Here is a 49,444-nt window from a genome sequence, read left to right on the forward strand (position 1 = left end):
GCGGGGTTCCGCGAGGCGGGATTCACCCTGCGGGGGCTTTACGACCGGCCGTGGTCGCCGGCGGGGCTGACGGTCCGGGCCTCGGCCGAGGGCCGGCGGATCAGTTGGACGCCGCGCGTGCGGCTGTACGGCGACGGCTGGGACGGCGAGCCGACGCCGGTCGATCCGATGCGTTTTCGTCTCCGGGTGACGAACGGGGGCGCGGTGGTGCGGACGATGGAGGTCGATGGGGCGACGGCCCTTTACGCCGCAGCGGACGCGGCGGCGGACTTTCCGGACGGGGCGCCGCCGACGGCGCGGATCGCCGTGGCCCAGTGGGGGGAGGGGTTCGGCTGGGGCGCCGAGGCGGAAATCGGCTTAGAGCCTGATGGTTTCGGACGGAACCGCGCGGCGGTTCCGACAGAAGCGTGAATCAGGCTCTCGCTCTAATCTGGAGCCTGATTCACCGTTTCAGCGGAACCGCGAAGCGGTTCCTCCTCAACGGATCAGGCTCTGGCCTGAGCAAATATCCGGGTCCGGCCCTTTGCGGGGGCGGGGGCATGGCTTAACTGACGGCCTCTCAGGTGTTTTCAGTTGGAGCGGCAACGGACGTGGCAGGCGACCCCTATAAGGAACTGGGCGTTTCAAAGGGCGCGAGCGCGGACGAGATCAAGAAGGCGTTCCGCAAACTGGCCAAGGAACTGCACCCCGACAAGAACCCCGGCGACGTCAAGACCGAGGAACGGTTCAAACGGGTGACGGCGGCCTTCGACCTGTTGGGCGATCCGGAAAAGCGGGCCAAGTATGACGCGGGCCAGTTGGACGCCGACGGCAATGAACAGTATCGCGGCTTCGGCGGGGGCGGACGGCCGGGCGGCAATCCCTTCGGCCAGGGCGGCTTCTCCGGCGGCGGCGGACCGGGCGGTCGGGCCGACTTCGAAGGCATCGACCTGGACGATCTGTTCGGCATGTTCGGGGGCGCGGGCCGCCAGCGGGGTCCGCGCGACTTCACCGCGCGCGGCCAGGACGTGCGCGCCAGCCTGAACATCAGCCTGGAGGACGCCATTTCGGGGGCGACCCGGCGAATCCAGTTCTCAGACGGTCGAACCCTGGACGTGACCATTCCCAAGGGCGCGTCGGACGGCCAGACCATCCGCCTGCGCGGCCAGGGGGCGCCGGGGCGGGGCGCCGAGAACGGCGACGCCCTGATCGAGCTGAAGATCGAGCCGCACCCCATCTATAAGCGCGACGGGGCGGACCTGACGATGGACCTGCCGGTCTCGGTGCCCGATGCGGTTCTGGGGGCCAAGGTGCGGGCGCCGACGCCGGAAGGGGAGGTGCAGGTGACGATCGCGCCGGGCTCCAACTCGGGCAAGCTGTTGCGGCTGAAGGGACGGGGCGCCTTCGCCCAGGGACGGCGCGGCGATCTGTTGGCCCGTATCGTCGTGACCCTGCCCGAGACGCCGGATGCGGCCCTGATCAAGTTCGCCGAAGACTGGCGGGCCAAGCGGCCCTATACGCCGGGGCGTTGAGCGGCGTTTGGGCCGGGTGACGCGCGGTCGCGCAAGGGGAAGAGACCATGATCGCAAAGCCTGATGTCAAACCGGCGCGGCCGTGGTTCTCGGCCGGACCGACGGCCAAACGGCCGGGCTACAGCCTGGGCGGCCTGCCGCAGGACCTGTTGGGACGGGGCATTCGCGCGCCCGAGGTGGTGGAGCGGTTCGCCCACGGGCTGAGACTGACGCGGGCGGTGCTGGAAGTGCCGGACAGCCATGTGCTGCTCTATACGCCGGGATCGGACACCGGGGCGGTCGAGGCGGCCCTGTGGGGCATGCTGGGTCAGCGGCCGGTGCAGGTGGTCGCCTTCGAGAATTTCGGCCTGACCTGGCTGGCGGACGTGCGCGATCATCTGGGGTTGGAGCCCGAGGCCCTGACGGCGCCCTGGGGCGAGCTGCCGGACCTGAGCCGGGCCGACTGGTCCAAGGATGTGGTCTTCCCTTGGAACGGCACGACCTCGGGCGTGCGCGTGCCGGACGCCGACTGGATCGCGGACGATCGCGAGGGGCTGGCGATCTGCGACGCCACCTCGGCCGCCTTCGCCATGCCCTTGCCGTTCGACAAGCTGGATGTGGTGACCTTCAGCTTCCAGAAGGCGCTGGGCGGCGAGGCGGGGATCGGGGTGATGGTTTTGTCGCCGCGGGCGGTGGCGCGGCTGGATTCCTATCGGCCCGAACGACCCGTCCCGAAACTGCTGCGCCTGACCGACGGCAAGGGGTTCGATCGCGCCCTGGCCGACGGGGTGGCGATCAACACCTTCTCTATTTTGACCATCGAGGACTGGATCGACGCCCTGGAATGGGCGCAAGGGATCGGGGGCTTGAGCGAACTGGTCCGGCGCACCGACGCCAACTTCGCCGCCCTGGCTGACTGGGTGGAGCGGACCGACTGGATCGCCTTCCTGCCCGAGAGGCCCGAAATCCGCTCGACCACCTCGGTCTGTCTGAAGTTCCTCGATCCGCGCGTGACCGGCCTGGACGAGGCGGGGCAGAAGGCCTTCGTCAAACGGTTCAAGGCCCTGCTGGAAGGCGAGGGCGCCGTGTTCGATATGGAGCCCCACAGGAACGCGCCGCCGGGCCTTCGGCTGTGGTGCGGCTGCACCGTCGAGACGGCCGATGTAGTGGCGGCGACGCCGTGGCTCGAATGGGCGTTCGAGACGGCGGTGGGGGAACTGTCGTAAAATACGACGGATCGGGACGACACCGGACGATTCCCCCGCTATAGGCTGCGCCCGCATTCAGACCGTCGCAATGCTGCGGCGCCTGCTGGTTTTGATGCGTTCTCCGACGAGGACGCGAGGCGGAGTACGGACTTTGGCGAACGTGGCGGTGGTCGGCGCCCAGTGGGGCGACGAGGGCAAGGGCAAGATCGTGGACTGGCTGTCCAACCGCGCCGACATGGTGGTGCGGTTCCAGGGCGGGCACAATGCGGGTCATACGCTGGTCGTGGACGGCAAGGTCTATAAGCTGGCCCTGCTGCCCTCGGGCGTCGTCCAGGGTAAGCCGTCGATCATCGGCAACGGGGTGGTGGTCGATCCCTGGCACCTGGTCGGCGAGATCGAGAAGATCGCCGCGCAGGGCGTGAACATCAGCCCCGACATCCTGACCATCGCCGACAACGCCTGTCTGATCCTGCCCATCCATCCGGCCTTGGACGTGGCGCGCGAGGCGGCGGCCAGCGCGCCTGGGGCCAAGATCGGCACGACCGGACGCGGCATCGGCCCGGCCTATGAGGACAAGGTGGGGCGACGCGCCATTCGGGTGTGCGATCTGGCCAATGCGGACGACCTGAAGGTCAAGATCGACCGGCTGCGCTCGCACCACGATCCCCTTCGCGCCGGTCTGGGCCTGGAGCCGATCGATCCGGAGGCGCTGTTGGCCCAACTGCTGGAGATCGCGCCCAAGATCCTGCCCTATGTGAAGCCGGCTTGGCGGGTGCTGGACCAGGCGCAGAAGGCGGGCAAGCGGGTGCTGTTCGAAGGGGCCCAAGGCGCCTTTCTGGACGTGGATCACGGCACCTATCCCTATGTGACCAGCTCCAACACGGTGGCGGGGCAGGCGGCGGCGGGGTCGGGCATCGGGCCTCGGGGCGTCGGCTATGTGCTGGGCATCGTCAAGGCCTATACGACCCGGGTCGGCGAAGGGCCCTTCGCCTGCGAACTGGACGACGCGGTCGGTCAGCATTTGGCGACGGTCGGCCGCGAGGTCGGGGTCAACACCGGACGGGCGCGGCGTTGCGGCTGGTTCGACGCCGTGCTGGTGCGCCAGTCGGTGGCGATCAACGGCATCGACGGCATCGCCCTGACCAAGCTGGACGTGCTGGACGGATTGAAGACGCTGAAGATCTGCGTCGGCTATCGCGTCAACGGCGAGGTGCTGGACTATCTGCCCAGCAGTCTGAAGGACCAGGCGGCGGCGGAGCCGGTGTTCGAGGAGCTGGAAGGCTGGAGCGAGAGCACCGGAGGCGTGCGCAGCTTCAAGGACATCAACGCCAACGCCATCAAATATGTGCGTCGGATCGAGGAGCTGATCGGGGCGCCGGTGGCCCTGCTGTCGACCAGCCCCGAGCGGGACGACACCATATTGATGCGCGATCCCTTCCAGGGCTGAGCAATTCAGCGAGTCTTAACGGCGGTCAGATAGGGTCGAGGAGTCAAACGGAGCCGACCCCTTGTTCACTGCGGACGCAAAGACCCTGAGCCGCATCGAGCCCACGGTGCGGCGCGTCGCCATCATCGAACCCAACGCCGCCTCTGCGCGTCTGATGTCGGACCTGATCAAGGGGTTGGGCGCGCGGGAAATCTATGTGGAGAGCGACGAGGAGCGGGCGGTGGAGCTGCTGCGCGACGTCGAGCCCGGCGTGATCTTCACCGAATACGCCGGCCCGACCCTGAGCGGGGAGCGGCTGGCGCGGCGGGTGCGGCGCTCCTCCATGGTCTGTCGCATGGCGCCGATCATCATGGTCACGAACGAGGCGACGGCGGCGGCCATCAAGGGGGCGCGCGACGCGGGCGTTCACGAGTTTCTGAGAAAACCCTATACGACCGGCGATCTGTTCAAACGGGTGGAGAACGTCGCCCTGAAGCCCCGCCCCTGGATCGAGGCGGTCGGCTATGTCGGGCCGGATCGTCGGCGCTTCAACTCGGGCGAATACGCCGGAGCGCCCAAGCGCCGCACCGATGCGTCGGCCAAGGGCGGGCTGGACATAAAGGATCAGGCGATGCGGATCCTCGTTGCGGCCATGGCCCAGTTCGACCAGGACCCGGCCCAGGCCACCCGCGCCATCCGCCAGCAGGCGCAGACGCTGAAGGCGGTGGCGATCAAGAGCGGCGACGCCCGGTTGGCGATCGCGGCGGGTGGGCTGGAGGCATTCATGGACGGCGGCGGCGTGACCAAGGCCGGTCTGGCCCAGCCGGTCGGGGCCATACTGGCCCTGACCCAGACGCCGGCGTCGAACGCGCCGGTCGCCAGGGCGTCCTGATACCCGAGGAAATCAGGCGTCGACCAGATTGCGCTCTTCGGCGGCGGCCCGCATGGCCTTTTGCAGTTTTTCGAAGGCGCGGACCTCGATCTGACGCACCCGCTCGCGCGAGACGCCATAATGGCCGGCGAGTTCCTCAAGCGTGACGGGGTCGTCCTTGAGGCGGCGCTCTGTGAGGATGTGTTTTTCCCGATCCGTCAGCTCCTCCATGGCCTCCTGCAGGAGGCTCATGCGGATGCCCTTTTCCTCGTCGTCGGCGAGCTGGGTCTCCTGGGAGACGGCCGTGTCGTCGGCCAGCCAGTCCTGCCATTCGCTTTCGCCGTCGGCGCGCAGCGGCGCGTTTAGCGAGGCGTCGCCGCCGAGACGGCGGTTCATGTCGGTGACTTCCTGTTCCGACACGCCCAGTTTGGTGGCGATGGCCGACAGATGTTCGGGGCGCAGATCGCCTTCCTCGAAGGCCGAGATCTGGCTCTTGGCCTTGCGCAGGTTGAAGAACAGCTTCTTCTGCGCAGCCGTGGTGCCCATCTTCACCAGGGACCAGCTGCGCAGGATGTATTCCTGGATCGAGGCCCTGATCCACCACATGGCGTAGGTGGCCAGGCGGAAGCCCTTGTCCGGATCGAACTTCTTGACGGCCTGCATCAGGCCGACGTTGCCCTCGGAGATCACCTCGCCGATCGGCAGGCCGTAGCCGCGATAACCCATGGCGATCTTGGCGACCAGGCGCAGGTGGGAGGTGACGAGACGGTGGGCGGCTTCCGGATCCTGATGCTCGGACCAGCGCTTGGCGAGCATGAACTCCTCGTCCTTGGTCAGCATCGGAAACTTGCGGATTTCCGTTAGATAACGCGACAGGCCCTGTTCAGGCGACATCACCGCGAGCGTGCTATTGGCAGCCATATGGTCCCTCCGACCGTCTAGAACGAGCGGGCGCTTCGCCGTCGGCCACGGCATGTGCGCCGACGCCTCACCCCTCAACCGGTAAAGTAGCGATGGGTTGCCGCCATTTTTAGGGGCGGATCGTCACACGAAAGCGTGACCGTGACCCCGGCGCCACTCACGCCGACCGGCTCAATATAGAACTTAGTCAGTTGCTATTCAAGACGCGCCCCCGGCGGCAGGGGTTCGGCGAGGGCCAGGTCGTGCCCGGCCGGTCTCTCGCGGCGATCTGGGGCCGGCCCTACAGCGCCGACAGCAGGCGTTCCAGCGCCGCCATGTCGGCGGGCGGATCGGTTTCGAAACGCAGGGGCGCGCCGGTGATCGGATGGACGAAGCCCAGGACGGCGGCATGCAGGGCCTGGCGCGTCAGCCCGACCTCGGCGAGGGCGGCGCGGACCGGGGCGGCGAGGCTGCCGGAGCCATAGACCGGATCGCCCAGGATGGGCGCGCCCTTGGACGACAGATGAACCCGGATCTGGTGGGTGCGGCCGGTTTGCAGGGTGCAGGCGACACGCGCCGCCAAGGGCGCGCCGCCGGCGCGGGCCGGTTCGCCGAAGGTCCGCTGGACCCGATAGTCGGTGATCGCCTCGCGCCCGCCCGTCTTCAGCACGGCCATCTTCTTGCGGTCGGCGGTCGAGCGGCCGATGCGCGTCTCGATCCGGCCCTGGAGCGGGGTCGGCGCGCCGCGGGTCAGGGCGATATAGGTGCGTTCGATGTCGTGGGTCGCGAACAGGGCCGACAGGCCCTGGTGGGCGCGGTCGCTCTTGGCCGCGACCATGACGCCCGAGGTGTCCTTGTCCAGCCGGTGGACGATGCCCGGTCGGGCGACGCCCCCGATGCCGGACAGGCTGTCGCCGCAACGGGCCAGCAGCGCATTGACCAGGGTGCCGTCGGGCGTGCCCGGCGCCGGATGGGCGGCCATTCCGGCGGGTTTGTCGATGACGATCAGGTCCGCATCCTCATAGAGGACCGCAAGCGGCAGGACCTGGGGCTGGGGAGCGGCGGGGGCGACGGGCGGCAGATCGACCCGATAGAGGCCCGGCTGGGCCTTGGCCGAGCCGCCGGTCAGGACGACCCCGTCACGGCGCACCGCCCCCTCGGCCAGCAGGGCCTGGAGACGCGCGCGCGACAGGTCGGGAAAGACCTCGGCCAGGGCCTTGTCCAGCCGGACGCCGGACAGGTCGATACGGGCCTCCAGGGTCTCGGCGGCCGGCGCCGGGTCTTCGTCGTCGATCAGTTCGGGGTCGGACACCCTCTATCCGTAAAGCATCGGAAGATCGGCTGCCAGCGAGGGCGCTTGCGTCGGGCCTGATCTGACGTGAATAGTGGCGCTTGGGGGCGTGGGGAACCGTGATGAAGACCTTGATGATCGCGGGCGGCGTCGCCGCCGCCGTTCTGCTGGGCAGTTGCTCGACCATGAGCCAGGAGGAATGTCTGGCGGGCGCCTGGGGCGACAAGGGTTACGCCGACGGGGCGGCGGGCTATCCGATGAGCCGGCTGGACGACCATGCCCAGGCCTGCGCCAAATATCAGGTCGCGCCCGATCCGGCGACCTACAGCCGAGCACGCGAAGACGGGCTGCGCGGCTATTGCACCTTCCAGCGCGGCTGGATCGAGGGGCGGGCGGGCAACGCCTATTACGGCGTCTGTCGGCCCGAGGAGGAGGCGGCCTTCCTCCCGGCCTATAACGACGGGCGGCGACTGCATGAGGCGGCAGCGGCGGTGGAGGCGGCCGAGAGCGCGCTGAGAAGCGCCGAGGCGCGGATCGACGACCGCGAGGACAAGCTGGATGCCAAACAGCGCGAACTGCGTCAGGACGGCTTGACCGACGAGGAGAAGGAGCGGATCCGCAACCGAATCGAAGAGGTGCGGGGCGAAATCCGCGACGCCCGCCGCAACGCCCGCGACGCCAGGGACGAGCTGGACCGGGCGCGCTGGCAAGAGGACCGGGTGCGGTTCGAACTGAGCGGCCGCTACCCGGTCTGATCAGGGAGGGGCGGTCGTCAGGCCGCCTTGACCGCCGCATTGCGGAAGGACGGGTCAAGCTCGCCCGAGGCGTAGCGTTTGGCCATGTGGGCGGTGGACAAGGGGCGGATGCGCGAGGCCTGGCCCTCGCAGCCGAACTGCTGATAGCGCTCCTTGCAGAGCTTCTTCATCGCCTCCTTGGCGGGCTTCAGATAGGCGCGCGGGTCGAACTCGCCCGGCTTTTCGGCCAGGACCTTGCGGATGGCGCCGGTGATGGCCATCCGGTTGTCGGTGTCGATGTTCACCTTGCGCACCCCGTGGCGGATGCCGCGCTGAATCTCTTCGATCGGCACGCCCCAGGTCTGGGGCATTTCGCCGCCGTACTGGTTGATGATGTCCTGAAGCTCCTGCGGCACGGAGGACGAGCCGTGCATGACCAGGTGGGTGTTGGGCAGGCGGCGGTGGATCTCTTCGATGACGTTCATCGCCAGGATGTCGCCGTCCGGCTTCTTGGTGAACTTATAGGCGCCGTGGCTGGTGCCCATGGCGATGGCCAGGGCATCGACCTTGGTGGCGGCGACGAATTCGACGGCCTGATCCGGGTCGGTCAGGAGCTGGGAATGGTCCAGCTTGCCCTCGAAGCCATGGCCGTCCTCGGCCTCGCCCATGCCGGTCTCCAGCGAGCCCAGCACGCCCAGTTCGCCCTCGACCGAGACGCCGCAGGCGTGGGCCATTTCGGTGACGCGGCGCGTGACCTCGACATTGTATTCATAGGAGGCGGGGGTCTTGGCGTCCTCTTCCAGCGAGCCGTCCATCATCACCGAGGTGAAGCCGTACTGGATGGCGGTGGCGCAGGTCGCCGGGCCGTTGCCGTGGTCCTGGTGCATGCAGACCGGGATGTCGGGATAGAGTTCCGCCAGGGCGTCGATCAGCTTGGCCAGGACGATGTCGTTGGCGTAGTTCCGGGCGCCGCGCGAGGCCTGAATGATCACGGGCGCATTGACCTCATGGGCCGCCTCCATGATCGCGAGGCCCTGCTCCATGTTGTTGATATTATAGGCGGGAAGGCCGTAGCCGTTCTCCGCCGCGTGGTCGAGCAGCTGTCGCAGCGTGATGCGCGCCATGATGAAGTCTCCTGAGCCGAAAGTCTTTTTTGATTGGGCGCGAGACTAGCGGGCGGCGCGCTCAAAGTCACGCCGTGTTACAGTTGTTTCCGCTGCGTCAGGGTTCAGGCGCGCAGGGCCTCGACCCCCGGCAGGGGCTTGCCCTCCATCCATTCCAGGAAGGCGCCGCCGGCGGTGGAGACGAAGGTCATGTCGTCCGACACCCCCGCGTGATTCAGGGCCGAGACCGTGTCGCCGCCGCCGCCGACGGCGGTCAGGACGCTGGCCTTGGCCAGGGCCGCCGCATGACGGGCGACCGTCACGGTGGCGGCGTCGAAGGGCGGCACCTCGAACACGCCCAGAGGGCCGTTCCAGATCAGGGTCTTGGAGGCCGTCAGGGCCTCCAGCAGACGCGCGACCGTGGCCGGGCCGGCGTCCAGGATCTTGTCGTCGGCCGACAGGGCGGCGCCGGCGGCGACCGGGCGAGCGGCGGCGCCCGGCTTGACCTCGGTCGCCACCACGAAATCGACCGGCAGCAGCAGTTTGCAGCCCCGCGCCTCGGCCTCGGCCATGATTTCGCGGGCCGTGTCGGCCATGTCGCGCTCGGCCAGGGAGCCGCCGATGTCGATGCCCTGGGCGTACAGGAAGGTGTTGGCCATGCCGCCGCCGATGGCCAGGCGGTCCAGCTTGCCGACCAGGTTTTTCAAGAGGTCCAGCTTGGTCGAGACCTTGGCGCCGCCGACGATGCCGATGACGGGCTTTTGCGGATTGCCGAGCGCCGCGTCCAGGGCGTCCAGTTCGCGGCGCATGGATTCGCCGGCGTAGGCGGGGATGTGGTGGGCGATCCCTTCGGTCGAGGCGTGGGCGCGGTGCGCCGCCGAGAAGGCGTCGTTGACATAGAGATCGCCCAGATCCGCCAGCTTCCGGGCGAAGACCGGATCATTGGCCTCTTCCGCCGCATGGAAGCGGACGTTCTCCAACAGGACCACGCCGCCGGCGTCCAGGTCGCGGATGGCGTCCACGGCGTCCGGGCCGATGCAGTCGTCGGCGAAGCGGACGGGGGCGCCGAGCAGGGTCTCCAGATCATCTACGACCGGCTTCAGGCTCATCGACGGGACGCGCTGGCCCTTGGGACGGTCGAAGTGAGCCAGAAGCGCGACCTTGGCGCCGGCGTCGCGCAGACGCTGGATCGTCGGCAGGGCGACCCGCAGACGGGTGTCGTCCGTGACCTTGCCGCCCTCCATAGGGACGTTGAAGTCCACGCGGACCAGGGCCGTCTTGCCGGCGAGATCCTTGGCGTCGTCGAGGGTGCGGAAGGTCATGGCTTCGATCTCTCATGATCCTTCTCCCACGGGGAGAAGGTGGCTCGCGGAGCGAGACGGATGAGGGACAGCCGGTGGGCCAATTCGCACACCTTGCCCCTCACCCTTTCGCGCCAGAACGGCGGCTGCGCCGCCGTGCGCTCAAGCCCTCTCCCGCTGGGAGAGGGAGGCGGGGGTTTAAAGGAACTTCGCCATCACCAGGGCGGTGTCGCTCATGCGGGTCGCGAAGCCCCATTCGTTGTCGTACCAGCTCAGCACGCGGGCCAGCTTGCCGTCGACCACCTGGGTCTGGGGCAGGGCGGCGGTGGAGGAGGCGGCGATGTGGTTCAGGTCGCTGGAGACCAGCGGGTCGGTCGTCGTGAAAAGGACGCCCTTCATCGGGCCGTCGGCGGCGGCCTGAAGCGCGGCGTTGATCTCTTCCACCGTCACCTCGCGACCGGCGACGACCTTCAGGTCGACGACCGAGACGTTCGGGGTCGGGACACGGATCGACGAGCCGTCCAGCTTGCCCTTCAGTTCCGGCAGAACCAGGCCCAGGGCCTTGGCGGCGCCGGTCGAGGTCGGGATCATCGACAGGGCCGCGGCGCGGGCGCGGTACAGGTCCTTGTGCATCGTATCCAGCGTCGGCTGGTCGCCGGTGTAGGAGTGGATGGTGGTCATATAGCCGCGCTCGATGCCGAACAGGTCGTTCAGCACCTTGGCGACGGGGGCCAGGGCGTTGGTGGTGCACGAGCCGTTGGACACCACGATGTCGTCGGCGGTCAGGGTCTCGTGGTTGACCTTGAAGACGATGGTCTTGTCCGCGCCGTCGGCGGGGGCCGAGACCAGGACGCGCTTGGCGCCGGCCTTCAGGTGGGCGCTGGCCTTGTCCTTCGACGTGAAGATGCCGGTGCACTCCAGCGCGATGTCCACCTTCAGCTCGGCGTGGGGCAGGTTGGCGGGGTCGCGCTCGGCCGTGACCTTGATCTTGCCCGTGCCGACGTCGATCCAGTCCTCGCCCGAGGTCACCGTGCCGGGGAAGCGGCCGTGCACCGAATCATAGCGGAACAGGTGGGCGTTGGTCTCGACCGGACCCAGATCATTGATCGCCACCACCTCGATGTCCGTGCGGCCATGCTCGATGATCGAGCGAAGGACGAGACGGCCGATGCGGCCGAAACCATTGATGGCGACGCGAACGGTCATGGGGGGCTCCTCTGAACGATTATGTTGTTGGCGGTCTCAATGGAACTGTCGCGGCCCGGTTTCAACCCCGCGCGGGGCCTGCGGCCCTAACAAGCGGTAAGGAACCGTTACGGTCGGCGGAGAGACTTGCGGACGCAAGGTAAGAAACACCCCCATTGCGGTCGCTGTCGGCCTTTTGCGCAAAATTTTTGCGACAGGGGTTGTGCGGCTCCGGCCCATATGGTTTCTTGGCGTCAGAACAGGGAGCCGCCCGTGGCTGTGATGACGCGCGAGATGATGAAGGGACGCACCGCGAAGGCGGTGGCGGCCGTTCGCGCGCCGATCGGCCTGGAAAGCCCCGTAACCCTTATTATCCTCGTACTCCTCGGCCTGCTTACGCAAGCGGCGTGGATGCCTGCGACCTGACCTAGACACACTCAGGATCGCCTCGCACCACCCCGCTCCCGAAAGGAAGCGGGGTTTTTCGTGCTTGGCGGTTCGAAACGAACCGGACCGATGACGCAAGATTCTACCTCAGAGCCCAGAAAGCCCAACGCGCGCAGCGCGGCGGTGACGGCCGGTCCGAACCGGGCGGCGGCCCGCTCCTATCTGCGCGCCGCCGGCATGCAGGATGCCGACTTCGACAAGCCGATGATCGGCATCGTCAACACCTGGTCGACGGTCACCCCGTGCAACATGCACCTGGACCGGCTGGCCAAGGACGTGCGGGCCGGGATCATCGCGGCCGGCGGCTATCCGGTCGATTTCAACACCATCGTCGTGACCGACGGCATTTCGATGGGCACGGCGGGCATGAAGGCCTCGCTGATCAGCCGCGAGGTCGTCGCCGACTCGATCGAACTGGCGATCGAGGGGCACCAGCTGGACGGCGTGGTCTGCATCGTCGGCTGCGACAAGACCATTCCGGCGGCGGCCATGGCCCTGGCGCGGATGGATATCCCCGGCCTGGTCTATTACGGCGGCACCATCATGCCGGGCGTGATCGGCTCGAAGGAGGTCTCGGTCCAGGAGGTGTTCGAGGCCATCGGCGCCCATTCGGCCGGCGCCCTGGACGACGAAGGGCTGAAGGCGGTCGAACAGGCCGTCTGCCCCGGCGCCGGCGCCTGCGGCGGCCAGTTCACGGCCAACACCATGGCCATGGCCCTGTCGGTCATGGGCATCAGCCCCATGGGCGCCAATGACGTGCCGGCGGTCGATCCCGGCAAGGCGGCCGAGGGCGAGCGTTGCGGCCGGCTGATCGTCGAACGGGTCTTCGCCGGCGACACGGCCCGCAAATACATCACCCGCGCCAGCCTGAAGAACGCCGCCGTCGCCGTCTCGGCCTCGGGCGGATCGACCAACGCCGTCATGCACCTGACGGCCATCGCGGCCGAGGCCGGGATCGAGTTCGGGGTCGAGGACTGTCACCAAGCCTGTGTCGAGGCGCCGGTGATCTGCGATCTGAAGCCTGGCGGCCGTTTCCTGGCCTCGCACCTGTTCGCCGCCGGCGGCACCCGTCTGGTGACGCAACGTATGGCTGAGGCCGGCAAGATCGTGAACACGCCCACCGTCAGCGGCCGCAGCCTGTTCGCCGAGGCGGCCGAGGCCGAGGAGACGCCGGGCCAGGTCGTCGTGACGACCTTCGACGCCCCCGTGATGGACCGCGGCAGCTTCGCCGTCATCTATGGCGACGTCGCCCCTGAGGGCGCGGTCATCAAGCTGACGGGTCACAAGGTCGACAAGTTCGAAGGTCCGGCCTGTGTCTTCGACAGCGAGGAAGACGCCTTCCACGCGGTCCAGGACGGTTCGGTGGGCGAGGGCGACGTCATCATCATCCGTTACGAAGGCCCCAAGGGCGGCCCCGGCATGCGCGAAATGCTGCAGGTCACCGCCGCCTTGAAGGGCCGCAAGATCGACAATGTCGCCCTGCTGACCGACGGTCGTTTCTCGGGCGCCAGCTACGGCTTCGTCGCCGGCCATATCTCGCCGGAAGCCGCCGTCGGAGGCCCGATCGCCCTCATTCGCGATGGTGACCGCATCACCATCGACGTCACCAACCGCCGGATCGACGTGGACGTCGATCTGGCGACGCGCCGGGCGGGCTTCACGCCCCACGTGGTCCGCCCGGCGCGAGGCGTCTTCGCCAAATACCGCGCCTCCGTGGCCTCGGCCGCCCAGGGCGCGGTCACCATCCCCAACCCGCCGCCGGCGCAAATCCCGGCCTCTCACAAATCCGCTGCTGCTCAGGACGCCTGAATTCTCATGGCCATCACCATCTACACCAACGAAGACATCAAGCCGGGCGCGATCGCCGGGCAGCGCATCGCCATCATCGGCTATGGCTCGCAGGGTCGGGCGCACGCCCAGAACCTGAAGGACAGCGGCCATGACGTGGTCGCCGGCGTCCGTCACGGCGGCACGGGCTGGAAACACGCCACCGCCGACGGCGTCCCGACCGCCGAGCCGGCCGAAGCGGTCAAGGGCGCCGACATCATCGCCATCCTGACCCCCGACATGGTTCAGGATCAGGTCTATCGCGACATCATCGAGCCGAACGCCAAACAGGGCTCCGCCCTGCTGTTCGCCCACGGCTTCTCGATCATCTACGGCCGCATCACCCCGCGCGAAGACATGGACGTCATCCTGGTCGCGCCCAAGGGGCCGGGCGATCTGGTCCGTCGCGAGTTCCAGCGCGGGCGCGGCGTGCCCAGCCTGTTCGCGGTCGAGAAGGACGCGACCGGCAAGGCCCGCGACCGGGCCATGGGCTACGCCAAGGGCAACGGCGGCGCGACCGGCGGCCTGCTGGAAACCACCTTCCGCGAAGAGACCGAAACCGACCTGTTCGGCGAACAGGCCGTCCTGTGCGGCGGCGCCAAGGAACTGGTGATGCAGGGCTTCAACACCCTGGTCGAGGCCGGCTACCAGCCCGAGATCGCCTATTTCGAATGCCTGCACGAGCTGAAGCTGATCGTGGACCTGTTCTACGAAGGCGGCATCTCCAAGATGCACCACTTCATCTCGGAAACCGCCAAATACGGCGCCGTCGCCAGCGGCCCGCGCGTCGTCAACGAAGAGACCAAGGCCCGGATGAAGACCATTCTGGACGAGATCCAGGACGGAACCTTCGCGCGCAACTGGATCGCCGAGAACGAGGCCGGCAAGCCCCAGTACGAGGCCTGGCTGAAGGCGGACCGCGAGAGCCAGATCGAACAGGTCGGCGCCCGTCTGCGCGAGCGGATGGCCTGGCTGAACACGCCCAAATCTGAAGCGGCCTGAGCCCGAGCGAAAGACCGGATGACCCTGATGACCGCCGCCGCCTTCAAATCCTCAGCCGAGGCCGCCCCCCAATCGGGGGCGCGCCTGCTGGTCTCCACCCTGGAGCGGCTGGGCGTGGAGGTGGTGTTCGGTTATCCGGGCGGCGCCATCATGCCGGTCTATGACGCCCTGGCCGGGTCTAAGCTGAAACATATTCTGGTCCGGCACGAACAGGCCGCCGCCTTCGCCGCCGACGCCTATGCGCGCAAGAGCGGCAGGGTCGGGGTCTGTCTGGCCACCTCGGGACCGGGGGCGACCAATCTGATCACCGGCATCGCCAATGCGATGATGGACTCGGCGCCGATCGTCTGCATCACCGGCAATGTGGCCCAGGGGCTGATGGGGACCGACGCCTTCCAGGAGATCGACATCCTGGGCGTCACCCTGCCGATCGTGAAACACTCGATCCTGGTCCGCGACGCGGCCGATGTTCCGGCCGCCGTCGAGGAGGCCTTCCACATCGCCGCCTCGGGCCGTCCCGGTCCGGTCCTGGTCGACCTGCCCAAGGACGTGCAGTTCGCCACGACCAGCGACGACTACGGCTTCCACATCCCCAACGAGACGCCGCGCATCGATCACGACGCCGTCGCCGCCGCCGAGGCCGCGATCCGCGCCGCCAAGAGGCCGCTGGTCTATGTCGGCGGCGGAGTGAAGATCGGCCGCGCGACCGAGGCTTTGCGCGCCTTCGTCGCCGCGACCGGCATCCCCCAGGTCTCGACCCTGAACGCCCTGGGCACCGTCCCGACCGACGCGCCGCGCATGCTGGGCATGCTGGGCATGCACGGCGCCCGCGCGGCCAATCATGCGGTTCAGGACAGCGACCTGCTGATCGTCGTCGGCGCCCGGTTCGACGACCGCGCCACGGGCAAGCTGGCCGAGTTCGCGCCCAACGCCCGGATCGTCCATTTCGACATCGACGCCTCCGAAGTCGGCAAGCTGCGGGCGGCCAATGTGGCCGTGGTCGGCGAGCTGAAGGACGGGATCGAGGCCCTGACGGCGCGCATGGCCGGCGGACCGGCCCTGGACATCCAGCCCTGGGTCGATGCGTGCGTCGACGCCGCCCGGACCAGCGCCTATCGCTATGACGCGCCGGGCGAGGGGGTCTACGCCCCGGCTCTGCTGAAAGAAGTGTCCGAAGCGGCCGGCGACGCCTTCGTCGCCGCCTGCGACGTGGGCCAGCACCAGATGTGGGCGGCCATGCACTGCCGCTTCTCCAAGCCCGAGGCCCACATCACCTCGGGCGGTCTGGGCGCCATGGGCTTCGGCCTGCCCGCCGGCATCGGCGCCAAGCTGGCCGATCCGTCCGCGACGGTCGTCACCATCGCCGGCGACGGCGGCTTCATGATGAACATCCAGGAGCTGGCGACGCTGAGGCGTTACGGCATCCCGCTGAAGATCGTGCTGATCGACAACTCCTCGCTGGGCCTGGTGCGCCAGTGGCAGGAGCTGTTCTTCGCCGAGAACTATTCCGAGATCGACCTGTCCGACAATCCGGACTTCGTGAAGGTGGCCGAGGCCTTCGGCATCGAGGCCTTCCGTATCGATCGCCGCGATCAGGTGTCCGAAGGCATCCAGCGCCTGCTGGCCGCCGACGGCCCCTGCCTGGCCCATGTGGTCATCGATCCCCGAGACAATGTCTGGCCGCTGGTTCCGCCGGGCAAGAGCAATGCTGAAATGATGGAGGGCTCCTGAGATGAGCAACACGATCCACGTCCAGATCGACCGTGCGGACGGTTCGCTTCAGCGTCTCATCGGTCTCGTGGAGCGCCGGGGCTTCCACATCGACGGCATCAACATGGCCGACGAGGGCGCCTTCCGTCGGATCGCCCTGACCATCCGCGGCCGCGACGCCGGCCGTTGCATCGAAAACCTGGGTCGCCAGATCGACCGCCTGTTCGGCGTGCGCCGCATCGGCAACGACATTATTCAATCTGAGGCCGCGTGATGACCGCCGAACAAGTACGAGTATCCGGCGTATCCCGAACTGAGGAGATCGCCGCAGACCCCAGCCGGGTCATCGTCTTCGACACGACGATGCGGGACGGGGAGCAGGCGCCGGGCTTCTCCATGACCGCCCAAGCCAAGGTGAAGATGGCCCAGGTCCTGAAGGACCTGGGCGTCGACGTTATCGAGGCCGGTTTCGCCGCCGCCTCGCCCGGCGACGAGGACTGCATCCGCCGCGTGACGGGCGAGGTCGAGGGGCCGGTCTTCTGCTCCCTGTCGCGCGCCAACGAGAAGGACATCGACGCGACTTTCCGCGCCCTGCAGCCGGCGCCGAAATCCCATCGTCGCTGCCATACCTTTATCGGCACCAGCCCGATCCACCGCACCGCCAAGCTGAAGATGTCGACCAACGAGGTTCTGGCCACGGCCGTCCGCGCGGTCGAATACGCCCGCACCCTGTTCGACGACGTCGAGTTCTCGGCCGAAGACGCCTTCCGCACCGAGCCTGAGTTCCTGGCCGATGTGCTGGAGGCCGCCGCCGACGCCGGCGCCCGGACCCTGAACGTGCCCGACACCGTCGGCTATGCGACCCCGGAAGAGGTGCGCGAGACCTTCCGCGCCCTGGCGGCGCGGATCCACAAGCGCCACCCCCATGTGATCTTCTCGGCCCACTGCCACGATGACCTGGGCATGGCGGTCGCCAACTCCCTGGCTGCGGTCCAGGGCGGGGCGCGTCAGGTCGAGGGCGCGATCAACGGCATCGGCGAACGGGCCGGCAACGCCTCGATCGAAGAGGTCATCATGGCCCTGAAGGTGCGCGAAGACCGCTATGGCGTCGCCATCGGCGCCGACAGCCGCCATCTGGTCCGCGCCTCCAAGATCCTGTGCGAAATCACCGAGACGGTCATCGCCCGCAACAAGTCGGTGGTCGGCATCAACGCCTTCGCCCACGAGGCCGGCATCCACCAGCACGGCATGCTGGCCGACAGCCGCACCTATGAGATCATGCGGCCCCAGGACGTAGGCTTCGAAGGCAGCTGGTTCGTTCTGGGCAAGCACTCGGGCCGCCACGCCATCGCCAAGCGCGCAGAGACCATCGGCCGGCCCATCGAGGGCGACCGTCTGGCGGCCGTCGTCGCCGGCTTCAAACAGCGCGCCGACCAGATCGGCGAGATCAGCGACGCCGAACTGATCGCCATCATTGATCGCGTCGACGGCGTTGAGGAGACGGTGGCCCAGTATGCCTGATCCAAAGACCCTGTTCGACAAGGTCTGGGACGCTCATGTGGTGCGGCCGGAAACGGCCGATACGCCGGGCGTCCTGTATATCGACCTGCATCTGGTGCATGAGGTCACCAGTCCCCAGGCCTTCAGCGAGATCGAGGCCCGCGGCCTGAAGGTGCGCCGGCCCGACCGGACCTACGCCACCCTGGACCATTCGACCCCGACCCTGCCGGCGGGGCTGAACGGGCTGAAACCCTATGTCACCCCGCAGGCCGAGGCCCAGGTCCATACGCTGGAGCGAAACTGCGCCGCCCACGGGGTTCCCCTGGCCGGCTGGGGATCTGAAGACCGGGGCGTGGTCCATGTCATGGGGCCGGAGCTGGGCCTGACCCAGCCGGGCATGACGGTCGTCTGCGGCGACAGCCATACCGCCACCCATGGGGCGTTCGGAGCCCTGGCCTTCGGCATCGGCACCTCCGAGGTCGGTCATGTGCTGGCGACCCAATGCCTGTTGCAGCGCAAGCCCAAGGCGATGCGGGTGACGGTGACCGGCGAACTGCAGTCGGGCGTGTCGGGCAAGGACGTCGCCCTGGCCGTGATCGCCGCCATCGGCTTCGGCGGCGGCACCGGCTACGTCATCGAATATGCGGGCGAGGCGGTGCGGTCGCTGGACATGGAAGGGCGGATGACCCTGTGCAACATGTCCATCGAGGCCGGCGCCCGCGCGGGGATGATCGCCCCGGACCAGACCACGATCGACTGGCTGCGGGGCCGCAAACATGTCCCCGCCGACTATGAGGCGGCGACCGCCGAATGGCTGAAGCTGGCCACGGACCCGGGCGCGACCTTCGACAAGGAAGTCGTGATCGACGGCGCCGCCATCCGGCCGATGGCGACCTGGGGCACGACGCCGGACGCCGGCGCCCCCATCGGCGCGCCCGTGCCCCAGCCCCAGTCGGACAGCGACCGCAAGGCCATCGCCTATATGGGCTTCACCCCCGGCGAGGCGACGACCAGCCAGCCGGTGGACGTGGTCTTCATCGGCTCCTGCACCAACGGCCGCCTGCCCGATCTGCGCGCCGCCGCCGAGGTTCTGCGCGGCCGCAAGGTCAAGCCGGGCCTGCGCATGCTGGTGGTTCCCGGTTCGGAGGCCGTTCGCCGGGCCGCCGAGGCGGAAGGACTGCACGAGGTCTTCATCGCCGCCGGGGCCGAATGGCGCATTCCCGGCTGTTCCATGTGCATCGCCATGAACGGCGACGTCGTCGCGCCCGGTCAGCTGGCCGTCTCGACCTCCAACCGCAATTTCGAAGGCCGCCAGGGCAAGGACGCCCGCACCATACTGGCCAGCCCCGCGACGGCTGCGGCGACGGCGGTGGCCGGTGTGCTGACCGATCCGCGCGTCTTTCTGAACGAGGTCGTGGATGCGTAGCGACACCCCCTTCCGCTCATCCCGGCGAAAGCCGGGACCCAGTGCTTTCGCGAAGCACAATGCGCGGGATCGCCGACAGGGCGCGACGGGTGACGCCTATCGCCCACAGAACTGGGTCCCGGCTTTCGCCGGGATGAGCGGAGTTTTTGATGTCTGAGCCCTTCACCACCCTGACCTCGAAGACGGTCACGCTCAGCCAGGCCAATATCGACACCGACCAGATCATTCCGGCGCGGTTCCTGACCACCACCACGCGCGAGGGGCTGGGCAAGGCGGCCTTTTATGACTGGCGCTATGAGGCCGACGGTTCGGAAAAGCCCGAAGCCATTCTGAACCGGATCGATCCGGCCGAGCATCGCATCCTGCTGGCGGGCAAGAATTTCGCCTGCGGCTCGTCGCGCGAACATGCCCCCTGGGCCCTGTACGACTATGGGTTCCGGGCGGTGATCTCGACCGAAATCGCTGACATTTTTACATCTAACGCCTTGAAAAACGGCCTGCTGCCGGTCGTCGTCAGCCAGGATGTCTGGGACGATCTGGCGTCGCAGCCCGACCAGCCGGTCACAATCGACCTCGAAGCCCGGCAGATCCGGCGCGGCAATGCCCAGCCCGCGCCGTTCGAGGTCGAATCCTTCGCACGCCAGTGCCTGTTGAACGGGGTGGACACCCTGGGCTGGCTGCAATCAAACCTGCCAGAGATCGAAGCCTTCGAGCGTTCGAGAGAGACCGTCTGATGACCCAAGCCGCCCCCAAGACCTATGAGATCGTCCTGTTGCCCGGCGACGGCGTCGGGCCGGAGGTGACGCGGGCCGCGCGCGACGTGCTGGCGGTCATCGGCGACTTCTACGGCCACAGCTTCAACTTCACCGAACACCTGATCGGCGGCGCCGCCATAGACGAGACGGGCGAGCCCCTGCCGGAGGCGACGCGGGCCGCCTGCGTCGCCGCGGACGCCGTCCTGCTGGGCGCGGTGGGCGGTCCCAAATGGGACGGCGGCAAGCGCCGGCCCGAGGAAGGCCTGCTGGCCATCCGCAAGGCCATGGGCCTGTTCGCCAATCTGCGGCCGCTGCAGGTCTCGCCGGTCCTGGCGCACCGTTCGCCGCTGAAGAAGGAGATCGTCGAGGGCGTCGATCTGATCGTCTTTCGCGAACTGACCGGCGGCGTCTATTTCGGGGAGAAGACCCGCACCGCCGACCGCGCCACCGACCTGTGCGAATATACGGTCCCTGAAATCGAGCGCGTCGCCCGCGCCGCCTTCCAGACGGCCCGCCAGCGCCGCGGCAAGGTGACTTCGGTCGACAAGGCCAATGTGATGGAGACCAGCCGCCTGTGGCGCGAAGTGGTCACCCGCATCCATGCCGAGGAGTTCCCCGAGATCGCGCTGGAGCACGCCCTGGTCGATTCCATGGCCATGCACCTGATCAGGAAGCCCCGCGAATACGACGTCATCCTGACCGAGAACATGTTCGGCGACATCCTGTCGGACGAGATTTCGGTGCTGGGCGGCTCCATCGGCCTGCTGCCGTCGGCGTCGCTGGGCACGGAAGGGCCGGGCCTGTTCGAACCGATCCACGGGTCGGCGCCGGACATCGCCGGTCAGGATCTGGCCAATCCGGTCGGCACGATTCTGTCGGCGGCCCTCTTGCTGCGTCACAGTCTGAAGCTGGAGGACGAGGCGGATTCCATTGAGGCCGCCGTCGCCGCCGTCCTGGCGGCCGGCGCCGTGACCGCCGATCTCGGCGGAGCCCTGGGCACGCGGGGGGCGACCGAGGCCGTCATCGACGCCATCCGCGCCATTCACTGGGCGACGGCGCACCGGGTGCAGATGCACTGGGCCTGAGGGGCGTCGCGCCGCCCCTGAATTTCATGCCGGGAACAGCGTTCCTTGAAACATGAATCTGAACCTTAAGTCTCGCACGACGAATGGATCATGCGAGGCTTAACTTTTTTGACAGGACCGTTGCAAGAAAGTTGCACCGTTTCAGCCTGACCCCCTTGCGTCGAACGCGATTGCAGTAAAACCTTCGCACTTGCGAGATTGCTAAGGGGGTATTTGCTTATGTCGCACGTTTGGAATCGACTTCCGGGGGTCGCTGCGCTCCTGCTTCTGACCATCGGGCTCTTTTACGCCGGAGGGGCCTTCGCCCAGACGCCGGAGGCGGCGCCCGCCCTGCTGGCGCACCAGTCGGCGCTGGAGCTGGACGGCGCGGGCACGGCCTGGCTGGGCACGTCCACGGCCCTGGTCCTGCTGATGACCCTGCCGGGACTGGCCCTGTTCTACGGCGGCATGGTGCGGCGCAAGAACGTCATCGCCACCATCACCCAGTCGGTCGGCGTCTTCGCCGTCGTCTCCCTGGTCTGGTTCATCGCGGGCTACAGCATCGCCTTCGGCGCCAACGCCGACGCCGCGCTCCAGCCCTACGTCGGCAGCCTGGACATGCTGTTCCTGAACGGCGTGACCCTTGGCACGGCCAACAGCCTGCTGACGGGCATTCCGGAATATCTGTTCATCGCCTTCCAGATGACCTTCGCCATCATCACCCCGGCCCTGGTCACCGGCGCCTTCGCCGAGCGGATGAAATATTCGGGCCTGCTGCTGTTCACGGCCCTGTGGTCGCTGCTGATCTATTCCCCCATCTGTCACTGGGTGTGGGGCGGCGGCTTCCTCGGTTCCGCCGGCGTGCTGGACTTCGCCGGCGGGGCGGTGGTTCACGTGAACTCGGGCGTGGCCGGTCTGGTCTGCGCCATCTTCCTGGGCCGCCGCAAAGGCTATGGTGTCGAGCCGATCAATCCGCACAACCCTGTCCTGACCATGATCGGCGCCTCTCTGCTGCTGGTCGGCTGGATCGGCTTCAACGCCGGTTCGGCGGGCGCCGCCAACGACCTGATGGGCGTGGCCCTGCTGAACACGGTGCTGGCCGCCGCCGCCGCCGCCCTGACCTGGAAGATCATCGAACTGATCGAAAAGAAGAAGGTCTCGCTGATCGGCATGCTGTCGGGGGTGGTCGCCGGCCTGGTCGCCATCACCCCCGCGGCGGGCTTCGTCGATCCCAAGGGCGCGGTCATCATCGGCCTGATCGCCGGTCCGGTCTGCTACATCTCGTCGGTCTGGATCAAGAAGCTGCTCCGTTACGACGACTCGCTGGACGCCTTCGGCATCCACGGCGCGGGCGGTCTGATCGGCGCCCTTCTGACCGGCGTCTTCGCCACCACGGCGATCAACAGCCTGTCGGAAGGCGCCAATGTCGGGGCCCAGGCCATCGGCCTGGCCTGGACGATCGCCTACAGCGCGGTCGGGACCTTCATCATCCTGGTGATCTGCAAGTTCACCACGGGTCTGCGGGTCAGCGAGGCGGAAGAAGCCGCCGGTCTGGACACCTCGCTGCACGGCGAGGCTCTGGAACACTGAAACCAGAGGGTGCGGCCCGCCGGCCGCGCCCTCCCAATTCTTCGGCGCTCGCCGACCTCTCTCGAATCATAAGGGATAATGACAATGGACTTCAAAGTGTTTCGTTTGGCGGCTGCCGCCGCTGCGACCGTCGGGCTGTTCGGCCTGGCTGCGCCGGCTTCAGCCCAGAGCAACGTCGATGTCTCGGTAAGCGGGAATTTCGGCATCGTCACCGATTACGTTTTCCGGGGCGTCAGCCAAACCAACGAAGATGCCGCTATCCAGGGCGGCCTGGATCTGACGGCAGGCGGTTTTTACGCCGGCGTGTGGGCCTCCACAGTCGATTTCGGGGACACGACGGACGCCGAGGTCGATATGTATGGCGGTTATCGTTGGGAAGCGGCCGGCTTCGCCTGGGATGCGGGTCTGGTAGGCTATACCTATGCTAAGGAGCCCGCCTTTGCGGACTACACGTACGCCGAAGCGAAGCTGGGCGTGTCCCGAGCGTTTGGACGGGCGACCGTAGGCGCGGTGGCCTACTATTCGCCTGACTTCTTCGGCGTGGATGATGAGGCGACCTATGCGGAAGTGAACGCCACCTTCAGTCCGATTGACAAGTGGACGGTTTCGGGAGCGGTCGGCAAGCAATGGCTGGACGTCAGCGACGACTATCTCACTTGGAATGTCGGTGTCGCTTATGCGCTGACGGACGATCTGGCCGTGGACGTCCGCTACTACGACACCGATGTCGATAATGCGGCGAACTATGAGGACCGTGTGGTCGCAGGGATCAAGGTGGCGTTCTGATCGAGCGGTTCGTTTGATAGGGTGAAGAAGGCCCCGGAGCACTGGCTCCGGGGCCTTTTTCGTATCAGCGGGCGTAGCGGCTTTCGACCGGCTCGTACCGATCCCATACCTTGCCGTCGGCCAAGGACCGCAGCAGCTTCAGATATTCGGCATGGGTCCAGGCCAGGGGCGTGGCCGAATCGGTGTTCTGGCCCAGGGCGTAGTCGCGCGCGGTCGAGTTGCCGACCCCGTCCCAGACCTGTTCGGCCAGCATCAGCCCGTCATTGGCGAACCGCTCCATGCCGCGCACATAGGTCTGGCGGATGGCGGCGATGTCGGCGGCGGACGGAGCGCCGTTCAGGCTGACGCGGGCCAGCTCATAGTGGCCGCGCTCGCCGGTGAAGAAGGGCCAGACCCGACCCCGCTGACCAGGGCTCATCTGCCCGCCGACGCCGTAGTTGGCGCCCGTGACATGATCCTCGCCATAGCCGTCCACGCCGTAGCGGCGCCAGCCCGGAGTCTGGTCGCCCTCCGGCCCGAAGTCGTAGCGGACCCGGTACAGGTCCTCCAGGCTCTGGTCGTCATAGACGGGCAGGGTCGACAGGATGTGCGGATCGTCGGCCTTTCGCACCCCGTAGCGGACCAGTTCCAGGAAGCCGCCGTCCACGACCCGGTCCTCCTGGGGCGCAATCTGGCCGTTGGCGGCGCCGATCGGGGCCTTGTCGTTCGGGTTCTCGTTCTGAGTGATGCGGATGAAATAGCGGCCGTCGCCGAAGTCGCCGCTGGTCGTGAACATCCGCTCTTCGATCTTGGAGGCGTAGCTGTCGGCGGCGAGCTGATAGCGGGTCGCTCCCGCCGCATCGCCCGAGGCGCGCGCCATTTCGGCCGCGACCGTCAGCCCGGCCACCACGGCGGCGGTTGTGGAGGGGGAATAGCCCTGCTGCTCTTCCCACCGCTCCTGCTGGGTGAAGGGCGGCTTGATCTCGGCGTCGTTCCACAGAAGGCCGATCTTGCCGCCGTCCACCAGGAAGTCGGCCGCCGGCTTCAGCATCGAACGATAGTGGTCGGCCATCTGGGCGTCGGACAGCCAGCCCAGCTTCCACAGACGATAGCCCAGCATGATCGGCATGGCCGTCTGGTCCAGCTGGACCGCCACCCATTCCAGTTCGCCGTCCACATGGGTCTTCTGCAGGAACCAGCCGCCGACGCCGGTATTGCCGGGCGTGTTCGGGCCGACCTGGACCTGGGGCAGATAGTTGAAGGCCGCCAGAGGCGTCTCCTTGTCGCCCAGGGCCGCCAGGGCCATGGCCACCTGATAGAAGTCGCGCGGCCAGACGGCCTTGTAGCCGGTGGAGGACTTGGAGGCGTCCACCGTGTCGCCCCAGGGGTTGGACAGGGAGGCGATCAGGGCGCCGGCATGGGTGCGGTCCTCCTGCACCTTCAGCATCAGGGCCGAGGCGTAGGCCAGCTTGCCTCCGTCCGTCGCCTGTTCGGCGATGCGCGGCAGTTCGGTCAGGGAGGCGACATAGTCCTCCCAGCCGATGCGATCACCCTCGCCGTTGAACCGGGCCAGGACCTCGTCTAGGCCGACAGCGAAGGCGCCGTCCGCCGCCGCCTGGGCCTCGGCCTCGCTGGAGCCGAAGCCGATCACGAAATCTCGGCTCAGGCTCTGCCCCTGACGCAGGCGCGGCAGGGCGCCCGTCATCATCGTATTGCCCGCCGTCTCACCGGTGGAGGCGTAGGTCCAGTCCATCCGGCCGTCCTTCAGGTCGGTCAGACCGTCCGAGGCGCCGACGAAGCCGACGCCGGCCTTGTCGAACGGACGGCTCGGCTTGAGCACCAGATGGGTGTCGCCTTCCCAGGCATGGAAGGCCTGGCGCGTGACCTGACCCCGGTCGTCGACGCCGGTGTTGGCGATGTGCGGCTCCAGCAGCAGATAGGGCGTGGCCTCTCCGCTCAGGGCCGTGATCTTGACCCGCAGCACCAGGGCGTTGCGGTCCGGGTCGGTGAAGATGCGTTTCTCGATTTCGAACCGGCCGGCCTTGTCGCGCGTGGTGACCCTATAGGCCGGCGACAGGGGGCGGCCCTGGGCGTCCGTATGCAGATATTCGGTCTGCTCGGTGGTGTCGGCGCCCTCCACAGCCAGGCCGTCAGGGGTGACGACGGCGAAGCGAAGCGCCTTGATCTGGGCCTCGTGGATCAGGCCGTACATGGTTTCGGTCAGAACGCCGTCGGCGATGGAGAACCAGACCTTCGACACCGCGCCGGTCGGGCCGCCGTCACGGTACTGGCCGTCGACATAGGCTTCATAGGAGGCCCCGGCGCCGGTCTTGGCGGCGCTGGACCAGGTAGGCGGATCACCCGGCGCGCCCGGAGCGATCCCGGACTGGGCCGAGGCGGCCGAGGCGAGCGCCAGGCCGGCGGCGCCGGCGAGGCAGAAGGAACGGAAGTGACGCATTGTGGTCCTCACGGGTTGCGCGTGGGGGCGGGGGAAAGAAGAAAGCTCAGGGGAACGTCCAGCCGCTGGTTCCACGAGGCCTCATTGTGCTGGGCGCCGGGGAAGACCAGGCTCTGGAAATCGCCGGGGCCGTAGCCGCGACGGCGGAAGACGGCGTCCACCTGGGTCTGGAAGGCGGCGTAGAACTGATCCAGGGTCTCATCGCCCCGGTCGAAGTAGAAGCGGTTCGCGCCGGGCGCCGGCAGGCCGCGCTCGATCACCCCGGTCCAGGCGGCGACCAGACGTTCGCGCCAGGCCTCCAGGCCTGGGCCGTCCAGACCTGTGACCCGCAGCGGCCAATGGGTCGACAGACAGGCGGCGGCGGAGAAGACGTCCGGCCGTTTCATCACCGCGTACAGTGAGATCAGCCCGCCCATGCTGGAGCCGCTGATCAGGGTGTCCTCGCGGCCGGGCAGGGTGCGGTAGGTCCGGTCCACGAAGGGTTTCAGCTCTTCGGTCAGGAAGCTGATGTAGCCGTCCGACAGGGGCGGGCCGCCATAGACGGCCTGAACATCGCCGCGCATGTCCTCGGGCAGGGCCGCGATCAGATCGGCCGGGACATATTCCCGCAGGCGAAGATCCGTGTTCCAGACGCCGACCACGATGGGCGCCCGCACCTGACCGCCGGCGATCAGCCGCGTCAGATGCTCGTCCACCCCCCATTCGCCGAAGTTGGCCGTCGAGGGATCAAACAGGTTCTGTCCGTCGTGCATGTAGAGGACGGGATAGGCCGCATCCGACGTCTCATAGCCCGGCGGCAGCCAGACGGAGACTTTGCGGGGCTTCACATGGGCCGAGGTCACGGCCTCGTGGAGGATCAGACGACCGGCCGCCGTCTGCGCCCGTGCGGCGCCGGCGAAGGGCAGGGCGGCCGCCAGGGCTAGGAGCGCGCGGCGGTTCACGCCCTTTGCTCCCGCACCCTCAGGGCGCTGAAGGCCGCCAGCAGGAAGGAGGCGGCGCCCAGCACCAGGGCCCAGATCGCCTGTCCGCTGAAGAAGTGCTTCAGAATCAGGCCCAGCACCGTGGCCGCCAGCAGCTGGGGCACGACGATGAAGATGTTGAACACGCCCATATAGACGCCCATCTTCCGCGCCGGCACAGCCGCCGACAGGATGGCGTAGGGCATGGAGACGATCGAGGCCCAGGCGAAGCCGACCCCGACCATCGGCAGCCACAGCAGGCCCGGCTCGCGGATCAGGAAGACGCCGAACAGACCCGCCGCGCCGAGCATCAGCATCAGGGCGTGGGTCGCCCTGCGGCCGATCCGCCTGGCCAGGACCGGCAGGGTGAAGGCGGCCAGGGCGGCGACCCCGTTATAGACCCCGAACAGAACCCCGACCCAGTCGGCCCCGGCTGCGTAGGCGGCCGAGGTGGTGTCGGTCGTGCCGAAATGGACGCTGGTCACGGCGGCGGTGGTGTAGATCCACAGGGCGAACAGGGCGAACCAGCTGAAGAACTGGACCACCGCCAGGTCGCGCATGGTCTGGGGCATGCGATAGACGTCGTTCAGGATCTCGGTCACGGCGTTGGCGATGCGGCGGCGCTGCATCAGGCCCACTGCGATCTGCAACAGGCCGAAGCCGACGAAGAAGCCGGCCAGGACCAGCAGCTCCTTCTCCAGATCGAAGGCGGCGATCAGCACCAGGCCGAGCCCCCCCAGAACGGCGCAGACCAGGCCCGAACCCATCCAGCCCCGCACGCTGCGGGCCGGCGGCTCCGGCGCATCGTCTGCCGGGGCGGCGCCCAGGGCTTCAAGGCGCGCGCGTTCGAAGGCGGCGAGCTGTTCGGGGCTGTATTCGCGGGTGCTCAGCACCGTCCACAGCACGGCCGTGAACAGGCCGGCGGCGCCGACGTAGAAGGCGATCTTGACCGACAGGGGCACGACGCCCGCCTCAGCCGTCGAGACCACGCCGAAGACGTTCGACAGCAGCCAGGGCAGGACCGAGGCGAAGACCGCCCCTGCGCCGATGAAGAAGCTCTGCATCGCATAGCCGGCGGTGCGCTGCTCCTCCGGCAGATTGTCGCCGACGAAGGCGCGGAACGGCTCCATGGTGATGTTGATCGAGGCGTCCATGATCCACAGCATGGCGGCGGCGAACCACAGGCCGGGGCTGTTGGGCATGGCGATCAGGGCCAGGGTGGTCAGGATCGCCCCGACCAGGAAATAGGGGCGGCGACGCCCGAACCGGGTCCAGGTCTTGTCGCTGAAATGGCCGACCAGGGGCTGGACCAACAGACCCGTCAGAGGGGCGGCGATCCAGAGGATGGCCAGGCTGTCGACCTCGGCGCCTAGGGTCTGGAAGATCCGGCTGGTGTTGGCGTTCTGCAGGCCGAAGCCGATCTGGATGCCGAAGAAGCCGACGCACATGTTCCAGATCGCCAGGCCGGACAGGCGCGGGCGGTGGGAGAGGAGGGTCATGATCTTCCCCCGCTTGCGGGGGAAGTGTCGCGTCGTGGCGCGCAGCGACACGCGTGACGATGGGGGGAGTTCAGCCTTCTGTCAGAAGACTTCCCTCTCCGACCCTGGATCGCTGCGCGATCGACGGGCCACCTCTCCCGCAAGCGGGAGAGGATCTGAAAGTCGCCCATCACCGACGCCCCCGCCCGAACGGCACGAACCGGATCGCCTGGCCGCCGCCGGGCGCGAGCGCCAGCGTCAGCGTGTCCGCCGACGTCACCTCGCGCTGCTCGATGACGATGTCCTCGCGCTTGCCGCGATAGTCGGCGTCCGGCCCGTCGCGATAGATTTCGGCCCGGTAGCGCCGGCCGGGGTCCAGGAAGTCCAGAGGCGCCGTAAGGACGCGCGGATGCTCGTCGGTGATGGCGCCCAGGGCCCAGACGTCCGACGCTCGATCCTTGCGCGCTATGGCGACATAGTCGCCCATCTCGGCCGCGAGCACGCGGGTCTCGGCCCAGTCGACCGGCACGTCCTTGATGAACTGGAAGGGGCCGGGATTGGCCTCGTAGTTGACCAGCAGGTCGGCGGCCATCTGGATCGGGCTGTAGATGACGACATAGAGGGCCAGCTGTTTGGCCCAGGTGGTCTGGACCCCGCCGGGGCTGCGCGTCTCCATGCCGAAGATGCCGGGCGTATAGTCCATCGGCCCGGCCAGCAGGCGGGTGAAGACCAGGTTCGGCTCGTGCTCGGGCGGATTGCCCGGATTGCCCCAGGCCGAATACTCCATGCCGCGCTGACCCTCGCGGCTGATGATGTTCGGATAGGTGCGGCGCAGGCCCGTATCCTTGAACGGTTCGTGGGCGTTGATCGCCACCTTGTGGCGTGCGCCGGCTTCGACCACGCGCATATGGTGCTGGGCCATGGCCTGGCTTTCGTGCCAGGCCATCACCATCCGGCCGTCCGGCCCGGCGACGCGCGCGCCCTGGGCGTCGGCGACATAGCCGGTCTTGACCGAATGGACGCCCAGCCGCTCATACAGGGCCATGGCCGGTTCGAGCTGCTGCTCATAGTGGAAGGCGTTGCCGCCGGTTTCGTGGTGGCCGATCAGCTGGACGCCCTTGGACCGGGCGTGGGCGCAGACCGCCTCGATGTCGAAGTCGGGATAGGCTTCGGTGAAGCTGAAGTCCGAACCATTGGCGAACCATTGGCCGTCCCAGCCCTTGTTCCAGCCCTCGACCAGCACCCCGCCCAGGCCGTGCTCGGCGGCGAAGTCGATGTGTTTGATGGCGTTCTCGGTGGTGGCGCCGTGTTTGGGCCCGGAGTTCCAGCTCTTCAGATCCAGATGCATCTCCCACCAGACGCCGACGTATTTCATCGGCTTGAACCAGCTGACGTCGCCCAGCCTGTTGGGTTCGTTCAGGTTCAGGATCAGGCTTGATTCGATCAGGCCGGCGGCGCTGTCGCTGACCTGCAGGGTCCGCCAGGGGGTGTTGAACGGCGCCTGTCGCACCACGGCGGCGTTGGTCAGGCCGGGCGTCAGCTGGGCGCGGAACCTGGTTTCCTCCGACCGGCGCAGATTCATGCCGGCGTAGTCGATGCAGGCGGCCTCGTGGATCGAGACGTGCAGGCCCGACCGGCCCTTGACCGTCATCGGCGTCTGGGCGCTGCCGACCGCGCTGATCGGGGTGCGGCTGTAGAGATATTCCTCGCGGTTCCATTCCCAGGCCGGGCACCACAGGGCCTCGCCGTCCTCGGCCAGGTTGAACTCGGTGATCTCCGAACCGATGCGGACCGTCTTCAGGGCGGGCTGGTCCGGGAATTCATAGCGGAAGCCCAGGCCGTCGTCATACAGGCGGAAGACGACATCGACGCGCCGTTGCAGGCCGCCGGTCTCGGCGTAGCGGACCCGCCATTCGTTATAGTGGTTGCGGATGAAGCGGCGCTCGCCCCAGGGCTGTTCCCAGGTCTCGTCGAAGGTCACGGGCTGACCGGCCGTGATCGCCAGGCCGCGCTCGATCGCCGGGGCGTCGGTCAGCAGGAAGCCGAGCTTGGACGGGGCCACGACCATCCGCCCCTGACGCAGCACTGCATACATCGGCCGACCGTCGTTGTCGGTGAAGGCCTCGACCGTCAGGACGCCGCCGGGCGAACTGGCGCGGGCGTGGGTCGGCGCGGTCTGGGCGCGAACGCCCGTGGCGCCGAAGGCCAGGATCGAGGCGCCGCCGAGGGCCAGGAAGGATCTGCGCTTCATCTGTGAACTCCGTTACGCCGCCTCTTGCCAACCGCCGCGAACGGTGGCTGAAACGTTTGCAGAAAAATTTGCAGGCTCGAAAGCCTGTGCTGAGGACCCGCGACCTTGAGCCGCAAGACAACCCGACTTGAAGACATCGCGCGCCTGGCCGGCGTCTCCGTCGCCACCACCTCGCGGGCGCTGAACGACAGCCCCGCCGTCAACGACCGCACCAAACAGCTGATCTGGAAGCTGGCGAAGGAGCACGACTACCCCTTCCGCCGCTACATGCCCGCCGGTCCGATCGGGGCCCAGGGCACCATCGCCCTGGTGACGCCGCGACCTCAGGGGCGGGAGGGCCGGATCTCGGACCCCTTCTTCCTGGAACTTCTGGCGGGGGTGGGCGAGGCGGCGCGCGAACGCGGTTGCGACCTGCTGATGAGCCACATCTCGCCCGCCACCTATGACGAGCTGGCGGCGGCGATGAACACCAGTCGCGCGGACGGGGTGATCTTCCTGGGCCAGTCCAGCCTGCACGGCGCCTTCAACCGACTGGCGGCGGGCGACCATCGCTTCGTGGTCTGGGGGGCCGACCTGCCGGAGCAGGACTATTGCTCGATCGGATCGGACAACTTCTCCGGCGGACGCCGCGCGACCTCCCACCTGGCGCGGCTGGGGCGCACGCGCATCGTCTTCCTGGGCGATCTGGATCCGCCCGAGGCCATGCAGAGGCACCGCGGCTATCTGGAGGCGCTGGAGACGGCGGGCCTGTCGGTCGACGCCGAACTGATCGTCCCCGCCCATTTCGAGGTCGAGTCCGCCGAGGCCGCCGTGGACGCCCTGGTGCGTCGGGGCGTCAGGTTCGACGGGGTGGTGGCCGCCTCCGACCAGATCGCCCTGGGCGCCGTGCGGGCCCTGCAGCATGCCGGCCTGTCCGTGCCCGGCGACGTCTCCGTCATCGGTTTCGACAATGTGCCCTTCAGCCGCTATTCGCGCCCGGCCCTGTCCACCATCGCCCAGGATACGATGAAGGCCGGAAGGCTGATGGTGTCCAAGCTTTTGGACCACGGGGGCGCGACGGCCGGTCGGTCGGAACGGGTGCCCACCGACCTGATCGTGCGCGAGACCTGTGGCGGCTGAACGGATCATGCCAGTCTGAAGACCAGGCCGGCGAGCGGAGGCAGGGCGGCGCCGTCGGCCTCGGTCCAGTTGATCGCCTCGATCCGCGTCGCGTTTTCGGGCGGGCTCCAGTCGATCCGCTCGTGACCCAGGTTGAAGACGCACAGCAGCCGCTCTCCGCCGCCGCCGCGCTCCTGGCGTTCGAAAACCAGAAGGTCCGAGGTCTGGATCGGCGCCATGGCGCCGAAGCGCAGGGCCGGGTGCTGATGACGCAGCCGGATCATGCGGCGGGCGACGTGCAAGGTGGAGCCCGGATCGGCTTCCTGGGCATCCACCGCCAGCGGCAGGTGACGGGGATCGACCGGCAGCCAGGGTTCGACGGTGGAGAAACCGGCGTTGGCCTGATCCGCATGCCAGGGCATGGGCGTGCGGGCGCCGTCGCGGCCCAGGGTCTCGGGCCAGTTGGCGATGGCCTCGGGATCGACCAGCCGCTCGAACGGCACCTCGGCCTGGGGCAGGCCCAGCTCCTCGCCCTGATAGACGAAGACATTGCCGCGCAGGCAGACCAGCAGCATCAGGGCCATCTCGGCGAAGGCCTTGCGGTCCCGCCCTTGCGCCCAGCGCGACACGGCGCGCGGCGCGTCATGGTTGGAGAAGGTCCAGGACGGCCAGCCTTCGCCCTGCTGATCCGGCCACATGGTTTCGCCCCGCGCGACCAGTTCGCTCTTCAGCGTGTCGGCGTACAGATAGAGGAAGCCATAGGCCGAGTGCAGGCGATCGGTCCCGGCGGTGTATTCCTTCATCTCGCGATCGGCGTGATCGCCGCCGACCTCGGCGACGGTGAACCGCCCCTCATAGCTGTCGGTCAGGGCGCGGATCCGGTTCAGGAAGCCGATGATTTCCGGCTGGCTCTGGTTGTAGATCTTGTCCTGGAAGTCGAAGGGGCGGGTGCGCTTCTTGCCGTCGTTGATCGGCGGATTGTCGGTCAGCTTCAGGTCGTGGATGGAGAAGTTGATGGCGTCCAGCCGGAAGCCGTCGACGCCCCGGTCCAGCCAGAAGCGCGCCGCCGCGATCAGGGCGTCCTGAACCGCCGGATTGCGCACGTTCAGCTGCGGCTGCGAGGCCAGGAAGTTGTGCATGTAATACTGGCCGCGCCGCGCGTCCCAGGTCCAGGCCGGGCCGCCGAACACCGACTGCCAGTTCGACGGCGGCGATCCGTCCGGCTTGGCGTCGGCCCAGACGTACCAATCGGCGTGCGGTCCGGTGCGCGAGGCCCGGCTGTCCAGGAACCACGGGTGCTCGTCCGAGGTGTGCGAGAAGACCTGGTCGATCACCACCTTCAAACCCAGGTCGTGGGCGCGCGCCACCAGGGCGTCGAAATCGGCCAGGGTTCCGAAGATCGGATCGACGTCGCAATAGTCGGCGACGTCATAGCCGAAGTCCTTCATCGGCGAGGTGAAGAAGGGCGACAGCCAGATGCCGTCCACCCCCAGCGAGGCGACGTGGTCCAGATGGTCGGTGATCCCCTTCAGGTCGCCGACCCCGTCGTTGTTCGCATCGGCGAAACTGCGGGGATAGATCTGGTACAGAACGGCGCCCCGCCACCATTCAGTGTGGGCGGTCGCCGGCTGGGCGGCGGTCGCGAGATCGAGGCTGTGGGCGTTCACTGGGGCGTGCTCTTGCAGATCAGATAGTCGAGAGGGGGGATGCGGACGGCGTAGCTGGCCGGCGCCGAGGCCTGGGATTCGCAGTCGCCGCGCACAGCTTGCCACCGCAGCGAACCGGGCTCCACCTCGACCTGGGCCGTGACTGCGGCGGTCGAGCTGTTGAACAGGACCAGGGTCTCGCCGCCGGATTCGTCCAGACGAGACAGGGCGAACAGGCCGGGCGCGTCGCCTGCCGCGCGGACGATCTGTCGGCCCCGGCGCAGGGCGGGATCAGCGGCGCGGATTCGGGCCATTTCGGCGATGGCCTTATAGAGGGGCGCTGTCGTGGCATAGGGCGTCTGCCGTCCGCCGATCGGCTGTTCCGCCGCATAGACCTGGGTCAGGCTGGGCCACATGTCCTGGCGCGAGTTTCCATAGCCGCCGGCGCCGGCGAAGCCCTGTTCGTCCCCGTAATAGAGGGTCGGCACGCCCCGGCTGAACATCATCAGGGCGTGGGCCAGTTTGACCCGGGCCAGGATTTCGGCCTCGTCCGCCTGCGGATTGGCCTGTTTTACGAAGAAGCCGACCCGGCCCATGTCGTGATTGCCCAGGAAGGTCGGCAGGACGGCGGCCGTCTCGGCGCCCTGGGCGTAGACGGCGTCGGCGGCGAACAGCCGGGCCAGGGCGTCGGTCCCCGTCTTGCCGGATGCGACCTCCACCGCGGTCTTCTGGAAGGGGAAGTCCAGCACGGCCGGATAGGCGTCCTCCCGCGTGAACCGCGCCGTCACCGCCGGGTCGGGGTCGTAGACCTCGCCGAAGATGTGGAAGTTCGGAATGCCCCTGGCCCGCGCCCGCTCCAGCATGGCGGGGATGAAGGCCTGCCAGAACTCTGGGTTCACGTGGCGGGCGGTGTCTATGCGGAAGCCGTCGATCCCGTACTTGTCGATCCAGCCGCCGAAGATGTCGATCATGCCCTGGACCACGACGGGGTCCTCGGTCAGCAGGTCGTCCAGACCGGCGAAGTCCCCGTCCAGCGAGCTTTCGCCCGCGAAGGTGCTGTCGCCCCGGTTATGATAGTGGATGGGGTCGTTCAGCCAGGCCGGGACCTTGGCGGTCTCTTCGCCCGCCGGGACATAGGGGGTGTAGGCGTAGTCGGGCCGGGTCAGGCGCGAGAAGTCCCGCCCGTCGAAGCCGTCGTTGATCGCCGCCCCGTCCACCCCGCCGCGGCGGGTGTAGGGATAGTCGGCCCGGCTGCGGTATTCGCACGGCCTGTCCGGGCATTCGCGGTAGCGGATGACGTCGGCCGTGTGGTTGGCGACGATGTCCAGATAGACCTTCATGCCCCGCGCATGGGCCGCATCGACCAGGGCCCGCATCGCCGCCTCGTCGCCGAAATGGGGATCGACGACCGTGAAGTCGGTGATCCAGTAACCGTGGTGCGCCGCGCCGGTGTAGCCGTTGTGCGTCTGCACCGGCTTGTTCTTGAACACGGGGGCCAGCCAGACGGCGGTGGCGCCCAGGCCCTGAATATAGTCCAGCCGCTGCGTCACCCCGGCGAGATCGCCGCCGTGGTAGAAGTCGGTGTCCGACGGATCGAAGCCGCTTTTCAGCCGCTCGGGGGCGTAGCCGCCGTGGTCGTTCGAGGGATCGCCGTTGGCGAACCGGTCGGGCAGCAGGAAGTAAATGACCTCGTCCTGCGGCGGACGCTGACGCAGCGCCGTCAGGGCGTCGGCTGCGGGCGACGCGGCCGGGGCCTCGGCGCGGGCCTGAAAGGGCAGGGCCGAAAGGCTCGCCATCAGAGCCGTCGCTGCGGCCAAGGCGCGGGCGCGGTTCGTCTTGCGGGGGGCAAGGCTCATCCTGTCGGTCCTCCTGTCTGAAAAGTGCAAAGCCTTCCAGATCGATTTGCAAGATTTTGCAGTCCAAGGCCTGCCTGTCAACGCGGATTAGAATGCTGCGATGCAGCGACAGCTTGGCCGTATCGATCCGTAAATCCGCGTATATGGGGCTTTCGCGGCCTCGGGGCGTGCGACGAAAATGCGTCGTCCACATTAACGGCTTGCAACCTTGTCGAAGATTTGCATATTTTTGCGAAGGCTTCGGCTGCGACATTCAGAATCGCGGCGGCCCCAGGGAGGATGACCATGTCTCAACGTCTTAACCGGCGCGTGCGCCTGCTGTCGGGCGCTGCTGTCGGCGCCGCCGCCTTCGTCGCCGTCGGGGCGGCGCAGGCTCAAACCGCGACCACCGCCGCTCAGGCTGACCAAGCGCCGACCGAAGTCGGCGAAATCGTCGTCACCGGCATCCGCCGCTCGATCGAGGCCTCGATCTCGGCCAAGGCCAACAACACCTCGATCGTCGAAGTCATTTCGGCCGAGGACATCGGCAAGCTGCCGGACGTCTCGATCGCCGAATCCCTGGCGCGTCTGCCCGGCGTGACGATGCAGCGCCTTGACGGCCGCAGCCAGCAGATCTCCATCCGCGGCCTGGGCCCGGATTTCACCACCGCCCTGCTGAACGGCCGCGAACTGGTCACCACCGGCGACAACCGCGGCGTCGAATTCGACCAGTTCCCGTCGGAACTGCTGGGCAGCGTCGTCGTCTACAAGACCCCGGATGCGGCCCTGCTGGGTCAGGGTCTGGCGGGCTCGGTCGATCTGCGCACCGTGCGGCCCCTGGCCTACGGCCGTCAGGCAATCGCCCTGAACTATCGGCATGAGTGGAACGACATCGGCGCCCTGAACTCGGGCACGACCGACAGCGGCGACCGCTACACCGTCTCCTACATCGACCAGTTCATGGACGGCACCCTGGGCGTCGCCCTGGGCTACGCCCATATGAGCTCGCCCTATCAGTCCGAGCGGTTCAACGCCTGGGGCTATCCCACCTATTCCGACGGCAATCTGCTGACCGGCGGCGTCAAGCCCTACGTCATGTCCTCGGAGCTGGAGCGCGACGGCTATATGGGCGTGCTGGAATGGCGCCCGAACGACCGCATCCATTCGACGATCGACGCCTTCTATTCCGAGTTCAAGAACACCCAGGTCCTGCGCGGCATCGAATTTCCGCTGGCCTGGGGCGGCTCTTCGGGCGACTGCACCGTCAACGTCGCCTCGCCCGTCTGCCGTCCGGCGCCGTCGCTGCGCCCCGGCTACACCGTGGAAGACGGCCTGATCGTCGCCGGCACCTGGGACAACATCAAGGGCGTGGTCCGCAACGACCTGAACAAGCGCGACAGCAACATCACCGCCCTGGGCTGGAATACCGAATTCGTCGCCAATGACGATTGGACCCTGGGTCTGGACCTCAGCTATTCGAAGGTCGAGCGTGACGACATCATCCTGGAGACCAACGCCGGGACGGGCCGCAACATCAACGGCGCCCTGGACACCCTGGGCTTCGAACTGACCGACGACGGGGTGACCCGGTTCAACAGCCGGCTCGACTACGCCGACGCCAGCCTGATCCGCATCACCTCGGCCCAGGGCTGGGGCTCGGACGTCATTCCGGGCGGACAGGTCGGCTATATGAACACGCCCTCGATCGAGGACGAGCTGAAGGCGGCCCGCATCACCGCCAAGCGGACTCTGCACCAGAGCCCGTTCAGCTCCATCGACTTCGGCCTGAACTATACCGAGCGCAACAAGAGCTTCGTCAACGACCAGTACTATATCGGCGTCCCCGGCGGCGGCGATCTGTTCGTGCCGTCGGAATATCTGCTGGCCCCGACCGACCTGGGCTATCTCGGCATTTCGCAGGTGCTGAGCTATGACGCCCTGGGCGTGGTCAACAGCGGCCTGCTGGATCGGGTTCGCAATCCCAACGCCGACGTCGCCGCCGGCAACTGGGAAGTGACCGAAAAGGTCTCTACCGCCTATATCCGCGCCAACATCGACCACGAACTGTTCGGCATGCCCCTGACCGGCAATGTCGGCATGCAGTTCGTCTATACGGATCAGAGCTCCAGCGGCTTCTCGGCGCGGCAGGTGGGCCCCGGCGTTGCTGAAACGGTCGCCGTCAACGGCGGTGCGGAATATCTGGAGATCCTGCCAAGCTCCAACTTCATCCTGGAGGTCGGCGACGACATGTTCGCCCGCTTTGCGGTCTCGCGCACCCTGGCGCGTCCGCGGATGGACGACATGCGCGCCTCGCGGAACTACAGCTACAACACCAGCCTGGCCCAATCGACGGACATCAACCGTTCGCCGTGGGGCGGCGGCGGCGGCAATCCGGAACTGCGGCCCTATATCGCCGACGTCGCGGACCTGTCGTTCGAGAAGTATTTCGCCAACCGCCGAGGCTATGTCTCGCTGGCCGGCTTCTACAAACACCTCGAAACCTACGTCTATAACCGCAACCAGATCTTCGACTTCAGCGGCTATCCGATCGGCGTGATCTCGCCGACCAACCCCGAACCGGCTCTGCGCCAAGGTCTGGTCGGTGCGCCGGACAACGGCGACGGCGGCTGGATCAAGGGTCTGGAGTTCTCGGTGTCGGCTCCGTTCGACCTGCTCCACCCCGCGCTCGAAGGCTTCGGGGGCGTCTTCAGCGCCTCGGCGACCGACAGCGAGGTCCAGCCCGACCCGACCCAGGCCCCGACCACCCTGCCGGGCCTGTCGGAGACGGTGGTCAACGGCACCCTCTATTATGAGCGTTACGGCTTCCAGGCGCGGGTCTCGGGTCGCTACCGGTCGGACTTCCTGGGCGAGGTCGCCGGCTTCGGCAACGGCCGCACCCTGCGGTCGGTCGCGGCGGAAACCGTGGTCGACGCCCAGATCGGCTACGAATTCCAATCCGGTCCGCTGGAAGGCCTGTCGATCCTGGCCCAGGTCAACAACCTGACCGACGAGCCGTTCAAGACCTTCGAAAACGGCGATGAGCGCCGGACCATCGACTATCAGAGCTACGGCCGGACCTTCGCGGTGGGCATGAACTACCGCTTCTGATTTCTCCCCTGAGCAAACTGTGGCCGCCTCGGAAACGAGGCGGCCTTTTTCTTCTGTGGGCCCACTGCGCGCCAAAGTTTGGTTACAGGCGCCCTTTTTCCGCTGGACGGCGCGTCCGCTATGGCCGAACCAAGGCGACCAGAACCGCGCGGGCACAGCGCGGCGTCTTCGTATCATCCGTAAGGGGGAATATTCATGTCCGCACCAGAGGCCGCAAGACGTCAGGGCACAGGCCTGGCCTTCGCCTATGTCACCACGCTCTTCTTCGCCTGGGGCTTCGCCACCTCGCTGATCGATCCGCTGATCGCGGCGGTGAAGCGGGTGTTCGATCTGAACAACGCCGAGGCCTTTCTGACGACCTTCGCCTGGTTCATCGCCTATGGGCTGATGTCCCTGCCGGCGGCGGCGGTGCTGGGCCGGCTGGGCTACAGCCGTTCGATCATCGGCGCCCTGGTCGTCATGGTGGCGGGCTGTCTGATCGTGCCGGCCGCCACGGCCGCCGACTGGTATCCGGGCGTGCTGATCGCCCTGTTCGTCATCGCCTCGGGCGTCACCCTGCTTCAGGTCGCGGCCAATCCGCTGGTGGCTGAACTGGGCGCGCCCAAGGGCGCCTCCAGCCGTCTGAATCTGTCCCAGGCCTTCAACTCCCTGGGCACCACGGTCGGTCCGTGGCTGGGGTCGCACGTCCTGTTGACGGGCGGCGTCTTCGCCGCCGGCGCCGTGGTCACGGCCGCCACCCGCACCCAGTCGCTGCGCAGCATCGACATGGCCTTCCTGGGCATGGGCGCCTTCTTCGCCGTGGTGGCCTTCTTCATCTTCACCGCCCGCAAGAAGATCAATGCAGCGGCGCCGGCCGCCACCCAGGCGGTCTCGCCGCTGAAGGCCTTGACCTCGCCTTGGGCGATCTTCGGCGCCCTGGCCATTTTCCTCTACGTCGGTTCTGAAGTGGCCATCGGCGGCATGCTGACCAACTTCCTCGAAAGCCCCGAGACCCTGAACGCGCCGATCGAGACGGCGGGCAAGATGGTCGCCCTCTACTGGGGCGGCGCCATGGTCGGCCGCTTCATCGGCTCGCTCGTTCTGACCCAGGTCCGGCCGGGAATCGTCCTGGCGGTCTGCACCGTGACGGCGGCGGTCCTCTGCTTCGTCGTCAGCCGGATCGGCGGACCGACGGCGGCCTATGCGGCCCTGTCGATCGGCCTGTTCAACTCGATCATGTTCCCGACCATCTTCACCCTGACCCTGGAGCGGTCCACCGCCCCCACCTCGGCCACCTCGGGCCTGTTGGTCTTCGGCATCATCGGCGGCGCCCTGCTGCCCCAGGTGGCGGCGCGCATCGCCGACGCCGCTGGCGCGCTTCAGCCGGCCTTCGTCGTGCCGATGCTGGGCTATGTCGGCCTGACGATCTTCGCCGTGGCCTGCATCCGCACCAAGGCCAAGACCGAGGTGACGACCACCGTCTCGCACTGAGGCCGGTCTTCAGACACGACAAAGGGCGCGGAGAGCCATCTCCGCGCCCTTTTCAATTCCGCGCGGACGGTCAGCCGTCGATCAGGCCCTGAAGGATCGGGGCCAGGCGGTCGCGCATCTTTTCGCAGTCGGCCTGGTCGATGTTGAAACTGCCGCCGCCCAGTTCGCGGCTGACCGACATCCCCATGATGAAACCGGCCAAGAGGCGGGCGCGGACCCGGGCGTCTGGTCCGCTGATCCATTCCTCAAGCGGGCCGAAGAAGCGGGCCGTGCAGGTGTTCTGAACCATTTCAGCGGCCTTGTTCGAGCCGATGGAGCGCAGCATGATCGCCATGCCCTTCAGCTTTTCAGCCTTCTTGGGCTCGAAGACGATCTCGTGGGCGACGCGCCGGCCGAACTCGGACTTGTCGCCCGACATCAGGGTGCTGCCGTCGCTGCAGCTGTCCAGGGCCGCCAGGAACAGATCGTCCTTGGAGCCGAAATAGCGGCTGATCAGGGCCGCATCGACGCCGACGTCGCGGGCGATGTCGCGCATGCCCACATCGTCATAGCTCTCGGCCGCGAAACGGTCGCGTGCTGCTTCGAGGATGGCCGTGCGGGTGGCGGCGGCGTTCCTCGGGCGGGGGCCGGGACATAACAAGGGGGCGACACTCCAGAATGAATAACCGTAGCCTCCATATGGCTTTGTCAACGCCTGTTGACAAGCGTCACGACGCCACCCATTAAGTCACCATGCGTTGACAAGGCCGGCTCCCCACCGGTCCTCATCCGCACGACAGGGATTTACCTCCGACAGGGAGATTGCGCAGATGCGCGGGCTGAAGATTGCGGCCGTGTCCGTCATGGTGACGGGCGCGCTTTATGGATGTTCCCCCAAGGCCGAGGGCCAGGCGCCCGGCGGCGCCCCGCCGGTGACGGTGGCCACGCCTCTGCAGCAGAAGGTGGTGGACTGGGACGAGTTCACGGGACGCTTCGAAGCGATCGAGAGCGTGGATGTCCGCGCCCGCGTCGGCGGCTATATCCAGGCGGTCCATTTCCGCGACGGCCAGATGGTCCAGAAGGGCCAGCTGCTCTTCACCCTGGACCCGCGCCCCGCCCAGGCCGCCCTGGCCCAGGCCCAGGCCCAGGTCGCTCAGATGCAGTCGCAGCTGACCCTGGCCCGCGCCAATCTGGCGCGCAGCGAGACCCTGCTGGCCTCCCAGGCCGTTTCCCGGGCCGAATATGACGCCAACAAGGCGGCGGTCGATGCGGCCCAGGCCAATCTCGCGGCGGCCAACGCCGCCGTTCGCACCGCCCAGCTGAACCTGGAATACACCCGCGTCACGGCGCCGACCTCGGGCCGGGTCTCGGATCGTCGCGTCGATCCGGGCAATCTGGTCGCCGGCGGCTCCTCGGCGGGCGACGTCCTGACCACCATCGTCTCGGGCGGTCCGATCCACTTCGTCTTCGACGGTTCGGAAGCGGTGCTGTTGAAATATATGCGAGACGGCGGCGCCAGCCAGGGCTCCCCGGTTCGCATCCGCCTGCAGGACGAGAGCGGCTTCACCCGCACCGGCCGGCTGGACTTTTCGGACAACGCCCTGGACACCTCGTCCGGCGTGATCCGCATGCGCGCCATTGTGCCGAACGCCGACGGCTTCCTGCGGCCCGGCCTGTTCGGCCGCGCCCAGGTCGCCGGCGCCGGCTCCTATGACGCCCTGCTGGTGCCCGACACCGCCGTCGGCACCGATCAGGCGCGCCGCGTCGTCTCGGTCGTCAACGCCGACGGGTCGGTCACGACCAAGCCCGTCGAACTGGGTCCGATCGTCCAAGGTTTGCGCGTGATCAAGTCGGGTCTGGCCCCGACCGACCGCGTCATCATCGCCGGCCTGCAACGCGCCGCCCAGCCGGGCTCCAAGGTCACGCCCAAGACCGGCAAGATCCAACCCGTCGCCCAACAGGCGCCGGACGCCCCGGTCACCCAGGCGGCCCCGGCCTCCACCGCCTCGTTCGCCACCAGCCTTTCGACCGGCGACTAAGCCATGAACATATCCCGCTTCTTCATCGACCGGCCGATCTTCGCGGCCGTGATCGCGGTGGTGATCACCATTGTCGGCGTCTTCGCCTATCCGCTGCTGCCCCTGTCGCAGTATCCGGAGATCGCGCCGCCGACGATCACCATCAACGCCGCCTATCCCGGCGCCTCGGCCGAAACCTTGGCCGAGACCGTCGCCGCCCCCATCGAGCAGGAGGTGAACGGCGTCGAGGACATGCTCTACATCACCTCCTCGTCCACCTCGGACGGGGCGGTGGCGATCACCGTCACCTTCCAGCCGGGCACCGATCTGGACGCCGCCCAGGTGCTCGTCCAGAACCGCGTGGCCCTGGCCGAACCGCGTCTGCCCGAGGCGGTCCGCCAAACCGGCGTGGTCGTCAACAAGGCCGAGAGCGGCTTCCTGATGATCCTGGGGCTGACCTCGCCCGACGGCTCGCTGAACAACGACTATGTCGGCAACTACGCCAACTCGACCCTGCGGGACCGCCTGCTGCGGATCGAAGGCGTGGGCGCGGTCCAGGTCTTCGGCGGCGGCAACTATTCGATGCGGGTCTGGATCGACCCGGCCAAGGCGGCCGAGCGCGGCCTGACCGGGCCGGACATCGTCGCCGCCCTGCGGGCCCAGAACGTCCAGGCCGCCGCCGGCTCCATCGGCCAGCCGCCCTTCCCGAACAGCGCCTCGGCCTTCCAACTGCCGGTCCAGGTCCAAGGCCGTCTGACCGATCCCGACCAGTTCTCCAACGTCGTTCTGAAGACCGACAGCGAGGGCCGTGTCACCTATCTGCGCGACGTGGCGCGGATCGAACTGGGGGCCCAGGACTACGGCATTCGCGGCTTCTTTGACGGCCAGCGCGGCGTCGGCCTGGCCATCGTGCAGCAGCCGGGCGCTAATGCGCTCGGCACCGCCGATCGGGTCCTGGCCGAGGTCGAGGCCGTCAAGGCCGAACTGCCGGCCGGGATGCAGGTCTCGGTGCCCTACAACCCCACCGAATTTGTCGCCGCCTCGGTTGAGTCGGTTCAGCACACCCTGATCGAGGCCGTGGTCTTGGTCGTGATCGTGGTCATGGTCTTCCTTCAGACCTGGCGCGCGGCCATCATTCCGATCGTGGCCATCCCGGTCGCCCTGGTCGGCACCTTCGCAGTGCAGCTGGCGCTCGGCTATTCGATCAACTCCCTGTCCCTGTTCGCTCTGGTTCTGGCGGTCGGCATCGTCGTCGATGACGCCATCGTCGTGGTCGAGAATGTGGAGCGGGCGATCAGCGAGGGTCTGTCGCCCAAGGAAGCCGCCTATCGATCGATGCAGGAGGTCTCGGGCGCCCTGATCGCCATCGGCCTGGTGCTGGTGTCGGTGTTCGTGCCGACCATGTTCGTGCCGGGCATTCCGGGCATCTTCTACCGCCAGTTCGCCGTGGTCATCGCCTCGGCCTCGGTCATCTCCCTGTTCGTCTCCCTGACCCTGTCGCCGGCCATGGCCGCCCTGTTGCTGAAGCCGCACGACAAGGACCACGGCCCGGTGCGCAAGCCCGGCGTCCTGGGGACCGCCGTCTATTACGTCGGCTGGGGCGGACGGAAGTTCAACGAGGGCTTCGACTGGCTGTCGGACCGCTATGGTCGTCTGACGGCGCGTCTGGTGCGCACGGTCGGCATCGTGCTGATCCTGTACGCCGGTCTGTTGGGCCTGACCGCCTGGCGTCTGGTCGACACCCCCTCGGGCTTCATTCCCGAACAGGATCAGGGCTTCCTGATCGGCGTGATTCAGCTGCCGGCCGGCGCCTCCCTGGACCGGACGGAGGCGGTGATGACCCGCGCCCGTCAGATCATCGAGGGCACCGACGGGGTCAACGGCACCGTGGCCTTCGCGGGCCTGGACGGCGCCAGCTTCTCGTTCGGATCGAACGCCGCCACCATCTTCGTGCGCCTCGATCCCTTCGAAGAACGCTCCAAGGAAGAGGCCGCCGCCGCCCTGGCCGGGGCCATCACCCAGGCCACGGGTCAGATCGAGGACGCGCAGATCTTCGTCATCGCCCCGCCGGCGGTCCAGGGTCTGGGCAACGGCAACGGCTTCAAGATGATGATCCAGGACACCTCGGGCGCCGGCTATCGCGCGCTGGAGGGGGCGACCTTCGCCATGATGGGCGCCGCCGCCCAGGCCCCGGATCAGGTCAGCCAGGTCTTCTCGACCTACAACACCGGCTCGCCCCGCATCTCGGCCGACGTCGATCGCGACAAGGCCCTGATGATGGGCGTCCAGCCCAGCGCCGTCTTCGATACCCTCGGCGTCTATCTGGGCTCGTCCTACGTCAACGACTTCAACCTTCTGGGCCGCACCTATCGGGTGACCGCCCAGGCCGAGCCCCAGTACCGCGACGACATCGCCGACATCGCCAACCTGAAGACCCGCTCCTCCAGTGGGGCCATGGTGCCGATCGGGTCGGTGGCCAATCTGGTCAATGACTCCGGCCCGTCGCGCGTGGTCCGCTACAACCTGTTCCCGGCGTCCGAGCTGCAGGGCAACCCGGCCATGGGGGTCTCCTCCGGCCAGGCCCTGCAGGTCATGGAGCAGATGGCGACCAGCACCCTGCCGCAAGGCTTCACCTACGAGTGGACCGAGCTGGCCTACCAGCAGAAGGCGGCCGGTTCGGGCGCGACCATGATCTTCCTGATGGCCGTGGTCTTCGTCTTCCTGGTGCTGGCGGCCCAGTATGAAGCCTTCACGCTTCCGCTGGCGGTCATCCTGATCGTGCCCATGTGTCTGCTGGCCGCCATCATCGGTGTGAACCTGCGGGGGCTGGACAACAACATCCTGGTCCAGATCGGCCTGGTGGTTCTGATCGCGCTGGCGGCCAAGAACGCCATCCTGATCGTGGAGTTCGCCAAACAGGCTGAAGAAGAGCAGGGCATGAACCGGTTCGACGCGGCCGTGGCCGCGGCCCGGACCCGTCTGCGCCCGATCCTGATGACCTCCTTCGCCTTCATCCTCGGCGTCGTGCCGCTGATGCTGGCGAGCGGGCCCGGCGCCGAAATGCGCCAGTCGCTCGGCACGGCGGTCTTCTCCGGCATGCTGGGGGTGACCTTCTTCGGCCTGATCTTCACCCCGGTCTTCTATGTCGTCACCCGCTGGCTGTCGTCCAAACTGCCGCAGGGCAAGACGCCGACGCCCACCGGCGCCGAGACCGTCCGTTACGATCAAACTTCCAGCCTGACCGATCCTAATGCGCCGGCTCCGGCCACGGGTCGGGGAGGGGACATCTGATGACCCGCACCAAGACCCTCAGCTTCCTGACCGCCGCAGCCGCCGGCGCCCTGCTCGCCGCCTGCGCGGTCGGGCCCAAGGCGCCCGAGGCGGCTCTGCCGACCTCGGGGACCGGCGGCTTCGTCGGCGCGGCCAATCCGGCCGTGACCGCCGCGGCCCCGGCCCGCGACGACTGGTGGCGGCTGTACGACGATCCGACCCTGGACGGCCTGATCCGTCAGGCCTTCGCCGAGAACAACGAGCTGGAGGCGGCCTTCGCCAATCTGCGCGCGGTTCGAGCGTCCCTGTCCGAAGCCCGCGTCGGCCGCTTCCCCAGCACAACGACCAGCGCTCAGGCCCAGCGCAGCCGCGCCTCGGCCGCCACCGTCACCGGCCTGCCCGCCGGCGAGGACGCCCCCGAGATCGACACCTATGACGTCGGTCTGGCGGCCAGCTACGAGGTCGATCTGTTCGGACGGGTGGAATCCACCATCCGCGCCGCCCGCGCCGACGCCCGCGCGGCCGAGGCGGCTCTTGCCACGGTCCAGGTCTCGGTCGCGGCCGAGACGGCCCGCGCCTATGCCGACGTCTGCTCGGCCAACGCCCAGATCGCGGTGGCGGAACGGACGCTGGAGCTGCAGCGCAATACCGCCAACCTGACCCAGACCCTGCTCGACGGCGGGGCGGGCACCGGCCTGGACGTGGCCAGCGCCCGCGCGGCCCTGGCCCAGACGGCGGCGACCCTGCCGACCCTGCGGGCGTCGCGCAACGAGGCCCTGTTCCGACTGGCCACCCTGACCGGCCGCACCCCGGCCGAGGCCGATCAGGCCGCCGCCGCCTGCGTCCGGCCGCCGCAGCTCAGCCGGCCGATACCGGTCGGCGACGGCGCGGCTCTGCTGGCGCGTCGTCCCGACGTGCGTCAGGCCGAGGCCAATCTGGCCGCCGCCGCCGCCCGCGTGAACGTGGCGACCGCCAACCTCTATCCGCAGATCAGCCTGGGCGGCTCCTTCGGCTCGACGGCGCTGGAGTCGAGCGAACTGGGCGACGACCAGAACTATCGCTTCAGCTTCGGTCCGCTGATCAGCTGGTCCTTCCCCAACGTCTTCGCCGCCCGCGCCCAGATCCAGGCCGCCGGCGCCCGCTCGGACGCCGCCCTGGCGACCTTCGACCAGACGGTTCTGACGGCCCTGCAGGAGACCGAGACGGCGCTCAGCAACTACGCCAACGAACTGGACCGCCGCGCCGCCCTGACCGAGGCGCGGGACCAGGCCGCCCGCGCCGCCACCCTGTCGCGTCAGCGTTTCAACGCCGGCGCCGACAGCTTCCTGGTGGTGCTGGACGCCGAACGCACCCAGGCCGCCGCCGACGCCGCCCTGGCCCAGTCCGACGCCCTGGTCACCACCTACCAGATCGCCCTGTTCCGCGCCCTCGCCGGCGGCTGGCAGGCCGAGAGCTGACGAGAGAAAATCCTCCGTCCCTTGGGGGGAGTGAAGGCAGGCCGCCGGCGGTCCTTCGGGCCGCCGGCGTTCGTGCGTCGAGAGTCACAATCGTCCACAAGGACGTCGGCGTGTCGTGTTCCTAATTTGTTCTCCTCGTGCTTAAACCGACTGCGGCGGTCGGCGGCGTGACGGAGGATCAGATGAATGACGGAATTCTGGCCGATATGATGGCCGAGCTGGATGCGGAGCTGGCGCCGGCCGAGGCGTCCTTGCCGCAGCATCCCGAACACACCCGCCAGACCGAGGTGATGCGCGCCTTGGCCCTGGGTCTGGGCAATTTCGAACGGATGCGGGCGCACGACGTGCATCTGCTGGCCGCGCGCCTGTCGTCCGGCCGGTCATGAGAGAAATCAAACCGGAGTGATCAGGCCGGGACGATCAGGGCTGTCGCTTGAAGGTGTCGCCCACTTCGGCCGCATCAGGCCCGTCGGGCCCGGCGCTGCGCCGCTCTTGGTCGCCCACCTTCTTCACGTCTGCCTCTGGCGTCAGGGCGTCCGGCTTGCCCAACGGCTCAGCGCCGTTCTTCTTGCGGCCCTCGGTCTGAATGTCATCCATGATGGTCTCCCTTGCTGATGAGGGAGCGCGGGGGGCAGGGGGTGGGTTCCGTTAGCCCCCTCAACAAGCCAACCAAGCCATGAGCTTGAACGCCAAGCAAGAAATGGGGACTAGACGGTCTCACGTGACTCGATGCCTAGGCAATTTACTTGACGTTGGAAGAAGCTCCCATCTCAAAAAGATCTTTTGCCATCGAAAAGATCTGTCCACCAAAAGCCAAGAGCGCGACGATAGCGGCGAACATGCCTAAAACTAGAAAAATTGTATTCCAGCGCGTTAGCCGTGCTTGCTGTTCTGCATCTTCAGCCGCTTTCTTTGCTTCTCCGACCAAAGTGTTCAGATTCTTAATCTCACCCAGCACCGTGGCTTGCGTGACCTTGAATTCTCCCAAAAGGTCAGAAAATTTTTTATCGGTTTGGGCTTCTGTCAGCTTAGCGCGGAGTTCAGCTTCTTCACGGGAGATTGCGTCGCTCATTAAGCCGTCCTTACCGTAGCCCGGTGTCAATTTTTCGGCGCGCCTAGGATCATGACGCGATACTAGCTGCTCTGGAAGTTGATCCCAAGGGCGTAAGTCGAGCGGGCCGGAGGCGATCCATTCTGACAGGTACGGCCTCGAAACAGCAGCCCCAGCGGAGAGATTTGAGTACTGATCGCCGATCTCATTGTCTGTAATTCCCCATCTCTCGTGCGCGCGTTTGCGACTAGTCTTCATCGCTGTCGCTCTGCTCAGAAAAATCTGCCACTCGCTTCAGGGTGTCGGCAAGTGTTCGTGCATTGCCAGGGCTTAAGGCGACAGCTGTGCAATAGCGAGTTGCTCCAGGCGCTGACTCTCCAAAAGCCACCCTTACTATGTTCGTTCCGCCCATTACATGCACCGTATTGACGTAATAGGCGGGTACTGAAAGCGCTTCTTCGGAATCGCGCTTATCGGCCTCATCCTTAGCGCCCTTTAGGTCGTTTTCCGCGCCGCCTCGGGCTTTGCGTACCGGACCTCTCGCGACGGACCCCTTTTGTGGTGCAGGCAACTTCGACATAATCTCCCCCTGGGTACCTATGATTGCAACCATAGAGATTCTGTTTGGCCGCGCTAGGGGTAGTGTGGGCAAAATGCAGTCAGGTGGATTGCAGCTTATTACGTAGCCCCCGTATCCACCCTGGCCACCACCGACATGCCGGGCGACAGGCGCTCCAGGGCCGGTTGACCGGAATCCAGCCGGATGCGGATGGGGATCCGCTGAGCGACCTTGGTGAAGTTGCCGGTGGCGTTGTCGGGGCGGATGACGCTGAACTCGCTGCCGGCGGCGGGGGCGATGCGTTCGACGCGGCCGGTCAGTTCCTGGCCGCCCAGGGCGTCGACCGTGACCGTGACCGGCTGACCGACGCGGATGTCGCGCATCTGGGTCTCCTTCATATTGGCCGTGACCCAGACGACGTCGGGGACCAGGCCCATCAGCTGGGAGCCGGCGGTGACATACTGGCCCTGGCGCACGCCGATCTCGCCCAGCCGCCCGGAGCGGGGGGCCACGATGCGGGTGTTGGCCAGGTCGATCTGGGCCAGGCGGACGGCGGCGCGGGCGTTTTCGACGGCGGCGGCCAGGCTGTCGCGGTTGACCACGGCGGAGGTTACGCCGGTCTGGGCCACGCCCTCGGCGGCCTGGGCCTGGGCCAGCTGGGCCTGGGCGCTGCGCAGGGCGGCGACGGCGATGTCCACATTGGATTGCGACACCCAGCCGCCGGCCTTCAGCGTGCGGGCGCGGTCGGCGTCGGCCTGGGCGCGGGTCAGGGTCGCCTGGGCGGCGGCGATGGCCGCGCGCTGTTGCGCCACCGTGCCCCGCGCGGACGCCTGGGTTTGGGTCGAGTTGGACAGGGCCGCCTCGGCCGAGTGGAGCGCCGCCTCGGCCTGTTCGAGGCGCTGGCGATAGGTGCGGTCGTCGACCTGGGCCAGGAGCTGGCCCTGCTGGACGGTCTGGAAGTCCTGAACCGGGACGGCGGTCACATAGCCGCTGACCTGGGGGCTGATGATCGTCACCTGGCCGCGCACATAGGCGTTGTCCGTGCGCTGGATATGGCCGGTGAAGGGCGGCAGCCGCCAGGCGTAGAGAACCAGTCCGACGGCGAAGACGGCCACCGCGGCCGCCACCACGGCCCAGAGGACGCGCTTGCGGGGTTCGGGCGCGGCAGGGGCGGCGGCCGGCGGCGGAGGAGCGGAGGGGGCGGTGTCGGTC

Annotated in this window: 39 protein-coding genes; 24 read left to right on the top strand and 15 right to left on the bottom strand. The window is 67.6% G+C overall.

Annotated features, from left to right (window positions below):
* From AC07XS_RS09910 to AC07XS_RS09930, 5 genes are all read left to right on the top strand, one after another.
* Nucleotides 1-411 (top strand): hypothetical protein (locus tag AC07XS_RS09910; RefSeq protein ID WP_321208063.1); only part of this gene is annotated, 411 nt, incomplete at its 5' end.
* A 179-nt stretch (nucleotides 412-590) separates the two neighbouring features.
* On the top strand, nucleotides 591-1,511 hold the full coding sequence (locus tag AC07XS_RS09915; protein ID WP_054764907.1) for a DnaJ C-terminal domain-containing protein: 921 nt from the start codon (nucleotides 591-593) through the stop codon (nucleotides 1,509-1,511).
* A 47-nt stretch (nucleotides 1,512-1,558) separates the two neighbouring features.
* The gene (locus tag AC07XS_RS09920; protein WP_182714308.1) at nucleotides 1,559-2,716 is read left to right on the top strand and encodes a phosphoserine transaminase; all 1,158 of its coding nucleotides are present in this window, start codon (nucleotides 1,559-1,561) and stop codon (nucleotides 2,714-2,716) included.
* 133 nt (nucleotides 2,717-2,849) lie between these two features.
* Entirely contained in the window at nucleotides 2,850-4,145 is a 1,296-nt protein-coding gene (locus AC07XS_RS09925) for an adenylosuccinate synthase (protein ID WP_182714309.1), read from the top strand.
* A gap of 61 nt (nucleotides 4,146-4,206) precedes the next feature.
* Nucleotides 4,207-5,016 carry a response regulator gene (locus AC07XS_RS09930; protein ID WP_054764910.1) on the top strand — a complete coding sequence of 270 codons (810 nt, stop codon included), beginning with the start codon at nucleotides 4,207-4,209 and terminating at the stop codon, nucleotides 5,014-5,016.
* 12 nt (nucleotides 5,017-5,028) lie between these two features.
* Here AC07XS_RS09930 and rpoH read toward each other — a convergent pair whose 3' ends face one another.
* Both rpoH and AC07XS_RS09940 read right to left on the bottom strand, forming a co-directional pair.
* Nucleotides 5,029-5,916, bottom strand: a complete 888-nt coding sequence (gene rpoH / locus AC07XS_RS09935) for an RNA polymerase sigma factor RpoH (protein WP_082382620.1) — start codon at nucleotides 5,914-5,916, stop codon at nucleotides 5,029-5,031.
* A gap of 280 nt (nucleotides 5,917-6,196) precedes the next feature.
* Nucleotides 6,197-7,207, bottom strand: a complete 1,011-nt coding sequence (locus AC07XS_RS09940; protein ID WP_182714310.1) for an RluA family pseudouridine synthase — start codon at nucleotides 7,205-7,207, stop codon at nucleotides 6,197-6,199.
* A gap of 101 nt (nucleotides 7,208-7,308) precedes the next feature.
* Here AC07XS_RS09940 and AC07XS_RS09945 point away from each other — a divergent pair, with 101 nt between their 5' ends.
* Nucleotides 7,309-7,941 carry a DUF2799 domain-containing protein gene (locus AC07XS_RS09945; protein WP_182714311.1) on the top strand — a complete coding sequence of 211 codons (633 nt, stop codon included), beginning with the start codon at nucleotides 7,309-7,311 and terminating at the stop codon, nucleotides 7,939-7,941.
* A gap of 17 nt (nucleotides 7,942-7,958) precedes the next feature.
* Here the strand turns inward: AC07XS_RS09945 and fba are convergent, their stop codons facing one another.
* The 3 genes from fba to gap form a co-directional block, all read right to left on the bottom strand.
* A complete protein-coding gene (fba, locus tag AC07XS_RS09950; protein ID WP_054764913.1) occupies nucleotides 7,959-9,044 on the bottom strand; it encodes a class II fructose-bisphosphate aldolase in 1,086 nt (361 codons plus the stop codon).
* A gap of 104 nt (nucleotides 9,045-9,148) precedes the next feature.
* Complete coding sequence (locus AC07XS_RS09955) at nucleotides 9,149-10,345, bottom strand: phosphoglycerate kinase (RefSeq protein ID WP_182714312.1); 1,197 nt, start codon at nucleotides 10,343-10,345, stop codon at nucleotides 9,149-9,151.
* Between the two features lie 177 nt (nucleotides 10,346-10,522).
* On the bottom strand, nucleotides 10,523-11,530 hold the full coding sequence (gene gap / locus AC07XS_RS09960; protein WP_054764915.1) for a type I glyceraldehyde-3-phosphate dehydrogenase: 1,008 nt from the start codon (nucleotides 11,528-11,530) through the stop codon (nucleotides 10,523-10,525).
* A 252-nt stretch (nucleotides 11,531-11,782) separates the two neighbouring features.
* On the opposite strand from gap, the gene AC07XS_RS09965 reads away from it, so the two are divergent.
* From AC07XS_RS09965 to AC07XS_RS10015, 11 genes are all read left to right on the top strand, one after another.
* The gene (locus tag AC07XS_RS09965; protein WP_182714313.1) at nucleotides 11,783-11,935 is read left to right on the top strand and encodes a hypothetical protein; all 153 of its coding nucleotides are present in this window, start codon (nucleotides 11,783-11,785) and stop codon (nucleotides 11,933-11,935) included.
* A gap of 90 nt (nucleotides 11,936-12,025) precedes the next feature.
* Nucleotides 12,026-13,765: a dihydroxy-acid dehydratase gene (gene ilvD, locus AC07XS_RS09970; protein ID WP_182714314.1), complete on the top strand. Its 1,740-nt coding sequence runs from the start codon at nucleotides 12,026-12,028 to the stop codon at nucleotides 13,763-13,765.
* 6 nt (nucleotides 13,766-13,771) lie between these two features.
* Nucleotides 13,772-14,785, top strand: a complete 1,014-nt coding sequence (gene ilvC, locus AC07XS_RS09975) for a ketol-acid reductoisomerase (protein WP_182714315.1) — start codon at nucleotides 13,772-13,774, stop codon at nucleotides 14,783-14,785.
* Nucleotides 14,786-14,803: 18 nt separating this feature from the next.
* Entirely contained in the window at nucleotides 14,804-16,516 is a 1,713-nt protein-coding gene (ilvG, locus tag AC07XS_RS09980) for an acetolactate synthase 2 catalytic subunit (RefSeq protein WP_054764919.1), read from the top strand.
* Between the two features lies 1 nt (nucleotide 16,517).
* Nucleotides 16,518-16,769: an ACT domain-containing protein gene (locus tag AC07XS_RS09985; RefSeq protein ID WP_182714316.1), complete on the top strand. Its 252-nt coding sequence runs from the start codon at nucleotides 16,518-16,520 to the stop codon at nucleotides 16,767-16,769.
* Nucleotides 16,769-18,016 carry a 2-isopropylmalate synthase gene (locus tag AC07XS_RS09990; RefSeq protein ID WP_182714317.1) on the top strand — a complete coding sequence of 416 codons (1,248 nt, stop codon included), beginning with the start codon at nucleotides 16,769-16,771 and terminating at the stop codon, nucleotides 18,014-18,016. The genes AC07XS_RS09985 and AC07XS_RS09990 overlap by 1 nt, the downstream gene beginning before the upstream one ends.
* Nucleotides 18,009-19,421 (top strand): 3-isopropylmalate dehydratase large subunit, encoded by a 1,413-nt coding sequence (leuC, locus tag AC07XS_RS09995; protein WP_054764922.1) that lies wholly within the window; start codon nucleotides 18,009-18,011, stop codon nucleotides 19,419-19,421. The genes AC07XS_RS09990 and leuC overlap by 8 nt, the downstream gene beginning before the upstream one ends.
* Nucleotides 19,422-19,570: 149 nt before the next feature.
* Nucleotides 19,571-20,155, top strand: a complete 585-nt coding sequence (gene leuD, locus AC07XS_RS10000) for a 3-isopropylmalate dehydratase small subunit (protein ID WP_182714318.1) — start codon at nucleotides 19,571-19,573, stop codon at nucleotides 20,153-20,155.
* Nucleotides 20,155-21,261 carry a 3-isopropylmalate dehydrogenase gene (leuB, locus tag AC07XS_RS10005; RefSeq protein WP_054764924.1) on the top strand — a complete coding sequence of 369 codons (1,107 nt, stop codon included), beginning with the start codon at nucleotides 20,155-20,157 and terminating at the stop codon, nucleotides 21,259-21,261. Before leuD ends, leuB begins: the two co-directional genes overlap by 1 nt.
* Before the next feature lie 219 nt (nucleotides 21,262-21,480).
* On the top strand, nucleotides 21,481-22,830 hold the full coding sequence (locus AC07XS_RS10010) for an ammonium transporter (RefSeq protein WP_182714319.1): 1,350 nt from the start codon (nucleotides 21,481-21,483) through the stop codon (nucleotides 22,828-22,830).
* Nucleotides 22,831-22,914: 84 nt separating this feature from the next.
* On the top strand, nucleotides 22,915-23,616 hold the full coding sequence (locus AC07XS_RS10015; RefSeq protein WP_182714320.1) for a TorF family putative porin: 702 nt from the start codon (nucleotides 22,915-22,917) through the stop codon (nucleotides 23,614-23,616).
* Nucleotides 23,617-23,680: 64 nt separating this feature from the next.
* On the opposite strand, the gene AC07XS_RS10020 is transcribed toward AC07XS_RS10015, so the two are convergent.
* From AC07XS_RS10020 to AC07XS_RS10035, 4 genes are all read right to left on the bottom strand, one after another.
* Nucleotides 23,681-26,053 carry a glucan 1,4-alpha-glucosidase gene (locus AC07XS_RS10020; RefSeq protein WP_182714321.1) on the bottom strand — a complete coding sequence of 791 codons (2,373 nt, stop codon included), beginning with the start codon at nucleotides 26,051-26,053 and terminating at the stop codon, nucleotides 23,681-23,683.
* Between the two features lie 8 nt (nucleotides 26,054-26,061).
* Nucleotides 26,062-26,994, bottom strand: a complete 933-nt coding sequence (locus tag AC07XS_RS10025; protein WP_321208064.1) for an alpha/beta hydrolase-fold protein — start codon at nucleotides 26,992-26,994, stop codon at nucleotides 26,062-26,064.
* The gene (locus AC07XS_RS10030) at nucleotides 26,991-28,511 is read right to left on the bottom strand and encodes an MFS transporter (RefSeq protein ID WP_182714322.1); all 1,521 of its coding nucleotides are present in this window, start codon (nucleotides 28,509-28,511) and stop codon (nucleotides 26,991-26,993) included. The genes AC07XS_RS10025 and AC07XS_RS10030 overlap by 4 nt, the downstream gene beginning before the upstream one ends.
* Nucleotides 28,512-28,680: 169 nt before the next feature.
* Nucleotides 28,681-30,741, bottom strand: coding sequence for a glycoside hydrolase family 97 protein (locus AC07XS_RS10035; protein WP_182714323.1), 2,061 nt, complete (start codon nucleotides 30,739-30,741; stop codon nucleotides 28,681-28,683).
* A gap of 105 nt (nucleotides 30,742-30,846) precedes the next feature.
* Between AC07XS_RS10035 and AC07XS_RS10040 the strand changes: the two genes are divergently transcribed.
* Nucleotides 30,847-31,860 carry a LacI family DNA-binding transcriptional regulator gene (locus AC07XS_RS10040; RefSeq protein ID WP_182714324.1) on the top strand — a complete coding sequence of 338 codons (1,014 nt, stop codon included), beginning with the start codon at nucleotides 30,847-30,849 and terminating at the stop codon, nucleotides 31,858-31,860.
* Between the two features lie 5 nt (nucleotides 31,861-31,865).
* On the opposite strand, the gene AC07XS_RS10045 is transcribed toward AC07XS_RS10040, so the two are convergent.
* Both AC07XS_RS10045 and AC07XS_RS10050 read right to left on the bottom strand, forming a co-directional pair.
* A complete protein-coding gene (locus tag AC07XS_RS10045) occupies nucleotides 31,866-33,506 on the bottom strand; it encodes an alpha-amylase family glycosyl hydrolase (RefSeq protein ID WP_182714325.1) in 1,641 nt (546 codons plus the stop codon).
* Nucleotides 33,503-35,341, bottom strand: coding sequence for an alpha-amylase family glycosyl hydrolase (locus tag AC07XS_RS10050; protein ID WP_182714326.1), 1,839 nt, complete (start codon nucleotides 35,339-35,341; stop codon nucleotides 33,503-33,505). The genes AC07XS_RS10045 and AC07XS_RS10050 overlap by 4 nt, the downstream gene beginning before the upstream one ends.
* A 285-nt stretch (nucleotides 35,342-35,626) precedes the next feature.
* Here AC07XS_RS10050 and AC07XS_RS10055 point away from each other — a divergent pair, with 285 nt between their 5' ends.
* Both AC07XS_RS10055 and AC07XS_RS10060 read left to right on the top strand, forming a co-directional pair.
* Nucleotides 35,627-38,428: a TonB-dependent receptor gene (locus AC07XS_RS10055; protein WP_321208065.1), complete on the top strand. Its 2,802-nt coding sequence runs from the start codon at nucleotides 35,627-35,629 to the stop codon at nucleotides 38,426-38,428.
* Nucleotides 38,429-38,623: 195 nt separating this feature from the next.
* Nucleotides 38,624-39,898, top strand: coding sequence for a sugar MFS transporter (locus AC07XS_RS10060; RefSeq protein WP_152949655.1), 1,275 nt, complete (start codon nucleotides 38,624-38,626; stop codon nucleotides 39,896-39,898).
* A 70-nt stretch (nucleotides 39,899-39,968) separates the two neighbouring features.
* Here AC07XS_RS10060 and AC07XS_RS10065 read toward each other — a convergent pair whose 3' ends face one another.
* Nucleotides 39,969-40,589, bottom strand: coding sequence for a TetR/AcrR family transcriptional regulator (locus AC07XS_RS10065; protein WP_335337464.1), 621 nt, complete (start codon nucleotides 40,587-40,589; stop codon nucleotides 39,969-39,971).
* Nucleotides 40,590-40,707: 118 nt separating this feature from the next.
* Here AC07XS_RS10065 and AC07XS_RS10070 point away from each other — a divergent pair, with 118 nt between their 5' ends.
* The 4 genes from AC07XS_RS10070 to AC07XS_RS10085 all read left to right on the top strand — a co-directional run bounded on the left by AC07XS_RS10070 (nucleotide 40,708) and on the right by AC07XS_RS10085 (nucleotide 47,008).
* The gene (locus tag AC07XS_RS10070) at nucleotides 40,708-41,916 is read left to right on the top strand and encodes an efflux RND transporter periplasmic adaptor subunit (protein WP_054764935.1); all 1,209 of its coding nucleotides are present in this window, start codon (nucleotides 40,708-40,710) and stop codon (nucleotides 41,914-41,916) included.
* Nucleotides 41,917-41,919: 3 nt separating this feature from the next.
* Nucleotides 41,920-45,186, top strand: coding sequence for an efflux RND transporter permease subunit (locus AC07XS_RS10075; RefSeq protein ID WP_054764936.1), 3,267 nt, complete (start codon nucleotides 41,920-41,922; stop codon nucleotides 45,184-45,186).
* On the top strand, nucleotides 45,186-46,622 hold the full coding sequence (locus AC07XS_RS10080) for an efflux transporter outer membrane subunit (RefSeq protein WP_152949657.1): 1,437 nt from the start codon (nucleotides 45,186-45,188) through the stop codon (nucleotides 46,620-46,622). The genes AC07XS_RS10075 and AC07XS_RS10080 overlap by 1 nt, the downstream gene beginning before the upstream one ends.
* 182 nt (nucleotides 46,623-46,804) lie before the next feature.
* On the top strand, nucleotides 46,805-47,008 hold the full coding sequence (locus tag AC07XS_RS10085; RefSeq protein ID WP_182714329.1) for a hypothetical protein: 204 nt from the start codon (nucleotides 46,805-46,807) through the stop codon (nucleotides 47,006-47,008).
* A 34-nt stretch (nucleotides 47,009-47,042) separates the two neighbouring features.
* On the opposite strand, the gene AC07XS_RS10090 is transcribed toward AC07XS_RS10085, so the two are convergent.
* The 3 genes from AC07XS_RS10090 to AC07XS_RS10100 form a co-directional block, all read right to left on the bottom strand.
* Complete coding sequence (locus AC07XS_RS10090) at nucleotides 47,043-47,219, bottom strand: hypothetical protein (protein WP_182714330.1); 177 nt, start codon at nucleotides 47,217-47,219, stop codon at nucleotides 47,043-47,045.
* 145 nt (nucleotides 47,220-47,364) lie between these two features.
* Nucleotides 47,365-47,694, bottom strand: a complete 330-nt coding sequence (locus tag AC07XS_RS10095; RefSeq protein WP_182714331.1) for a hypothetical protein — start codon at nucleotides 47,692-47,694, stop codon at nucleotides 47,365-47,367.
* A 657-nt stretch (nucleotides 47,695-48,351) separates the two neighbouring features.
* A partial coding sequence (locus AC07XS_RS10100; RefSeq protein ID WP_321208066.1) for an HlyD family secretion protein occupies nucleotides 48,352-49,444 on the bottom strand: 1,093 nt, incomplete at its 5' end.

Source organism: Brevundimonas sp. GW456-12-10-14-LB3 (assembly GCF_059424365.1).

What these genes read in the sequence shown, in the direction of transcription:
- AC07XS_RS09920 (WP_182714308.1), top strand. Translation starts at nt 1,559, where the DNA reads ATGATCGCAAAGCCTGATGTCAAACCGGCGCGGCCGTGGTTCTCGGCC.
- rpoH (WP_082382620.1), bottom strand. Translation starts at nt 5,916, where the DNA reads ATGGCTGCCAATAGCACGCTCGCGGTGATGTCGCCTGAACAGGGCCTG.
- AC07XS_RS09945 (WP_182714311.1), top strand. Translation starts at nt 7,309, where the DNA reads ATGAAGACCTTGATGATCGCGGGCGGCGTCGCCGCCGCCGTTCTGCTG.
- fba (WP_054764913.1), bottom strand. Translation starts at nt 9,044, where the DNA reads ATGGCGCGCATCACGCTGCGACAGCTGCTCGACCACGCGGCGGAGAAC.
- AC07XS_RS09955 (WP_182714312.1), bottom strand. Translation starts at nt 10,345, where the DNA reads ATGACCTTCCGCACCCTCGACGACGCCAAGGATCTCGCCGGCAAGACG.
- gap (WP_054764915.1), bottom strand. Translation starts at nt 11,530, where the DNA reads ATGACCGTTCGCGTCGCCATCAATGGTTTCGGCCGCATCGGCCGTCTC.
- ilvD (WP_182714314.1), top strand. Translation starts at nt 12,026, where the DNA reads ATGACGCAAGATTCTACCTCAGAGCCCAGAAAGCCCAACGCGCGCAGC.
- ilvC (WP_182714315.1), top strand. Translation starts at nt 13,772, where the DNA reads ATGGCCATCACCATCTACACCAACGAAGACATCAAGCCGGGCGCGATC.
- ilvG (WP_054764919.1), top strand. Translation starts at nt 14,804, where the DNA reads ATGACCCTGATGACCGCCGCCGCCTTCAAATCCTCAGCCGAGGCCGCC.
- AC07XS_RS09985 (WP_182714316.1), top strand. Translation starts at nt 16,518, where the DNA reads ATGAGCAACACGATCCACGTCCAGATCGACCGTGCGGACGGTTCGCTT.
- AC07XS_RS09990 (WP_182714317.1), top strand. Translation starts at nt 16,769, where the DNA reads ATGACCGCCGAACAAGTACGAGTATCCGGCGTATCCCGAACTGAGGAG.
- leuC (WP_054764922.1), top strand. Translation starts at nt 18,009, where the DNA reads ATGCCTGATCCAAAGACCCTGTTCGACAAGGTCTGGGACGCTCATGTG.
- leuD (WP_182714318.1), top strand. Translation starts at nt 19,571, where the DNA reads ATGTCTGAGCCCTTCACCACCCTGACCTCGAAGACGGTCACGCTCAGC.
- leuB (WP_054764924.1), top strand. Translation starts at nt 20,155, where the DNA reads ATGACCCAAGCCGCCCCCAAGACCTATGAGATCGTCCTGTTGCCCGGC.
- AC07XS_RS10010 (WP_182714319.1), top strand. Translation starts at nt 21,481, where the DNA reads ATGTCGCACGTTTGGAATCGACTTCCGGGGGTCGCTGCGCTCCTGCTT.
- AC07XS_RS10015 (WP_182714320.1), top strand. Translation starts at nt 22,915, where the DNA reads ATGGACTTCAAAGTGTTTCGTTTGGCGGCTGCCGCCGCTGCGACCGTC.
- AC07XS_RS10020 (WP_182714321.1), bottom strand. Translation starts at nt 26,053, where the DNA reads ATGCGTCACTTCCGTTCCTTCTGCCTCGCCGGCGCCGCCGGCCTGGCG.
- AC07XS_RS10030 (WP_182714322.1), bottom strand. Translation starts at nt 28,511, where the DNA reads ATGACCCTCCTCTCCCACCGCCCGCGCCTGTCCGGCCTGGCGATCTGG.
- AC07XS_RS10035 (WP_182714323.1), bottom strand. Translation starts at nt 30,741, where the DNA reads ATGAAGCGCAGATCCTTCCTGGCCCTCGGCGGCGCCTCGATCCTGGCC.
- AC07XS_RS10050 (WP_182714326.1), bottom strand. Translation starts at nt 35,341, where the DNA reads ATGAGCCTTGCCCCCCGCAAGACGAACCGCGCCCGCGCCTTGGCCGCA.
- AC07XS_RS10055 (WP_321208065.1), top strand. Translation starts at nt 35,627, where the DNA reads ATGTCTCAACGTCTTAACCGGCGCGTGCGCCTGCTGTCGGGCGCTGCT.
- AC07XS_RS10060 (WP_152949655.1), top strand. Translation starts at nt 38,624, where the DNA reads ATGTCCGCACCAGAGGCCGCAAGACGTCAGGGCACAGGCCTGGCCTTC.
- AC07XS_RS10070 (WP_054764935.1), top strand. Translation starts at nt 40,708, where the DNA reads ATGCGCGGGCTGAAGATTGCGGCCGTGTCCGTCATGGTGACGGGCGCG.
- AC07XS_RS10075 (WP_054764936.1), top strand. Translation starts at nt 41,920, where the DNA reads ATGAACATATCCCGCTTCTTCATCGACCGGCCGATCTTCGCGGCCGTG.
- AC07XS_RS10080 (WP_152949657.1), top strand. Translation starts at nt 45,186, where the DNA reads ATGACCCGCACCAAGACCCTCAGCTTCCTGACCGCCGCAGCCGCCGGC.
- AC07XS_RS10085 (WP_182714329.1), top strand. Translation starts at nt 46,805, where the DNA reads ATGAATGACGGAATTCTGGCCGATATGATGGCCGAGCTGGATGCGGAG.
- AC07XS_RS10090 (WP_182714330.1), bottom strand. Translation starts at nt 47,219, where the DNA reads ATGGATGACATTCAGACCGAGGGCCGCAAGAAGAACGGCGCTGAGCCG.
- AC07XS_RS10095 (WP_182714331.1), bottom strand. Translation starts at nt 47,694, where the DNA reads ATGAGCGACGCAATCTCCCGTGAAGAAGCTGAACTCCGCGCTAAGCTG.